At 46.3% G+C, this 57671-nt stretch carries 47 protein-coding genes and 1 pseudogene (1 of these 48 running past the window's edge); 27 read left to right on the forward strand and 21 right to left on the reverse strand.

Annotated elements, in window-relative coordinates; genetic code table 11:
• The first annotated feature begins 336 nt into the window (after positions 1-336).
• The 12 genes from QZ323_RS05210 to QZ323_RS05270 all read left to right on the forward strand — a co-directional run bounded on the left by QZ323_RS05210 (position 337) and on the right by QZ323_RS05270 (position 11704).
• Positions 337-837 carry a UpxY family transcription antiterminator gene (locus QZ323_RS05210; protein ID WP_294633495.1) on the forward strand — a complete coding sequence of 167 codons (501 nt, stop codon included), beginning with the start codon at positions 337-339 and terminating at the stop codon, positions 835-837.
• Between the two features lie 58 nt (positions 838-895).
• Positions 896-1381 carry a UpxZ family transcription anti-terminator antagonist gene (locus tag QZ323_RS05215; protein WP_294633386.1) on the forward strand — a complete coding sequence of 162 codons (486 nt, stop codon included), beginning with the start codon at positions 896-898 and terminating at the stop codon, positions 1379-1381.
• A 437-nt stretch (positions 1382-1818) separates the two neighbouring features.
• Positions 1819-2298, forward strand: a complete 480-nt coding sequence (locus QZ323_RS05225; RefSeq protein WP_294633390.1) for a hypothetical protein — start codon at positions 1819-1821, stop codon at positions 2296-2298.
• Between the two features lie 91 nt (positions 2299-2389).
• On the forward strand, positions 2390-3388 hold the full coding sequence (locus QZ323_RS05230) for a hypothetical protein (RefSeq protein ID WP_294633392.1): 999 nt from the start codon (positions 2390-2392) through the stop codon (positions 3386-3388).
• Positions 3381-4343 carry a putative phage abortive infection protein gene (locus QZ323_RS05235; protein WP_294633394.1) on the forward strand — a complete coding sequence of 321 codons (963 nt, stop codon included), beginning with the start codon at positions 3381-3383 and terminating at the stop codon, positions 4341-4343. The genes QZ323_RS05230 and QZ323_RS05235 overlap by 8 nt, the downstream gene beginning before the upstream one ends.
• 27 nt (positions 4344-4370) lie before the next feature.
• The gene (gene wecB, locus QZ323_RS05240) at positions 4371-5552 is read left to right on the forward strand and encodes a UDP-N-acetylglucosamine 2-epimerase (non-hydrolyzing) (RefSeq protein ID WP_294633396.1); all 1182 of its coding nucleotides are present in this window, start codon (positions 4371-4373) and stop codon (positions 5550-5552) included.
• 72 nt (positions 5553-5624) lie between these two features.
• Positions 5625-6191 (forward strand): acyltransferase, encoded by a 567-nt coding sequence (locus QZ323_RS05245; protein WP_294633398.1) that lies wholly within the window; start codon positions 5625-5627, stop codon positions 6189-6191.
• Between the two features lie 90 nt (positions 6192-6281).
• On the forward strand, positions 6282-7721 hold the full coding sequence (locus QZ323_RS05250) for a flippase (protein ID WP_294633400.1): 1440 nt from the start codon (positions 6282-6284) through the stop codon (positions 7719-7721).
• Positions 7722-7728: 7 nt separating this feature from the next.
• On the forward strand, positions 7729-8586 hold the full coding sequence (locus tag QZ323_RS05255) for a glycosyltransferase family 2 protein (RefSeq protein WP_294633401.1): 858 nt from the start codon (positions 7729-7731) through the stop codon (positions 8584-8586).
• Positions 8587-8869: 283 nt separating this feature from the next.
• A complete protein-coding gene (locus tag QZ323_RS05260; protein WP_294633403.1) occupies positions 8870-10213 on the forward strand; it encodes a Gfo/Idh/MocA family oxidoreductase in 1344 nt (447 codons plus the stop codon).
• Entirely contained in the window at positions 10210-10905 is a 696-nt protein-coding gene (locus QZ323_RS05265; protein ID WP_294633405.1) for an SDR family oxidoreductase, read from the forward strand. The genes QZ323_RS05260 and QZ323_RS05265 overlap by 4 nt, the downstream gene beginning before the upstream one ends.
• A gap of 1 nt (position 10906) precedes the next feature.
• Complete coding sequence (locus tag QZ323_RS05270; protein WP_294633407.1) at positions 10907-11704, forward strand: LicD family protein; 798 nt, start codon at positions 10907-10909, stop codon at positions 11702-11704.
• Positions 11705-11969: 265 nt separating this feature from the next.
• On the opposite strand, the gene QZ323_RS05275 is transcribed toward QZ323_RS05270, so the two are convergent.
• Positions 11970-13022, reverse strand: a complete 1053-nt coding sequence (locus tag QZ323_RS05275) for an IS1595 family transposase (protein WP_294633409.1) — start codon at positions 13020-13022, stop codon at positions 11970-11972.
• A 247-nt stretch (positions 13023-13269) separates the two neighbouring features.
• Here QZ323_RS05275 and QZ323_RS05280 point away from each other — a divergent pair, with 247 nt between their 5' ends.
• The 9 genes from QZ323_RS05280 (at position 13270) to QZ323_RS05320 (ending at position 23622) form a co-directional block, all read left to right on the forward strand.
• Positions 13270-14574 (forward strand): hypothetical protein, encoded by a 1305-nt coding sequence (locus tag QZ323_RS05280; RefSeq protein ID WP_294633411.1) that lies wholly within the window; start codon positions 13270-13272, stop codon positions 14572-14574.
• Between the two features lie 6 nt (positions 14575-14580).
• On the forward strand, positions 14581-15714 hold the full coding sequence (locus tag QZ323_RS05285; RefSeq protein ID WP_294633414.1) for a hypothetical protein: 1134 nt from the start codon (positions 14581-14583) through the stop codon (positions 15712-15714).
• The gene (locus QZ323_RS05290; protein ID WP_294633415.1) at positions 15711-16688 is read left to right on the forward strand and encodes a glycosyltransferase; all 978 of its coding nucleotides are present in this window, start codon (positions 15711-15713) and stop codon (positions 16686-16688) included. Before QZ323_RS05285 ends, QZ323_RS05290 begins: the two co-directional genes overlap by 4 nt.
• A complete protein-coding gene (locus tag QZ323_RS05295; protein WP_294633416.1) occupies positions 16685-17848 on the forward strand; it encodes a glycosyltransferase in 1164 nt (387 codons plus the stop codon). The genes QZ323_RS05290 and QZ323_RS05295 overlap by 4 nt, the downstream gene beginning before the upstream one ends.
• A complete protein-coding gene (locus QZ323_RS05300) occupies positions 17848-19062 on the forward strand; it encodes a Coenzyme F420 hydrogenase/dehydrogenase, beta subunit C-terminal domain (RefSeq protein WP_294633418.1) in 1215 nt (404 codons plus the stop codon). Before QZ323_RS05295 ends, QZ323_RS05300 begins: the two co-directional genes overlap by 1 nt.
• A 25-nt stretch (positions 19063-19087) precedes the next feature.
• Positions 19088-20266 (forward strand): polysaccharide pyruvyl transferase family protein, encoded by a 1179-nt coding sequence (locus QZ323_RS05305; RefSeq protein ID WP_294633420.1) that lies wholly within the window; start codon positions 19088-19090, stop codon positions 20264-20266.
• A 151-nt stretch (positions 20267-20417) separates the two neighbouring features.
• Positions 20418-21008, forward strand: coding sequence for a sugar transferase (locus QZ323_RS05310; RefSeq protein ID WP_294633422.1), 591 nt, complete (start codon positions 20418-20420; stop codon positions 21006-21008).
• 71 nt (positions 21009-21079) lie between these two features.
• Positions 21080-22330, forward strand: a complete 1251-nt coding sequence (locus tag QZ323_RS05315; RefSeq protein WP_294633424.1) for an aminotransferase class I/II-fold pyridoxal phosphate-dependent enzyme — start codon at positions 21080-21082, stop codon at positions 22328-22330.
• A gap of 278 nt (positions 22331-22608) precedes the next feature.
• Positions 22609-23622, forward strand: a complete 1014-nt coding sequence (locus tag QZ323_RS05320) for an Rpn family recombination-promoting nuclease/putative transposase (protein ID WP_294633426.1) — start codon at positions 22609-22611, stop codon at positions 23620-23622.
• Between the two features lie 62 nt (positions 23623-23684).
• Here QZ323_RS05320 and QZ323_RS05325 read toward each other — a convergent pair whose 3' ends face one another.
• From QZ323_RS05325 to QZ323_RS05335, 3 genes are read right to left on the reverse strand one after another with little or no spacing between them, the layout of a single operon-like run.
• Positions 23685-24848: a metallophosphoesterase gene (locus tag QZ323_RS05325; RefSeq protein ID WP_294633428.1), complete on the reverse strand. Its 1164-nt coding sequence runs from the start codon at positions 24846-24848 to the stop codon at positions 23685-23687.
• Positions 24836-25462, reverse strand: coding sequence for a hypothetical protein (locus QZ323_RS05330; protein WP_294633430.1), 627 nt, complete (start codon positions 25460-25462; stop codon positions 24836-24838). Before QZ323_RS05330 ends, QZ323_RS05325 begins: the two co-directional genes overlap by 13 nt.
• Position 25463: 1 nt before the next feature.
• Positions 25464-25949, reverse strand: a complete 486-nt coding sequence (locus QZ323_RS05335; RefSeq protein ID WP_294633432.1) for a sigma-70 family RNA polymerase sigma factor — start codon at positions 25947-25949, stop codon at positions 25464-25466.
• Between the two features lie 435 nt (positions 25950-26384).
• Between QZ323_RS05335 and QZ323_RS05340 the strand changes: the two genes are divergently transcribed.
• The 3 genes from QZ323_RS05340 to QZ323_RS05350 are packed head-to-tail and all read left to right on the forward strand — an operon-like array spanning position 26385 to position 28964.
• On the forward strand, positions 26385-27209 hold the full coding sequence (locus QZ323_RS05340) for a hypothetical protein (protein ID WP_294633434.1): 825 nt from the start codon (positions 26385-26387) through the stop codon (positions 27207-27209).
• 7 nt (positions 27210-27216) lie between these two features.
• A complete protein-coding gene (locus tag QZ323_RS05345; RefSeq protein WP_294633436.1) occupies positions 27217-28086 on the forward strand; it encodes a porin family protein in 870 nt (289 codons plus the stop codon).
• Positions 28087-28115: 29 nt separating this feature from the next.
• On the forward strand, positions 28116-28964 hold the full coding sequence (locus tag QZ323_RS05350) for an outer membrane beta-barrel protein (RefSeq protein WP_294633438.1): 849 nt from the start codon (positions 28116-28118) through the stop codon (positions 28962-28964).
• 23 nt (positions 28965-28987) lie between these two features.
• Here QZ323_RS05350 and QZ323_RS05355 read toward each other — a convergent pair whose 3' ends face one another.
• From QZ323_RS05355 to QZ323_RS05365, 3 genes are read right to left on the reverse strand one after another with little or no spacing between them, the layout of a single operon-like run.
• Positions 28988-29890, reverse strand: a complete 903-nt coding sequence (locus QZ323_RS05355) for a vitamin B12 dependent-methionine synthase activation domain-containing protein (RefSeq protein ID WP_294633440.1) — start codon at positions 29888-29890, stop codon at positions 28988-28990.
• A gap of 3 nt (positions 29891-29893) precedes the next feature.
• Positions 29894-31246, reverse strand: a complete 1353-nt coding sequence (locus QZ323_RS05360) for a dihydroorotase (protein ID WP_294633442.1) — start codon at positions 31244-31246, stop codon at positions 29894-29896.
• A gap of 50 nt (positions 31247-31296) precedes the next feature.
• Positions 31297-32034: a polyprenol monophosphomannose synthase gene (locus tag QZ323_RS05365; protein ID WP_294633497.1), complete on the reverse strand. Its 738-nt coding sequence runs from the start codon at positions 32032-32034 to the stop codon at positions 31297-31299.
• A gap of 100 nt (positions 32035-32134) precedes the next feature.
• Between QZ323_RS05365 and mfd the strand changes: the two genes are divergently transcribed.
• The gene (gene mfd, locus QZ323_RS05370) at positions 32135-35518 is read left to right on the forward strand and encodes a transcription-repair coupling factor (RefSeq protein WP_294633499.1); all 3384 of its coding nucleotides are present in this window, start codon (positions 32135-32137) and stop codon (positions 35516-35518) included.
• Between the two features lie 216 nt (positions 35519-35734).
• On the opposite strand, the gene QZ323_RS05375 is transcribed toward mfd, so the two are convergent.
• The 5 genes and pseudogenes from QZ323_RS05375 to QZ323_RS05395 all read right to left on the reverse strand — a co-directional run bounded on the left by QZ323_RS05375 (position 35735) and on the right by QZ323_RS05395 (position 38164).
• Positions 35735-35851 (reverse strand): transcriptional regulator, encoded by a 117-nt coding sequence (locus QZ323_RS05375; protein WP_294633444.1) that lies wholly within the window; start codon positions 35849-35851, stop codon positions 35735-35737.
• A 5-nt stretch (positions 35852-35856) separates the two neighbouring features.
• The gene (locus tag QZ323_RS05380; protein ID WP_294633446.1) at positions 35857-36468 is read right to left on the reverse strand and encodes a DJ-1/PfpI family protein; all 612 of its coding nucleotides are present in this window, start codon (positions 36466-36468) and stop codon (positions 35857-35859) included.
• Between the two features lie 3 nt (positions 36469-36471).
• Positions 36472-36816 (reverse strand): DUF3795 domain-containing protein, encoded by a 345-nt coding sequence (locus QZ323_RS05385; RefSeq protein ID WP_294633448.1) that lies wholly within the window; start codon positions 36814-36816, stop codon positions 36472-36474.
• A gap of 29 nt (positions 36817-36845) precedes the next feature.
• A pseudogene (locus QZ323_RS05390) lies at positions 36846-37112 on the reverse strand (zinc ribbon domain-containing protein); the annotation flags it as partial.
• 425 nt (positions 37113-37537) lie between these two features.
• Positions 37538-38164 carry an HU family DNA-binding protein gene (locus QZ323_RS05395; RefSeq protein ID WP_294633451.1) on the reverse strand — a complete coding sequence of 209 codons (627 nt, stop codon included), beginning with the start codon at positions 38162-38164 and terminating at the stop codon, positions 37538-37540.
• Positions 38165-38594: 430 nt separating this feature from the next.
• Between QZ323_RS05395 and QZ323_RS05400 the strand changes: the two genes are divergently transcribed.
• Together QZ323_RS05400 and bla are read left to right on the forward strand one after the other, a co-directional pair.
• On the forward strand, positions 38595-38969 hold the full coding sequence (locus QZ323_RS05400) for a helix-turn-helix domain-containing protein (protein ID WP_294633453.1): 375 nt from the start codon (positions 38595-38597) through the stop codon (positions 38967-38969).
• 108 nt (positions 38970-39077) lie between these two features.
• Entirely contained in the window at positions 39078-40001 is a 924-nt protein-coding gene (gene bla, locus QZ323_RS05405; protein ID WP_363174845.1) for a class A beta-lactamase, read from the forward strand.
• Here the strand turns inward: bla and QZ323_RS05410 are convergent.
• From QZ323_RS05410 to QZ323_RS05450, 9 genes are all read right to left on the reverse strand, one after another.
• Positions 39937-41829, reverse strand: coding sequence for a YgiQ family radical SAM protein (locus tag QZ323_RS05410; RefSeq protein ID WP_294633455.1), 1893 nt, complete (start codon positions 41827-41829; stop codon positions 39937-39939). The genes bla and QZ323_RS05410 overlap by 65 nt on opposite strands.
• A 124-nt stretch (positions 41830-41953) precedes the next feature.
• Positions 41954-42172, reverse strand: coding sequence for a sulfurtransferase TusA family protein (locus QZ323_RS05415; RefSeq protein WP_294633457.1), 219 nt, complete (start codon positions 42170-42172; stop codon positions 41954-41956).
• A gap of 126 nt (positions 42173-42298) precedes the next feature.
• Complete coding sequence (locus QZ323_RS05420) at positions 42299-42610, reverse strand: hypothetical protein (RefSeq protein WP_294633501.1); 312 nt, start codon at positions 42608-42610, stop codon at positions 42299-42301.
• A gap of 76 nt (positions 42611-42686) precedes the next feature.
• Positions 42687-45587, reverse strand: coding sequence for a xanthan lyase (locus QZ323_RS05425; protein ID WP_294633459.1), 2901 nt, complete (start codon positions 45585-45587; stop codon positions 42687-42689).
• A 207-nt stretch (positions 45588-45794) separates the two neighbouring features.
• On the reverse strand, positions 45795-47786 hold the full coding sequence (locus QZ323_RS05430) for a glucosamine-6-phosphate deaminase (protein WP_294633461.1): 1992 nt from the start codon (positions 47784-47786) through the stop codon (positions 45795-45797).
• A gap of 704 nt (positions 47787-48490) precedes the next feature.
• Entirely contained in the window at positions 48491-50872 is a 2382-nt protein-coding gene (gene pbpC / locus QZ323_RS05435) for a penicillin-binding protein 1C (RefSeq protein WP_294633463.1), read from the reverse strand.
• A 28-nt stretch (positions 50873-50900) separates the two neighbouring features.
• Positions 50901-56585 carry an MG2 domain-containing protein gene (locus QZ323_RS05440; protein ID WP_294633464.1) on the reverse strand — a complete coding sequence of 1895 codons (5685 nt, stop codon included), beginning with the start codon at positions 56583-56585 and terminating at the stop codon, positions 50901-50903.
• A gap of 21 nt (positions 56586-56606) precedes the next feature.
• Positions 56607-57407 carry an amidohydrolase gene (locus QZ323_RS05445; protein WP_294633466.1) on the reverse strand — a complete coding sequence of 267 codons (801 nt, stop codon included), beginning with the start codon at positions 57405-57407 and terminating at the stop codon, positions 56607-56609.
• A 195-nt stretch (positions 57408-57602) separates the two neighbouring features.
• Positions 57603-57671, reverse strand: the 3' portion of a protein-coding gene (locus QZ323_RS05450) for a 1-acyl-sn-glycerol-3-phosphate acyltransferase (RefSeq protein ID WP_294633468.1). 486 nt of this gene lie beyond the right edge of the window; only the last 69 of its 555 coding nucleotides appear in the window; its start codon lies off the right edge, out of view; it ends in the stop codon at positions 57603-57605.

Here is a 57671-nt window from a genome sequence, read left to right on the forward strand (position 1 = left end):
TGTGTCCAATAAACGAACGTTTAAAAAACGATTATCCCTTGATAATCCATTCGTTTATAGTGATTTAGCTGCGTAATTATGTTCAAGTGCAGAAAATCTTCATGCAAGAGGAACACAAGGCTTGCCCTATTCGACATAAAGTGTTCGCAAATGATTGAGATTCAAGCTTATGCAAGGATGTCAAAGCCCCGAAGGAACACCCTTTTCTGAACATTCAGGCTTATGGAAACGAATAAAGAACTTGCAAAATCCCCTGAAAAAACAGCTGAAAAGGTATCCGAAAAGGCTTTGGAACAGGCACCGGAAAAAGTTTCAGAAAAAGCCGTCTGGTACGCTATGCGTGCCACTTACCGCCGCGAATCTGATGCTATGCGTCTCCTTGAAAAAGAACACTTGGGCTGTTTCGTCCCTATGCAATACAAGATCGTCATGAAGCGTGGTAAGAAAGTGCGTGCCCTTGTCCCTGTGGTCCATAACCTGCTTTTCGTCCACGCTTGCCCGTCGGATGTGAAGCGCGTGAAGTCTAAGGTCAGTTACCTCCAGTATATCACTGATACCCGCAGCAGTCGTAAAATCATCATTCCTGATGTCGAGATGCAACGTTTCATAGCCGTTGCCGGTACTTACAATGACCACCTCCTTTACTTCCAGCCCGACGAGCTGAACCTCTCGAAAGGTACCCGTGTCCGTATAACAGGCGGTGACTTTGAAGGCCATGAAGGAGTTTTTCTGAAAGTAAAAGGTGCCCGCGACCGCCGTGTAGTCATCGCCGTCCAAGGTGTGATAGCTGTTGCCATGGCAACCATTCACCCGGACTTAATAGAAGTAATCAAGTAATTTATCAATCAGCAGCAATTGTCAATTGTTTACTGTTCATTAAATACGATTAAATACCATGTCTTTATCCGAAGATGCGAAAAAACTTCAGCGTGTCTCTCACAAACTGATGTATTTGGGTTCTGACGGAACCTCTGTTTATAGTGCCGACCTGTCCCGCCTAAATAGTGAGGTCTATCGTCTGACTACTGCCTTGTATGATTCCTGTGTCCAAGGAGGGACAGTTGAAGAACAGGCGGAAGTCTGCCTTGCGCTTCTGATGGGTTACAATGCCTCTTTCATAGATCATGGTGAGAAACGGGAACATGTTCAGGAAATCCTGAACCGTTGTTGGGATCTTCTTGATACGCTTCCCCCTTCTTTGTTGAAACTCCGTCTCCTGACCGCCTGCTATGGTGAAGTGTACGATGAGCCTTTGGCAGAAGAAGCCCATCACATCATCGCTTCTTGGAATCCCGCATCATTGACTTCCGAACAAGAAGAAGCCATTGCAGAGCTTCAGAATGTGATGGACAACCCCTATCCATGGGAGGAAGTGGAGTGAAAAATGTGGTCTGTAGGTATAAAAAACGATAAACCGGTTTCCCCTTTTCAGAAAAATCGTATATTTACGTATTGAACATTTGATAAGCAAGAGTATCGGCTTAACTCCCTCTGACTTCTAACGGAGCGTAGCGAAGTGATAACTCCTTTATCTCCTGATTATCTAAAAAAAGTTGGAATTAGAAATGGATATGATGCGTAAATTGCCTATCGGCATACAGACTTTTGAGAAACTGCGTGAAGAGCATTAATGGATATCTGCCAACAGCAGATAATACAGCGTGTGCTTGAATATGGCAGTTTGGATGACTGGCGTTTGGTTCGCAATTATTATGGTCTACATCGAATTGTAGAATTATGTAAGCAAATGCGCACATTAGATCCGGTGTGCCTTTCTTATATTTGTCTCTTGTCCAGAACCTCAAAAGAAGAATACAGATGTTATCGTATGGCACAGTTGAACCCCACACTTTGGAACTCTTGAAAAATCAAATGATTTCTTTCAAGGAAAAAGTAGAAGCTGTCTTCAATTCACGTAATATTTATGACGATTGTGACAAGATTGCATTTTTGCTCCAGCCATATAAAGTACAAATCAAAGAAATGTTGAAGAAAGATGAATGTCATGAGGCATTCACACTCTTTTATGAAATACTTGATATCCTGTCCCGTCACTTTGTTGAGGATGAACACTATTGCTATTTCGATGATATGTATAGTCCGGACTATATCTGTAAAGATATGATGGATGCTATCATTGATAAGATAAAAGAGGGTACTGTAACTGATTCTGAACTTCAATACCTCAAAAACGCAATGGAAAAGATATCGAAGATGAAAGCGTATGAAGACTATGGCACTCCTTTCGTTGTTTCTGATTGGATGGCTTTTTGTAGAAAATACAATTTGGGGTTATAAATACTCTCATTGGGACTTTTTCCTTCTTACTGTTTAATTAAAGTGTTTTTCCTTAAATGGGGATAACATTAAGTTTTAGTGCTTATCAACTATGGCACAATCGTATTCCTTAGCTGTTTATTCCGTATCTATAAATACCCGTTTGAAAAAGGATGAAAAGCAGGTGCTCTCAGATTTTAATAACGGGCAAGATTTTCTCCAATATATAGATACAATGATGTCTAGTTGGAAAATGGATATGAACAGAGGTGACCAACATGTTCCTGTAAATAGAGATGGGGATGATGAGGAAGGCAATGTCTTCAGACTTTCGCGTGACCAAAATGGAGAATATATTTTGTATAGGCGTGGACGTTATTTGTCTGGCATATTGGAATGTGGAGAATACGGTACAGAAGAAGAATGTGTTGATATCAACAATGGTGCAGTTGTATTTCGTAAAACTTCAAACAATGCATTGTTGAAACCTTTCTATTTCATGTTTTATATTCCGGAAAATTCAAATATTGGTTTTCTCATATTAGAAAAGATTGGTAATACAGGTATTATGACAGTATTGAATAATGCTATTATCAACTATTATAAAACCACGCCATCTGATGGTGCGTACGTCCTTAAAATTGTTCCTCTTTGTATTGATGCGTTGGTACAAAGAAAAATGGAAAAGCTTCATTACGAAGCAAAAAAAATAGAACTTCGTAAAGTTCAAAAGGAAGACCTTAGTATTGATAAGGTTTCTGGAAATACCATAGGTAATCAAAATGTATCAACAACCGTTGTATATACCCCTTATCGCAATAACTTCATTAATGTATTGGATTTTATTAATAGAATAAAAACGAAACGGAACGATGCAAACACGGTTTATGAAGTAGATAACGATTTCTCTTGTGAGGATATAGCAGTAACTGTTAAAGTTGGAGATAAAGACAAAATTTTCTCTCTTCAGAATATTCAAACATTGGGTATGACAATAGATATAACCAACGATATTGTTTTAGGCGGTGATCATTATCCTACATTTTCTTCCATGGAGGAGCAATCCAATCATGTTATATCTTATATAAAAGAGCAATTCAATCTTGATTAGAATACTCAAAAAAGTGTATTGGAAATTCATGAAATGCACTAACTTTAATATCAAGACACTTTGTATAATACTTGCTGTTATTGCATTTGCGGTAGCTGTAGTATTGGCAATATTATATCTTGCAATATTTTATTGTCATTGGCATGATGACATGTTTGCTTGGATTTTTATAGATCGTAATATAGCATCACAATTACATAATAATATTGGCGATTTCTTATGGGGGACAATTGGTATTTTATTGACTTTTACAACCACGTTGTTTTTGTTTATTACATTTAGGGAACAACGGGAACAGTTGTTGGTAACAAAGGAGGAAAGTGATAAAACTCGTTTTGAAACCACCTACTTTAATATATTAGGAATGTTAAAGCAAGTCCAAGAGACTGTGAATGCCAATATTTGTTCATGTCTGTCAGATAGAGGGATACATAATCTCGTTGAATATTATACGCATTTCAAACGGTATTATACCCAATCTTTAAAGAACGATCCTGATTTAAAACAAATAAATGATAATTTAGAACCGATAACGGCTACTTCATCAGTGATTGAACAGTATGAAGGAATGCTCGCAGATTTGTATGTGAGATATGTCGAGGAAATGCAATGTAATATTGGTTATTTATACAGATATATATTTAATGCGATAAAATTTGTAGTAGATTATTGTTACAACAAAGGGAATATATCTGATACGGAACATTATCTAAATCTGTTGCAGGCACAACTGTCAAATGAAGAGTTGTGTTTCATTTTTTATAATGCCATTTCAAAATATGGTAAAGACAAACATGGTGTTTGGAAATTCAAAAAAATGCTTGATAAAACACAGTTCTTAGAAAATATAGATTCCTCCTTTTTACTTAATCGAAATCATTATTGTTTCTACTCTCATACATCATTCAAATTCTTGAACAGAGATGAGTTGAAGAAAGTAACAGTAGAAAAGTAAACAATCTGAATAATAATAATCGTAGTAATGATAAAGAAGATAATGTTAGTCTTTGGAACTCGTCCAGAGGCTATTAAGATGTGTCCTTTAGTAAAGGAATTCCAAAAATATCCTAGTGAATTTGAAACGATAGTATGTGTTACGGGTCAGCATAGAGAAATGCTTGACCAAGTATTAACCATCTTTGATGTCAAGCCCGATTATGATCTCAACATTATGAAACAGGGCCAGGATCTCTATGATGTTACAGCTCGTGTACTGACAGGTATGCGTGATGTCTTTAAGGAGTGTCGTCCTGATGTTGTGCTTGTGCATGGAGATACAACGACTTCCACCGCAGCCGCTCTTGCCGCTTTCTATCAACAAATACCGGTAGGCCATGTGGAAGCTGGTCTTCGTACACATAATATTTATAGTCCTTGGCCAGAAGAGATGAATCGTCAGATAACAGGTCGTATTGCAACCTATAATTTCTCACCAACTCCTCTCTCAGAGAATAATTTGTTGGAAGAGAAAGCGCAAGGTAAAATTTATGTGACGGGTAATACCGTGATTGATGCTCTGCACATGGTGGTTGATAAATTGAGGAATGATGCTACTCTTGCTGAAGAACAGGAACGCGTACTTGTTGCATCGGGTTATGATGTTACTCGTTTGAAAGGCGGCAAAAAACTTGTTCTCATTACCGGGCATCGTCGTGAAAATTTTGGTGATGGTTTTATTAACATGTGTACGGCTATTAAGGATCTTGTGCTGAAATATCCAGATGTGGATTTTGTATATCCGATGCATCTTAATCCTAATGTTCGTAAACCGATTCATGAAGTGTTTGGCGATAATCTTGATAAATTGGGTAATATGTTCTTCATCGAGCCGCTTCAATATTTGGAATTTGTATTCTTGATGGAGAAATCTACTATTGTATTGACAGATTCCGGAGGCATTCAAGAGGAAGCACCTGGATTGGGCAAGCCTGTACTGGTGATGCGTGATACGACGGAACGTCCGGAAGCATTATCAAGTGGTACGGTTCATCTTGTTGGAACTGATTATGATAAGATTATGAGTGAGGTAAGTATGCTTTTGGATAATAAGGAGGCATACGATAAGATGTCTAAGGCGGTAAATCCTTATGGAGATGGAAAGGCATGCTCTCGTATTATTTCAATCTTTGAAAAGGAGAACCAGAAGTCTTATGAAGGATATTAACACTAAATTTATAGTTAGATAGTATAGTGTTTTTTTATAGAAAACATTTCTAATGCATGAAATTTAAGTAAAATGAATATAAAGGATATTATATGGAAAATAAAATTTTATAGAGCTAACGCCTATAAAACTGCAGAGATGATGTCAACTAAATTTTATCATTGTGGGTCAAACGTTCAACTTTATACAAAATCTTTTGGTACAGAGCCTTATCTTATTAGTATTGGAAATAATGTGACGTGTGCGTCAAATGTGAGATTTATTAATCACGATGTCTCTTGTTTTAATATAGCTAGATATCTTGGCTTACCGGAAGGCTCATTGGATAAGGTGGGTCCCATAACACTTCATGACAATTGTTTTATTTGTGCAGAAACAATGCTTATGCCAGGGTGTTCTGTTGGTCGAAACTCTGTTATTGCAGCACGTAGTGTCGTGACAAAGCAAGTTCCAGATAATGAAGTGTGGGGTGGAGTTCCGGCTCATTATATAATGAATGTTGCGGAGTATGCTGAACGCATAAAAATAAAGGCATGTGAATATCCTTGGGTGGATAAAGATACAGCTCATAAAAAAAGAATAAGTGAGGATGAACTTATTAAAGCGAGGCAAAAATTTTTTTTTGAAAATATATATTGAGATATTTGGTATGTAATTTGCTTGTCTTTTTTTTAAAACTATTTGATAGCCATTTTTCTATACCTGTGATATTTGACACAATAATCTTGTATGGGGAGTATAAAAAGAAATATATTTTATAACAGTATTCTTACTATTTCTAGTTATATTTTTCCACTTATAACATTTCCATATGTAACTAGAGTACTGGGAGTAAACAATATTGGTATCTGTAATTTTGTAGATAGTATTATTCAGTACTTTATTTGTTTTTCAATGATGGGGGTTATGACTGTAGGGACTCGAGAAATAGCAAGAACTAGAGGGGATAAAAAGCTATTATCAAAAACATTTAGTGAGTTACTTACTCTGAATCTAATAGCAACAGTTATAATGATATTAGTGCTATTTTTATGTGTCATGTTTCTTCCTTTTTTTCATGACTATGAGCAAATGTTATATGTCGGTATGGCTAAAATTTTGGCTAGTACCTTACTTGTTGAGTGGTTGTTCAAAGGACTTGAGGATTTTAAATATGTTACAGGACGCACTATTATTATTAGATGTTTATATGTAATTTCTATATTTATTCTTGTCAAAGATAAGGATGATTATTTTTTATACTTTACATTAACTTCGTTTGTCGTTGTTATAAATGCAATTGTTAATATTGTTTATAGTCGGAAATTTGTATATTATAGTATTAAAGAAATAAATATTAGACTTTATTTGAAACCTTTTTTAATATTAGGTGTATACATGCTTTTGACTTCGATGTATACGACTTTTAATGTTGTGTATTTAGGATTTGTTACTAATAGTGTAGAAGTTGGATATTATACAACAGCAACAAAACTCTATATTCTTATTATGTCTCTTTTTACTGCTTATACGGGGGTTATGATGCCACGTATGAGCATGTTATTAGCCGAAGGTGATTTTCAAGAGTTTAGGCGTCTTACTGACAAATCTCTAGATGTTTTGTTTGCATTTGCTATGCCTGTGGTTGTGATATCCGAAGTCTGTGCACCGCATATTGTTCGTATTGTTGCGGGTGTGGGGTATGAGGGAGCTATCTTTCCGATGCGTTTAGTAATGCCATTAATGTTTGTTATTTGTTATGAGCAGGTTCTTGTAGTTCAAATTCTTTCCCCAATGAAAAAGGATGCTGCGATTTTTCGAAATTCAATGATAGGAGCATCGGTTGGAATTATATTTAATATAATATTGGTATCACATTTTGCTTCAAGTGGGACTGCAATTGTTTGGATCTTAAGTGAATTCGCAGTAATGTTATCTGCTCAATATTATGTATGCAAATATATTCAATTTCGAATTCCTGTTGTTGCTTTCTTAAAGAGGATAATTTTAATGTTCCCCATATTATTAATTGCTTTATATATTGAGTACGTAATTGAATCCATATGGCTTTCTCTGATTTCTGTATCTATTATTGTAGTCATATATTGTTTATCTGTAGAAATAGCAATTCTAAAAAATGATTTGGTTGAAAATAGCTTAATGGTAGTATTAAAACGATTCCATAAATAGTAACTATATGATAAAAGTATTATTTTTAATATTAAACTATAAATCGTATCTTGATACAATTCGAGTGACAGACGAATTACTTGAAGCAAAGAGAAGGGATTCAAAGATTATTATAGTGGATAATGCTTCACCTAATGAATCCTTTCAAAAGATATCTGAAGCTTTTTCTGAGAATGATTTAGTTGATGTTATTCAATCACGAGAAAATGGGGGATATGCGAAAGGTAATAATTATGGTTTACGTTATGCAAAAAAATATGCTCCAAAGTATGTTTGTATTATTAATAATGATGTTCATTTTTCATGGGACACAGTGGATGCATTGATTGAAATTTATGATAAACTTGATAAACCCGCTGTAATATCACCTATACAAATGTTACCTGATGGGAAAATAGCAAGTTTTCCCATTTTAAAAGTTCCGAATTTTTGGTATGATATTCGTCTTAATTCTATACTATTTAGAATAAAAAAACATGTGTATAAACAGAATACAAGATTTGAAAATGTTCAAAGAGTTGGCATTATTCCAGGAGCATTCCTCTTTACTAAATATGAAATTATGGAGCAGATTGGTTTTTTTAATGAGAGTACTTTTTTGTTTTGTGAGGAACGTTTTTTAGGGAAAGTTGTCAAAGATGCAGGTTTAAATAATTATATTATTTTGAATTTGGCTTATCTTCACGAACATTCTAAAACTATAAATTCAGAGGCGTCTTTGAAAATGCAACGTGCTATGATGCACGAAGGTCGAGTGAAGTTCATAAAAAAATATGGAAAATATCCAACTCTCCAAATTTTGTTGATTGATATTGTTAGAATAATACATGAATTTGAGCTCATGATTGTAAATCGGTTAATTTGAATGTGACTAAAAATTACGTAGGTAAAATTTTGGGCTCAAATTTTCAAGCGTATTATTGAATCTTTTCTTTAGGGTGATGAAAATAGGCCGTTTGAAGCTGATTAAATATATTGGTACAGATGAGTTATAGAGAACATACCAAAATCTTCATTTTAATACACCTTCTACTGACAAACTTTAAAAATCAAGTCCGTTTTTTGAATACTTTAAGAGAAAAGCTTTCCAAGGGGGGCTTTTCCTATGGGGTACATCAAAATTGGACGCTTACAATTATTATAGTGATATGAAGAAAGTAATTACTTACGGAACATACGACCTATTCCATCAAGGTCATTATAATCTTCTAAAGCGTGCGAAAGATTTAGGTGACTATCTTATTGTAGGTGTTACTAGCGATAGTTTCGATAGAGGGCGAGGGAAACTTAATGTGCGTAATAACGTACTGGAACGCGTTGAGGCTGTAAAAGCAACTGGATATGCTGATGAGGTGATCATTGAGGATTATCTAGGACAGAAGATTGATGATATTCAGCGATATAATGTTGATATCTTTGCCATCGGTTCGGATTGGAAGGGTAAGTTTGATTATTTGAGCGAGTATTGTAAGGTAGTTTATCTCCCTCGTACCGAAGGTATCTCTTCTACTATACTTCGTGAGCAGACTGAGGAGGTATATCGTATCGGAATCGTTGGTTCCGGTCGTATTGCTAAGCGTTTTGTTCCGGAATCAAAGTTTGTGAATAGCGCGAACGTGACGGCTATTTATGATCTCAACAAGGAGAGCGCAGAAACATTTGGAGAACAGTTTGGCTTGAATATATTCTCTGATAACTTTGTGGATTTTTTAAATGAAGTAGATGCAGTTTATGTAGCTTCTCCCCATCTTACTCATTACGATTATACCAAGATGTCGCTTTTAGCAGGAAAGCATGTGCTCTGTGAGATTCCTTTTATGCTGTCGGCTGAACAAGCTCGTCAACTTTATGATTTTGCAGAGTCATGTAACCTTGTACTTTTAGAGGCAAGTAAGACTGCTTATTGTCCAGCTTTTTGTCACTTACTGACTCTTGTAAAGAGTGGTGTGATTGGAGATGTGGTGGATGTAAAAACTTCGCTCTCGAAGATGGTGGTTGCACCTACTCGTGAGTTGGATGCAACACAGTTAGGTGGTGCAATGAACGAATATGCTCCTCTCAATGTGATGGCGATAATTAAGCTTTTAGGTAGGGAATATGAGAAGGTGGATTTCTATTCGAAGAAGGAAAATGGTGTGGATATTTATACTAAAGTAAACTTCTGCTATCCACATGCAACTGCATCTATGACTTTGGGTATTGGTGTGAAGACAGAGGGTAATATGGTTATCTCTGGAACCAAGGGTTATGTGTATGTTCCAGCTCCGTGGTGGCTGACTGATTTCTTCGAGATTCGATATGAAGATCAAACCAAGAATAAGAAATATTTTTATAGTTATGATGGTGACGGTCTCCGTTATGAGATTCAGGAATTTATGTCAATGATTGTAAATCAACGTCAAAGTAGTTACAAGCTCCATAGTCGGGAGAGTGTAGCAATAGTAGAAATTATTGAGAAGTTTAATCGAAACGAAAATTTGAAGGAACTATGAAGTATGCAGTTGTGACCGGTGGTACCTCTGGTATAGGATTAGGTGTTGCTAAGATGCTTTTAAGTAAAGGATATTATGTGTTTGCCACATACGTAGGACCAGACTTTACCGAGAAGATGGAAAATTTTGAGGCAGTCAAGACCGACCAGACTAATCGTGAGGAGGTGTATCGCTTCATTAACTACGTAAAGAAAAAGACTAATCATTTGGATTGCCTTCATTGTAATGCAGGTATGTCTATCCGCAAGTCGTTTACAGAATATACAGACAAGGATTGGGACATGATGATGGAGGTGGCTGTTAATTCGCACTATATCATGTGTCGTGAGTTCTATCCTATCATTCCTACAGGTAGCCGTATTCTCTTCACAGGTTCTCAGATGGGAGTTAATCCTCATGCTATGGTATTAGCGTATGGAGTGGCAAAGTCGGCTGTACATGCTCTTTGTAAGAACCTTGTTAAGGAATTTGAAGGAACTGGAACGACCGTCAATACCATTGTTCCTGGCTTTGTTGAGACTCCTTGGCAGAAGGAGAAACCTGAAAATATTAAGCAGAATATTTACAAAAAAACAGCTATTCACCGTTTTGCCACTATCGATGAGATTGTGGATGCATTTCGGTTCTGTATTGACAATCCATTTATTAATAGTAGTTTGATTGAGGTGAATGGTGGATATAACTATAAGTAAAATGGAAGAGATTGGTATTGAAGAACTAAAGAAACTCCAACTTGATATTCTTATAAATGTAAGAGATTTTTGTGATGCTAAAGGTATTATGTATTATTTAGCATATGGTACTTTATTAGGTGCTGTTAGACACAAAGGATACATCCCATGGGATGATGACATTGATATCATGATGCCGAGAGAAGATTATAACCGATTTTTGAAAGAATTCAATGGATACTATAAAGATTTGGAAGTGTTGGCTCCTGAGTTGGATTTGAATTATTATGCTCCTTATGCTAATGTAGTGGATAAACGTACATTGCTAGTTGAGCAGAGTCTTAATCATAAAGATATAGGTGTTAAAATTGATATTTTCCCTATCGAAAACATACCTGATGATGAGGTGAAATATCAAAGAATCTGTAAGGAATCTGAATCTCTTAATAGAATGCGTTCATCAAAAGTGGCGTGTTTGTCCTTTTATAAAGGAAGTGAATGGTTGAAACTTGCCATAAAGAAGTTTTTATATTCTCTGAAAAGCTTCTCAAAAATCCAAAAGCGTATAATTGACCTTGCAAAAAAAAGTAATTTTGGAGATGATAGATTTGTAGATTGTATAGTGTTTATTACTATTAAAAATAGAAAATTTCCGAGAACTTGTATTCAAGGTTTTGAATTGATGGATTTCGAGAATCAGAAGTTCAAAATCCCAAAAGACTATGATAAATGTCTCAAAGCGCTCTTTGGGAATTACATGCAGTTGCCACCTGTAGAAAAACGAGTTATGCGTCATAATTTTAAAGCATATTGGAAGTAAATATGTAAGCGTCCCCAAATGACGTTTTGTTTCCAATCATAAAAATATCGACCTTCGCCGCTATAATCAAAAACTTATTAATTTATGTATAGCAGCAGAGTTTTTTGAATATTTATTTATCCGCTATAAGGCGGAATCAATACCCTAAGGCGAGTTCATTCAGGAGTTATGTAAAGAATAAAGTTCCTTACAATCTGTTTCACAAATGTTACAAGTATACTTGGCATTATATAGCTTTGTGTGGTGATAAAAGTACTAACAAACCTTAAATGACATCTTCGTCATCAATTTGCTCGTAATTTCTCCATTTAATGTCAGATGTGTATAGTGCGGAAATTTTGACTAACCTGTCAAATAAGTCGTATTTGGGATCTGAAGAATCCCGAAAGAAACGTCTGTTGAATTTCCAGCAATACTCATTCAGGTACAGTTGCAGGAATTGTGCATCAACATCTCCGTGAATAGCTGCTATGCCATCCCTGCAACGCCCAATCACGATGTGTACCCATGGGAGAACACTCTTTACAACCTCGTCAACATTGCCTTTCTCTGTAAATGACTCATGCTTGGAGAAATACTCAGAGAGATTAACGTGGGAAGAGGAATTATCAGTGATGACAACAGCGTCCTTGGCAACATATTCCCTTACGATTTTATCTATTGTATTGGCATTTAAATTGTCCAACACAAACATTTTAATGTAATGCACAACCTTTTTTATGGATTTGCCTTTCATCATGCTTGCGAACTTTCCTGCTTTGTCACCTTTATCTTGGCTTTTCAAGTAGCTGAGAAGTACTTCGTCAGCAGATTTACTTTCTACTATAACCAAGACCTTGGCTTGCCGCTGACTGCCTGCACCTCTTCTGATAGTCTCACCTTGGGCTTCTTCCGGAACCCGTATCGGGAAGAATGCCTCGTCCAGCTCAACTTCACCGGACAATTCATAGATGGCGTCACGCTTGCCCATAATGTTGCGAAGCTTCATCATCATTAGCCATATCGGTGGATACTGGGAGGCACCTAATTGGGGTTGTACCTCCTTAGCCGAAAGCACTTGCTTGACAGAAGTCATAAGGTGCATGGTGTAGAACCAAGAACTAAGTGATAATTTGCTGTGTTCCATTACGGTTCCTTTTGTTAGAGGTATCAAGCAACCGCATTGGGGACATTGAAAGACTTTACGACCACCCAACCACTTATGAGTGATTGTTTTACACTCTGGGCATGACACCCCCTGTTGCATACGAACTGCCTTGAAATATTCTATGCAAGCATCCTCAGTGGGAAATCTACTATGGAATTGATGGAGCAACATACTATAAAGGTATGCTGAAATTTTGAAAGCAATGAACGGTTAACAGATTTTAGTACTTTTATCACCACACAAAGTTATATAGTTCCGGTATAAGTGGAAGGAGAACTGAAGCAAAAACTGGTAAATACTCCTTTTTCTCCCGTTCCGTAAACTCCAAATTGACATTCTGTCTATTGAAAATCATGATAGACATCTGTATGAACAATGGGATGTATAATCATTAATAAAATATTAAAATAAGTCAAACATGGAAACTAAGACAGGTATGAATCTTTCGCAAACAGGTTATGATAAGCCTCTTTCGTTATTTGCTAAAATAACAATGATAGTACTTGTTATATATCCTATTCTTCAAATTTATGCATTTTTTGGGGTGAATTTGGCTAATATAGTTACTGGAGGTATGGTAGTATATGGTTTTTTTGCTCATAAATACAGTGTGAAAAAGGACGTTATACCTAAATTTTTGTGGATTTATTTTGTATATTTTATTATTATAACCATATTTTCAGGTGTCTATAACATACTGGAGATGCCTAATAGAGTTGCAGGCGTTATGTTTTCCTTTTTACAATTTCTGATGTTCTTTGGATGTGCAAATATTGGTTTCTTTTATAAATCATATAAAATAGCAGGAATAGTAACGGTAATTTTCTTTTTTTTACAAGAATTTAGTTTTCATACTACTGGCTATCGAATTTCGGGTATTATTCCTTTTTTACCTTTAAACCCAACATTTGCAGCTATGGATACTTTTGGATCTTTTCAAGAATATTTATCTATTGTTGGACGTTCAACTGCTTTTTTTAGCGAACCGGCTCATTTGGCTCAATTTTTATTACCATTTCTTGCTATGTCTATTTATTTAGAGAGAGGTATCAATAGATGGCTTTTAGGTGGAGGTACTTGTATAGCCTTGTTTGTATTACAGTCAGGAAATGGAATTGTTGGACTATGTTGTATTTTATTTGTTTATATATTGTCATTTTTGAAAAGGTTGAATAGTAAATTCCGTTTTTTTGTATTGGGGGCTATAGTATGTATATCAATCTTGGGATATCATTATTTAGCAGATAATGAATCTGTAGAGTATTATAGTGGACGTTCGGAAGAAATAACAATGAATACGGTTGATAATGAGGTGCATTCAGGATTTTATCGTATATATAGAGGTTTTTTTGTCTATCATGAATATAATTTTATAGAAAAAATTTTTGGCATTAATAATTTTGCGGAAATTCAAAATAAAATAAAGCAATCTTCAGTCTCTTTTCTTTTTGAGGAAGATGATATGTATTTTAATGTTGTTCAGGCTTTTTTGATCAAAACAGGTATGATTGGCCTTATTTTTTACATTTTGATGTTAGTTGAATTATGGAAGAATAATACGGTCTGTGGTCATTCATTGTTATTTGCATTTATAGTATTTTCTTTTATGTCGGGATTACATCTTACTTCCATTATGATTGTATATTTTTTAGTACCATATTTTTTTGTGAAAGATAGAATTCATGCAAGCAATCTGGACTTGAATTGTAAAAATAATTTATAAATTATTATGTATGAAAAAGTAATTTTAATACAAGTGGATTCAATATTGGCATATCCGCCAACAATGGCGTTAATATTTGAGTTAGTGAATGTTGGTTGTGATGTGACAGTTCTTACTACTGTAGTTAATAATCAATTGAATGATATATTGCCAAGATCTGTTCATGTGTACAAAATTGGAACGGATTATGATTATAATGTTTCGCCATTATCTAAATTGAAAAATTTATTTTTAGTTCGTAAGAATATTTGGAATTATATTGATACATATTATGATGATGATACATTGCTTTGGGTTATGTCTAATATTACGGTGAAGCACATGGGTATGAGATTGATTAAGTATCGGTATAATTTGCATTTATTTGAATTGGTGGAACGGATATCATATATAGGTAAATATACATTGGGTTTAAATATTGCAAAGTTGGCCTATGCAGCTCATAAAGTGATAGTATGTGAGTATAACCGTGCTCAAATAACACGAACTTGGTTTAAATTAAAAGATTTGCCATTAGTTATTTCAAATAAACCGATGGTTAATGGCTTTAAACGTAACTCTGAAATTACGCGATCTGAATTAGCAAAAAATACTATAGAAAGGCTGAAAGATAAGAAAATAATACTATATCAAGGTGTTGTTGATGTGGAACGTCCCATCGAGGCTATAGCTGAAGCTATAGAGGCTTTAAATGACAGTTTTGTATTTGTGGTTATGACAGGTAGTAATTGTGACCATTTGAAAAGTTATAAAAGAACTGTGATTTTACCGTATATAGTTGCTCCTTATCATTTGGAGGTGACTAGTCATGCTTTTGTTGGAGTCTTAATATATACTCCAGTTTATGGTTCTTTTACATCGCCGTTAAATTCGATATATTGTGCTCCTAATAAGATCTATGAGTTTTCTCAATTTGGAATTCCAATGATTGGCAATGATATTCCGGGACTTAAATACACGATAGAACATAATTGTATGGGGGTATGTATTGAAAAGTTGGATTCAAAGGCTTTTTTAGAGGCGATTCGAATGATTTCAGACAATTTTGATACTTTTTCGCAGAATGCGGTGTCTTTTTATAATAATGATAATAAAACGGAAATCGTGAGAAAAGCATTGGTTAAAAAATCTGAGATATGAAAGCAATTCATCTTTTGGGGCTTTTGAAGGTTGGAGGTGGACAGAGTGTAGCTTTGAATTACTCTGTAATTTTGAAAAAATTTGGTGTGGATAGTACATTTTATGGTGTGTATTATGGAAATGGTGAATACGAAAAATATGCAGGTCGTTATGTGGATATAGTACATAAACTAAATAGGGGAGTAATACGAGATATGGATTACATTTATGTTCATACAAACAAGAACTTACTCCGAATGTTATTATACAGATTATTACCGTTGGGATGGTCGAGAAAAAAAGTAATATATATACAGCATCTGAATTATCCGAAGTGGAAATTTTTTATGCTTTCGTGTATTATCAATATTGTTTGTACTGATTTTATACAAATAACACCTATTACGTCTCGTAATGTAGAACGTTTTATACATATTACGAAACATTTTATCGTGAACTTCAAGCTTCTTTCTTATCCTAAGAAGGAATGGCAGCATATACGAAGAGAACTTCGAAAGGAGTTGGGATATTCTGATTCTGATGTTGTTTATGTTTATTCGACTCGTTTTATGGAGGGTAAAAATGTAGGTAAGTTCATCGAATTGGCTAAAGCAGCAAGAAAATATAATAATATGAAATTTTTACTTTTGGGTGATGGCGTAGATGATGAAGGAGCAAAGACTTATAAGAGTGAAAATTATAGATGGATGGGGTTTCAGAGTGATGTGGAGAAGTATTTAATAGCTTCTGATGTCTATTTATTTGTCTCATTATATAAATTGGAGATGTTACCTATGGCACTTGTGGAAGCTATATGCTATGAACTTTTTATTGCATGTTTTGATACGGACATAAATCGTTTCCTTGTAAAAGACAAAGTCTATAGGGATATTTCTGTTGATATCATTAGGAACTTTAATTCCTTGCCATCGGGAAAAGAAATGGAGAAATATGATGAAAAATATGCGTTTGAAAAGATAAAGGAACTGTTATGACAAAAAAAAAGGTTCTAATTGTTGCATCTGTCGTGTCTTTCATTGAGTGGTTTAATAAGGAGAATGTAGACTATATCAATAAAATAAAAAAATGTGAATTGCATATCGCTTGCAATTTCGATTATATGGAAGATACGGATGAAGGGCGTACCCGTGCATATATTCAAAAAATCTCCAGCGAGGGTGTTATTCTTCATAATATATGTTTTGTTCGTTCGCCATTTTGTAGTCAGAATTTGATGTGTTACAAACATTTAAAGCGTATCATTGATGAAAACAACTTTAACCTTATACATGTTCACACACCAACAGTTGGTATCCTTACAAGATTTGCAGCTCGGAATGCTCGAAAAAGAGGTACGATTGTAATGTATACCTGTCATGGCTTCCATTTTCATAAAGCTGCTCCTTGGAAGAATTGGATTATGTTCTACCCTATAGAACGTTTTATGTCCCGTTTTTGCGATTATATTGTGACTATTAATAAGGAGGATTATAATCGATCTAAGACTTTCTATGCTCCTTTTGTACATTATATTCCTGGAGTTGGTGTGGATATTAACCGTATCCATAAATGTAAGGTTGATCGCAGAGCATATAAGTGCAATCTTGGAGTGCCTGAGGATTGTATTTTGATACTATCTATTGGTGAAATGATTGAACGTAAGAATCATGAAGTTGTAATTCGTGCATTAGGGATGCTTCATGATTCTAAAATTTATTATGCGATATGTGGAAAAGGCCCTCTTAAAGAACACTTGGCATGTGTAGCTAAAACTTTAGGAATTGCAGAAAAGGTTAAATTCTTGGGTTTTCGTAAGGATATTCCAGAACTTTGTAATACTGCTGATATTAGTGCTTTCCCTTCTCGTATAGAGGGACTTGGACTTGCTGGTATAGAGGCTATGGCTGCTGGTGTACCTCTTATATCAAGTGACGTACATGGTATTCTTGATTATGTGATTGATGGTAAAACAGGATATACTTGTAAACCAAATGACATTGAAGGCTTTGCAAAAGCTATAGCAATTCTTGCTAATGATGAAAAGTTAAGGAATCAGATGGCAGCAAGTTGTTGGGAGGCAGTGGCTCCTTTCGAGATAGAAAATGCACTTCATGAAATGTGGAAAATATATGATGAAATATTGGGGAAAACATAATGGTTGAAATAATTGATAAAAAAGATTGTTGTGGATGTACTGCTTGTGTATCTATATGTGTGAAAAAGGCCATTAGTATGGTGGAAGATGATGAAGGTTTTCTTTATCCTCAAGTAGATAAATCTCTTTGTAATGATTGTGGGGCATGTGATAAAGTGTGTCCTGTTCGAAATCCTATTAAAGAAGTTCCCTTTAAACAAAGAGCTGTATTATTTCAGCATAATGATTCTATTATTCTCAATGAAAGTACATCTGGAGGACTGTTTACAGCTATTGCTTCTTGGGTAATACAACATGAGGGAGTAGTGTTTGGGGCAGCTTATGATAGAAATTTGAACGTTCAGCATGTGGCAGTAAATAGTCTTAATGAATTGTCCAAATTTCGTAACTCAAAGTATGCGCAAAGTGAAATCGGTGATGCTTTTTTGCAAGTGCGTTGGTTATTGAAAGAAGGCAAATGGGTTTTGTTTAGTGGTACACCTTGTCAATTGGAAGGTTTACATAAATTCCTCCATAATCATGATTATGATAAGTTGATTAAAGTGAATGTAGTATGTCATTCTTGTCCATCTCCCAAAGTTTTTCGTAAATATATTGAAGCAGTAACAGAGAAAAAAGGCCGGTTGGCAAGTAACGTGAAATTTCGAGATAAAGTTTATGGATATAAATATTCTCAGTTGACGTTTTATGATCAGGATGGAAATGTATGGTATAAAGAAGGTATTGATACTGATATTATGTTGCGTGCATTTTTTAATAACTTGTCACCTAGACCCTCATGCTTTGCATGTGTGTCTAAAAAGCGATATGCTGTAACAGATTTTACTATATGGGACTGTTTTGATGTAGCAAAATTTAGTAAATTGCTTGATAATGATAAAGGTGTAACTCGTGCATTGATGCATACACCTAAAGCATGGACTATATGGGAAGAAATAAAAGATGATGGAATATCTGTTGAAATAGATGTAGATGATGCAGTTTCAGGTGTAAATGAGTTATGTAATTCTGTGAAAATGAATCCAGATAGGGCAGCTTTTTTTGTGGATTTAAATAGTATGCCGGCAACAGAATGCTTTCAAAAATGGTTTCCTGTGACAATTAGACACAGGGTTGAAAAGCGTATCAGATTGTGGAGTAATCGACTGGGTGTATATATGGTAGCTAAGAGGTTGTTTTGGTTGCTTCATGGTAAGGGTGACGTTAAAAGATAAAATGGAATAAATATTATATTGTTGTATGAATAGGAAAATAGGTTTGGCAATTACTACATACACGCATAATTACGGAAGTTTCCTACAGTCGTATGCGATGTTTGAAATGATAAAAAAACTTGGTTATATACCAGAGGTTATTAGTATAATCGGTGTTCAACATCAAATAGACGCGGCTCGCAGAAAATATTTTATGAGACGCATGTTTAATTTGAATGAACTACGTAGTTATTCCACGATGTTGAAGGGTATTTTTATGCGCCATGTGAGCCGTTCTTTTGCTGAACAGCAGCGCGTGAGAGAAGCTGCTTTTAATCGGTTCCGAGATGAATATTTCAAATTTTCTCCTGTCGAAAATTCATGGGAAGAGATTGGAAAGATGTGTGAGGGGTATACTGCAGTGGTAGTAGGTAGTGATCAATTGTGGAGACCGGCTAATATAGAGGGAAATTATTATACATTAAACTTTGTTCCTGATAATGTGAATAAGGTGGCATATGCTCCGAGCTTTGGCATCCCATTTTTACCTAAACAACAAGCTGAAAAGGCAAAACACTTTCTGCCTAGGTTTAATCATATTGCGGTTCGGGAAGAAAGAGGTGCGGAAATCATTATGGACTTGACTGGTATAGAGGTACCTGTTGTTTGCGATCCTACGTTACTTTTTACAAAGGAAGAATGGGATAAAAATGTTGGCACTCGTATTATTAATGATGATTATATCTTATGTTATTTTTTAGGTGATAATGAACAATATTTGAAATTTGCAAAGCGTCTTAAGGAGTATTGGAATGTGAAATTGGTGGGCATAGTTCATATAGCAGGGTATAACAAGAATATCAAAACGTATATGGATGAGACTCCATTTGATATTAATCCGTTTCAGTTTCTTAATTTGATAAAGTTTGCAAAATGTATATTAACGGACTCATTTCATTGTAGTGTGTTTTCTATACATTTTGAAAAGGAATTTTTTGCATTCAAACGATTTAGTGATAAAGATACTATGTCGACTAATAATCGTCTTGCTACATTATTCAAGATGACTGAGATAGAGGGAAGGCTAATAGCTGGAACAGAAAATATAAATGATAAATTATTTACTCCAATTGATTATATGAGTGTCGGTAAAAACATTGAGAAGAATCGTGATTTCTCAATTTCCTATCTAATTAGTGCTTTGAAAAATGAAACTAGATTATAATAATGGCTTATTCTATTTGAAATAAATATGAAAGATTTATCTTTGGGATTATCAAGTGGCATTTATGAATCTATTTATTCAAAGCAGATAGATAATTTGGAGAGAAATATAATGCAAGGCTAATAAAAATTGATTAAGAAATCACTATCACATGTTTTTCAAATCTCTTTTTGACCGAATGGCTTCTCTATTCGGTTTGCTCTTTTTGTCTCCTATCTTATTGGTTGTAGCCATTTTGATCCGTGTGAAAATGCCGGGTGGTCCTGTTATCTTTAAGCAAAAGAGGGTGGGGCAGCATGGAAAGTTGTTTACGATGTACAAGTTCCGTTCGATGACGGTCGGCCATTCAGGAAGTTCCGTTTCGGTGAAGGGAGAAAGCCGAATTACTCCACTTGGAGCAAAGTTGCGGAAATATAAGTTGGATGAATTACCGGAGTTGTGGAATGTGCTGATAGGAGATATGAGTTTCGTAGGTCCTCGTCCGGATGTTCCGGGATATGCGGACAAACTGGAGGGGGACGATAGAAGAATGTTATTGTTAAAGCCTGGTATAACCGGACCGGCAAGTCTGAAATATCGGAACGAAGAAGAACTATTAGCAGAACAGGAAAATCCTCAGAAATATAATGATGAGGTGCTTTTTCCTGATAAGGTGCGGATTAATATAGAATATCTGGATCATTGGTCGTTTTGGAATGATATCAAAATCATCGTTTATACAGTGCTTGGAAAGGATCTCTAAGGTTCTTTCCTTTCTTTTTGTTCCTCATTACGTGAGGAGGTCGAATCATTTAGAATAATCACATATATCTTATGGAGAAACAAATTTATCTCTGCCTCGCCCACATGAGCGAAGGCGGATTTGAACAGCAATATGTCAAGGAGGCATTTGATACGAATTGGGTAGTGCCTTTGGGTCCTAACGTGAATGCTTTCGAGGAGGACTTGAAACAGTTTACGGGCGGTACGCATGAAGTGGTAGCATTGAGTGCAGGTACGGCAGCGGTACACTTGGCTTTGATCGCCTGCGGCGTCGGTCCGGGAGATGAAGTGCTGGTACAGAGCTTTACTTTCTGTGCCTCTTCGCATCCCATTACCTATTTGGGTGCCCAACCTGTGTTCGTAGGTTCTGAGCCGGAGACCTGGAACATGGATCCGGTACTGTTGGAAGAGGCGATAAAAGACCGCATTGCCCAGACGGGAAAGAAGCCGAAGGCGATTGTTCCGGTAGCCCTCTACGGTATGCCCTACGATTGCGAACGGATCATGGAGATTGCCAACCGCTATGATATTCCCGTGGTGGAGGATGCTGCGGAGGGTTTTGGTTCTAAGTTTGCTGGACGGGTGTTGGGTACTTTCGGTAAGTTCGGTGTGCTGAGCTTTAACGGTAACAAGATGATTACGACTTCGGGTGGTGGTGCCCTGATTTGCCGGAACGCGGAGGACAAGAATACGATCATGTGGTATGCCACGCAGGCCCGTGACGCTTATCCTTATTACCAGCATACGGCTATCGGTTATAACTATCGCATGAGTAATATCTGTGCGGGTATCGGTCGCGGACAGATGACTGTGGCGCAGGCTCATATTGACCATCACAAGCACGTGCAGGCTCTTTATGAGGAATTGCTGAAAGACGTGAGGGGCGTACATGTCCATCGGCAACCTGCCGATCCGCGTTATGATTCCAATTTTTGGCTTTGTACGGCTACGCTGGATGCTGACGTGAAGGTGCAAGGTCAGGAACATGCGTATAAGGAGGTTATAAAGAGTGCTGTGGGTGGTGCTGCCGGTGTGATCAAGGCGGTGGATAGTGCCACGACTGACTGCCAGCCCAATGATAATGTGGAGGCTTTGCGTGTGTTTATGTCTGCTAATCGTATCGAGACCCGTCCTGTGTGGAAGCCTATGCACAAGCAGCCGGTATATGCTGATGCGGCGGTTTATACTAACGGGGTAGAGGAGGAGATTTTCAAAGTCGGTTTCTGTCTTCCCGCAGGTCCTTGGGTGACTGATGAAGATGTGAAACGTATTGTGGAGAAGATAAAGGAAGCCATTCTTTAAATACACTTCATTTAATACATTTATATAAAACGGAAGCCTTCCCCCTGTCGCATGACGGTGATACCGGTTGTGTGGCAGGGGGAAGGCTTTTTTTAGGAGTATGATATGGTAGTTGTGAAGTATAGAAATAATTCTTATATTTGCAACAATCTAACTATCAGCGGGTGTTCTCTTATCCGAATATCTCCTTATTTGGGTGAATGATTTAAGTTGCAGGACTGTCGGTTGGAAGATAGATAAACTGTAGTTATTTTAAATAAAATAATAGAATAAAAATTATGTGTTCACAGGGATTAATAGATAGGTATATCAATTTTTATACTGATTTTGCATTCAAGAAGTTGTTCGGTACGGAGATGAACAAGGATCTTCTGATCAGTTTCCTCAATGCCTTGTTGCATGGGCGTGAAAATATATCGGACATCACTTATCTGAATGCCGAACATCTGGGTACCCAAGAGTATGATCGCCGCGCTGTATTTGATGTGTATTGCAAGAATGAGAGCGGTGAAATGTTCGTGGTGGAGATGCAAAAGGGTGAGCAGCAGTTTTTCAAGGACCGCAGTATCTATTATTCCACTTTCGCGATCCGTGAACAGGCTCCACGCGGAATCTGGAATTATGAACTTAAGGGTGTATATACTATCGGTATTCTAAATTTCTGCCTTCCCGGCATGGAGCATACGGACGATTTCTATCATGAGATAAAGTTGATGGATATCGATACGAAGTCTGTGTTTTATGATAAGCTGACGTTTATTTATCTGGAGATGCCCAAGTTCACCAAGACGGAATCGGAACTTGTGACTTTGTTTGACAAATGGCTTTTTGCTATCCGTAATTTGGCTTCTTTGATGGAACGTCCCCAGGTGTTGCAGGACAAGGTTTTCGGGCACTTGTTTGAGGTGGCGGAGATAGCCAAATTCAACCGTAAGGAGAGATATGAATATGAGGAGAGCTTGAAAAATTACCGGGATTGGTTCAGTGTGATGGAGACGGCAGAGATAAGAGGACTTGAAAAAGGGATGAAAAAGGGTATCGAGCAAGGTCTTCAACAAGGTCTTCAACAAGGTATCGAACAAGGTCTCCAACAAGGCATTGAGCAAGGTCTCCAACAAGGCATCGAGCAAGGTCTCCAACAAGGCATTGAGCAAGGTATCGAACAAGGTGTTGAGCAAGGACGTTCGGAGGAAAAGATGGGGAATGCCAGTAACTTGAAAAAACTGGGGGTACCAGTTGAAGTTATTTCACAAGCTACGGGACTTTCTAAAGAAGTGATTGAAAAACTCTAACTTACTTGATGCCTTGCAATATCTTGATATAAGCATATGATATGCGATATTTTATATAGAAATCACCTGCGTAGGGTTAGTACCGTGATTTCCGGCCATGCCCCAAAGCGGAAGGGTAGACCTACGTAACCGATACCGATATTGACATATAGCCCCCTGTTGCCCTCTGTGTAGAGCCCTCCCCATTCGGGATATATCAGTGAAGCAAGCGAATAGCCCAGTATGATGCTCTGCATAGCATGCGTATGTCCTGCCAGCATCAGTTCAATGTCTGTAGTCGGCAATACTTCCCGCCTCCAGTGTGTGGGGTTGTGGCTCAGGAGGATGCGGAACATGCCCTCGGTGCCTTCTGTCGCTTTCGTCAGGTCGGCGAATTGTGAGAAGGGAGGTTCGCCATCGTTTTCTACACCAATTAGAGCAATGCTGTCCCCTTGATGATGTAGTATGGCATGGTCGTTGTTCAGTAGTCTCCAGTCCATAGATGCTTCTTCGTGGAGTAGTCGTTTCAAATTAGCGGTCTGCTCCTTGGGATCTTTCCAATGGTAATAGCTACCATAGTCGTGATTGCCCAAGACGGAATACACTCCATTGCGGGCATACAGACGAGACAAGATGGGTTGGAACCCGTTTAGTTCGCAACTGCGCTGGTTGACCAGGTCGCCGGTGAAGACAACCAGATCGGGATGTTGCTCGTTGACCAGTTCTACCAGTTTTTCTATGGAAGCCGGGTCTTCGGTCCAACTGCCGATATGTATGTCAGACAGTTGCACAATGCGGTATCCATCGAAGCCTTGGGGCAGGTGGGGATGATGGAACTCGACTTCCTTGACTTCGAAACGGTTGATGCCGAACAATGTACCATAAAGGATGGAAAAGAAAACCACCGCGCCTACGGTTAACCCGGTAACCGTGAAGGGCAGACGGCACCAATGCAGAAGGCGATGGAATAACACTCCTATTAATGAAAAAAGCATGAATAGAGTCTTGGGTATGGCAAACAGGAAGACGCCGACAGTTAGTTTCCCAATGGCGTAGGCGTGGTGTGCCATAATGTTCTCACCGCTGGTGCATAACAAGATGCAATAGCCGGTTGCCAGTAGGAGGGTAGGCAACCAGTAGGCGATGCGGAGCCGGATATTCCGGGTTTTGTGCAGGACATGCACATAGTAGATATACGTATCGGGAACGACTAAAAAAAGGAGGAGGAGTAAAACTAATCTGTACATATCTGTTTTAGTTCTTCAATGTTTTTTCTTGCGTTATTGATATTTTTGTAGACCACTTTCTTGTAGAACAAGTAGATGACAGCGACGTCGAATACGATGAAGACCAAGATTAGTACGGTTTGGATTTTCCAGTCCGCCCTATAGTACCCCATCACCCAATAGTTGAGTACATTGAACAGTATCGCCCATATCGAGGTGGCAATGATCTCATACTTGGTCCATCGGCGGAAGTTCTCCATACGTTTACTGACAACGGCTATCGGCATCTCGTCTATCCGGGTATCCATCATCCACCGATAGGTTCTGTAATCCCACCAGATGCCCGCCAGTATGCTGACACAGAGGAAAACCACAAATGTGTTGATTTTAGGTTGCCATTCTGCACTGATATGAAAGACGGACGGTATCAGCCAAATGGTCAGGAGTAGTGTCAGTCCTACTATTCCGATGCTCAAAGAGAGGCGTTGCAGGCTACTGAGGCGTCCTATGCTTTTCTGTGCATCCGCTTTATGGGTGGCAATCATCTTCGCAATCTGCGTTTCGTCAGTCAGTTTTTTCCGCTTCAGATGTTCGTCCAGGGTGTTCCAGCTCTTCTTCAGTTCATCCAGTTCCATATTATTCCTTCTTATTCATTTTTTTAAGTTTGTCTTTAATCCGGCTGATTCGGGTGGCGACGTTTGTCAGTGTCAGTCCGGTGATTTCAGCAATTTCTTCGTAGCTTTTCTCTTCCAGATAGAGCAGGATGATGGATTTCTCCAATTGTCCCAGCCGGTTGATCATCCGGTAGAGTTGCTTCAGCATGGTTTGCATCTCGTCCGACTCCTCTATGCGGTCTGACGCTTGGTTCAGTGCCACGATTTCGGGAATATTTTTCTCTTTGCGGATGAAACTGATGCAAGTGTTCAGGGCGATGCGGTATATCCATGTGGATATCTTACATTCTCGTCTGAACTTGGGGTAGGCTTTCCACAAGTTGAGTACGACGTCTTGATACAGGTCGTTGAGCGTTGCATTGGGTGTGGTGTACAGGTAGCACACCTTATAAATGACGCGTTCATATTCCCGTATCATGGACAGGAACTCTTGTTCTACGTTCTCCATGCTTTCGTTTTAGTTGCTTTGATATTGTTAGTTGCAAAAGTAGTCAGAAAATCACAAAGGGTGGTATATTTTTTGTCCGGTTAGTTGTATTTTTCGTATGCTTATGTGGGAAAAGAGTTATTTTAGTTAAAATATCCCGAAAATACGTTTGCTTATATTAAATATCTACTCTATTTTTGCTTTGGTGAAGCAAGGGAAAGGTCTTATTTTAAACTTATTTAAGTTGCCTTCGAGAGGGGGATCCGGTCCTTATTTTGTCCGCTTTGTTTCCGTATTTTTTTCTGTTCTATAGGGTTGGACAAACTATGGAGCAGGTATGGAGTTGGTATGGAGCGGGTATGGAGGAGAACTTTTGTCGGTTTCCGGAATATTTCATAAAATGGTTTCGGGATGTTGTGTAACTGGATTTGTAATGTTATATAAATATAATACGATATGATGAAAAAGAATTTTTTTGTTGGAGGATGCTTGGCGGCGTTGCTGTGCTTTTCGGCATGTGATGTCGATGAACCCATGTTGCCGAGTTTCCCTGTTTCTGAGATTACTCTGAATAATGTGATTAACTTGACGGAAGGAGTACCGGAACGGGTATATCAGGAGGGAGAGACCTTTGAAGACCAGTCGTCTCCTGTGTATTATTTTAGTGGACGTGTGGTCCGGGATTCGTATTTGCAGAATTTGGAAGAAGTGCGCATTGGCATATCGCCTGTGAAGGAGTATTTGTTGGATGAGAATTTTGGGAATTACATGTATGGAAATGGGGTAAAAACTGAGGTATGCAGTGTTTATGATGAAGATTCATATCAGTACATTTGGTCGTTCGACAGGGAGCCTTGGGAGGCTGGTACGTATTATTACCGGACTGTGACTTATGCATGGGGTATATACAATACTCCCGGTATACTGGGTGAGTGCTTGAATGAACCTTATAGTCGTGTGTACAGCGAGATAAAGTCCTTTACAATTCCTTCCATGTACCTTCCGGATATATCGTCTTATTTCTTGTATGATACGGGAATCTATATACGTTTTAAACTTCGTGATACATTGGAGAATGCACCCCGCATAGGGATATGTTTTACGAAAGAAGAGAATGCACCTGTGATTGCAGACGGATGCAGAGAAAAAGAATACCAACCGGACATTGATTATTATTTCTTCGATTATCCGGGGGAAAGAGGAATTTGGAATGTGCGTCCTTATGTCAAGTTATCCGACGGGACGGTAGTTTATGGTTATGTTCGTAAAATGCAAATCTGACAGTAGTATGAAAAGAGTGATTATGACGATATGCCTGATGGCAGCTGGTGTGGCAGCCCTCATGGCGCAGCAGACACGTGATGTGAAAGGTGTGGTAACGGACAAGAAAGGTGTCCCCGTGGTGGGTGCTGAGGTACTTGTGGAAGGCACTACGATCAGTACGATTACTGACTTGGATGGTAATTTCCTCTTGAGGGAAGTGCCGGTGGAGGCAGGAAAGGTCATTGTGACTTCCGTCGGCATGAATACGGAAGAGATTGACATCAACAGTCCGATTATGCTGGCTTCGCGCCCCCGGAAACTGTCGTTGGTGGTGGAAGCCGGGTTGGACGGAAGCCGCTATACGGTGAATAGTGGCAATGCCCTGATGGGCTATCATGTCGGTGTGGGATTGGAAGTACGCCGGTCGAAGCGGTGGGCGTTCAGGCCGATGCTGCAATTGGCAAGCCGGGGTACGGAGTATGTCTATTCCGATGAACGGTATGAGTTTAAGGAGACCTGGAAGCCGTTGGTGCTGGATATGCCTTTGAACTTTCTGTTGAGGTATGAACTGGGTAGTCGGATGAATCTGGTGTTCTCCTTCGGTCCTGTGTTGTCGTGGGGACTTAGCGGTAAGGTGACTTACGGCGGAACTGGAATGGAAGAAAAGGAATATGAGATATATAAAAAGATGTATCCCAGTGATTGGGGCGGTCCAGACCATGCGTTGCTGCATCGTTTCGGAGTGGGGCTGACCTATGGGGTAGGCGTAGAATACAAGAAACTGCTGGTAGGAGTGGTCGGCAAGAGCATGCTCATGATGACGGAGGATGACGGCATCAATACGGCCGAAGAGCACAACCTGGTGTTGGGTGCCAGTGTATCTTATCGTTTTTAACTATCTAATATGTATAAAGAAATAGAATCATGAAAAAGATTATCATATTGCTTGTGGCAGGATTATGCTTTTCGGGTACTGCCTTGGCGCAAGGGCTGAATCTGAAGGGTCGTTTTATTGATAAGGATTATTATCCGTTGAAGGGTGCAAAGGTCACGCTGAAAGGCACGAATCAGAGCACTACTACAGACAAGAAGGGAAATTTCTATTTTGAAAATGCTCCGCTGACGTCCGATTCACTTTTAGTGGAGAGCACGAAGAAAGACCAGACTATCTCGTCATTGGTAATGGTCAGGATGGACGAACAGTTCGTTCCGAAACGTTTCTCTTGGTTTGCAAAGGCAGGCGTGGGAGTCAGCTTGATATCAGATGGAATAGGGGTAAAGAAGCCTGCGTTCCATCTTGGTGCAGGTATCGACCTTAAACTTTCCAAGCATTGGTCTTTCCAGCCTGCTCTTCAGTTTGTGTATAGTAATATGTGGACTGAAACAGAGATGGATGTTGTTTCACCTGATGGGTACACTTATTCTTCATACCGTGATGTCGAATATGAGGTAAACACTTTGGAATTGCCGCTTACTTTTGCGTTGAAGTATTATTCGAAACGGAGCCGGGGAGTTATGATAAACTTCGGACCTTATGTTTCTTATGGTTTGAGCGGGAAGACTAAGATAGAACCTGATAGCTATTCTTCGGGATATGAGAATATACCGACTGAAATAGACTTGTTTGGCAATCATTTCGGGGGAGGATTCGCCTATGGCATCAACTGGGACATAAACCATATTCTGTTCGGTTTCACCGGACGTGTGGGGGTAATATCCAGTGAACTGGATTCCCGCGTGGGAATAATGTTTGAAGTGGGATACCGCTTCTGAACGACACCGGGGGATCCGCACACCTATAGGTTGGCAGCTAAGAACCTGCTTACTTTCTCTACTGCCATCCCCCGGCGTTTTGCATAGTCCTCCAACTGGTCTTTCCCTATCTTCCCGACCGCGAAATAGCGTGCGGCGGGATGTGCAAACATCAGTCCGCAGACAGTGGCATGAGGGTACATTGCCCCGTTTTCGGTCAGGCTGATTCCGATTTGCCCCATGTGCAGTAGCTTGTCCAGCAGAAAGTTGACCGACTGGTCGGGCAGGGAAGGATAACCCACGGCGGGACGTATGCCCTGAAAATCTTCTTTCAATAATTCCGGAATGCTGAGATTCTCTTCTTTGGCATATCCCCAAGCTACTTTACGTACATATTCGTGCATTTTTTCCGTGGCAGCTTCGGCAAGGCGGTCGGCAAGCGTCTGAACTAACAGATGCTTGTAGGGGTCGTCCGCGTGCAACAGTTCCACTTCTCCGTCGCATGAGGCGGCAAAGATGCCCACCGTATCGGTTACGCCCGACGAAAGCGGCCGGACAAAGTCGCTCAGGCAGAGAAAAGGAGCACCGTCCGGCTGAGGTGTCTGTTGGCGAAGCAAGGGGAGGGGTATGCCGTCCAATAGCAGATTATCCCCGTCGGCATTCGCCTTGCAGAGACGGTAGACGGAGTGTACGCGGAAATCCCGGTCCAAGAGGTCGAGCATCCGGTTTGCCTCCTTCAGTAGCTGCATGGCTTCGGCTGCCTTGGCGCGTTCCTCTTCCGGAAAGCCTGCAAGCCACATGGCACGGCAGGCGTCGCATCCATGAATGTGGGCTATCGTTGCAAAACGGGGTTGGAATCCCCAAGCATGAAAAAAGTAAAGCCAGTTCACGTAGGGAACTACTTCGTGGATGGAGTAGGTCAGTACTTCGGTTACGTTGTTGGGCATACGTTATTGGGGTTGATCGAATCTCAGTTCTTCGCCGCGATAGGCTTCGTCTACTTTTCCGTCACTGTAAATCAGGTGCCCGTTGGCAAATGTCTTCTCCACTTTCCAGTGGAAAGAGCGTCCTTCGAGCGGGCTCCATCCGCATTTGCTCAAGATGCCGTCGGCGGTGACTTCCCACTGTCCGGAGTGGCTGACCAGTACAAGGTCTGCCTGATATCCCTTGCGGATATAGCCTCGTTTGCGTATGCCATATATCCGTGCAGGCGCATGGCACATTTTCTCCACAACGGTTTCTATGGGGAAGACACCTTCTTCCGCCAGTTCGAGCATGCAGACCAAAGAGTATTGAATCATGGGCATGCCTGACATGGCTTTCAGTGCACCGCCCGCTTTCTCGCTCAGCAGGTGAGGGGCGTGGTCGGTGGCAATCACGTCGATAAGTCCGCTCTTTACAGCTTCCCGCAAGGCAAGGCGGTCCCCTTGTTTCTTGATGGCGGGGTTACACTTGATGCGTGTGTCCAGCTCCTTGTGGTCGTGCTGTGTGAACATCAGGTGGGCGATGCATGCTTCGGCTGTGATCAGCTTGTCTTCCGGCAGTTCGTCGCTGAACAGTCGCAGTTCCCTTGCCGTAGAGACATGGAGCACGTGCAGGCGTGCGCCTGCCAAAGTGGCCATGCGGACAGCCAGTTCCGTCGAAGAGTAGCAAGCCTCCGCCGAACGTATGAGAGGGTGGCGGCTGATGGGGACGTCGGGACGGTTGGCATACAGCTCTTTGTAGTGTTCCGTATTCTTACGGATGATGTCCTGGTTTTCGCAATGGGCGGCAATCAGCATGTCGGTGCCATTGAAGATATTCAGCAGGCTGCTCGTCTTGTCCACCAGCATGTTTCCGGTGCTGGAGCCCATGAAGAGCTTGATGCCGCATACGCGGTTTTTGTCCAGTTTGTGGAACTCTGTGTGGTTGTCGTTGGTGGCGCCGAAGTAGCAGGAGTGGTTGACGATACACTTCTCGTTCAGCAGCTCCATCTTCTGTAGCAGGGCTTCAATGGTGGTAGTCTGCGGTTGCGTGTTGGGCATGTCCATGATGGAGGTAACTCCACCGGCAGCTGCGGCGCAGCTCTCGGTGAAGATGTCCGCTTTGTGCGTCAGTCCGGGGTCGCGGAAGTGCACATGGTCGTCGATGATACCCGGCAGCAGGTAGTAGCCTGTGGCATCTATGGTTTCATCGCAAGGAGAGGTGGGTGCTTCTCCGCGGGTCAGCACTTCGGCTATCATGCCGTTCTCAATCACGACGGAGCCTTTCACCGAACGTCCCTCGTTCACTATCGTTGCGTTGTGTATCAGTGTTCTCTTCATAAATTCAGTGGATAGATGATGGTTGATAATTGACAGGAGGCAGCGACGGATTACGATTTATATTTGTGGAACAGGCTGTTCCATTTCAGTCGAATCACCCCGAAGACTGCTTCCCCAAAGATACTGCTATTCATTTTTGAAGTGCCCAGTTCACGGTTGATGAAGATGACGGGAACTTCTTTTATTTTGAAACCATATTTATAGGCAGTGAACTTCATCTCAATCTGGAAAGCATACCCTTTGAAGCGGATGCCGTCGAGGGGAATGGTCTCCAGCACCTTCCGGCGGTAGCACTTGAATCCTGCGGTGGTGTCGTGCACCGGCAGTCCGGTGATGACGCGCACATATTTCGAGGCAAAGTAGGACATCAGCACGCGCCCCATGGGCCAGTTCACTACGTTAACGCCGCTGACGTAACGCGAACCAATGGACACGTCGGCACCCTCTTCGGCACAGGCCTTATACAAGCGCGGAAGGTCGGCAGGGTTGTGACTGAAGTCGGCATCCATCTCGAAAATATACTCGTAGTGATGCTCCAGCGACCACTTGAAACCTGCAATGTAGGCGGTTCCCAATCCCAGTTTCCCTTTTCGCTCTATCATGAACAGGCGTTCGGGAAATTCCTGTTGTAACGTTCTGACAATGGCGGCAGTTCCGTCGGGTGAGCCGTCTTCGATGATAAGGATGTGGAATACTTTCTCCAGGGCGAAAACGGCACGGATGATGTTTTCGATGTTCTCCCGTTCGTTATATGTGGGAATAATGACAATGCTGTCCGATGTTTGCATATTCATAAAAAAGGGGGTTTTTATTGGGAACAAAGTTAAGCGTTTTCCTTTATATACGAATTAAAACTAAGGATTATTTAGTAATTTTGCGCCCGTTATGATGACAATTACTGAGCTACAACAACGATATGCCGCTCATCCCAATGCGGAAGCCATGAGGGGCTTACTGAAGAATCTGTCCGTGCGCACCCTGTTTTGCGAAGGATTGTGCGCATCCGCCGCCTCGCTGTTTTCGTCCGTACTGGTGCAGCAGGCGGAGTGTCCTTTTGTTTTCATCCTGGGCGACCTGGAAGAGGCAGGATATTTCTACCACGATCTGACCCAAGTGTTGGGAACGGAGCAAGTTCTCTTCTTCCCCTCCTCTTTTCGCCGTGCCATCAAGTACGGACAGAAGGATGCGGCAAACGAGATTCTGCGCACCGAAGTGTTGAGCCGCCTGCAGAAGAACGAACCGGGACTATGCGTCGTGACCTATCCCGATGCCTTGGCGGAAAAAGTCGTTTCGCGTAAGGAACTGGGAGACAAGACGCTGAAACTGCATGTCGCCGAACAGGTGGACATGAACTTCATCTCCGAAGTGCTGCGCAGCTATGGCTTTGAGTATGTGGATTATGTCTACGAACCGGGGCAATACGCCGTGCGTGGTAGCATCATTGATGTCTTTTCCTTCTCGTCCGAATACCCCTTCCGCATAGACTTCTTCGGCGATGAGGTGGAAAGCCTGCGTACCTTCGAGGTCGATTCCCAGCTTTCCAAAGAGAAGAAGGAGAGTATTGTCATCGTCCCCGATTTGAGTCGCAGCTTGGAGCAAGGCGGGACAGGCGGAATGGTCTCTTTCCTCGATTTCCTGCATCCCGACACCGTGCTTGCCATGCGCGATTTCCTTTGGCTGCGCGAACGCATTCAGGCGGTGCATGACGAGTCGCTTACTCCGCAGGCCATTGCAGCCCGTGAGGCGGAAGAGAACGGAGCCATCTCTCTGGAGGGTAAGCTCGCCGATGCCGGAGAGTTTACCGTGCGTGCGCTCGACTTCCGTCGTCTGGAGTTCGGAGGCAAGCCCACCGGTACACCGGATGCTGTTGTCTCTTTCAAGACTACCGCACAACCCATCTTCCACAAGAACTTCGATCTGGTGGCGAATGCCTTCAAGGAGTACCTCTCACTTGGATACGACCTGTATATATGCAGCGACAGTCAGAAACAGACCGACCGTATCCGGGCTATCTTTGACGACCGTGGAGACAACATCTCCTTCACCGCCGTAGAGCGTACCTTGCACGAGGGATTTGCCGATAATACCTTGCGTCTCTGCATCTTTACCGACCATCAGCTGTTCGACCGTTTCCACAAGTACAACCTGAAGAGCGATAAAGCCCGTAGCGGAAAAGTCGCCTTGAGCCTGAAAGAGCTCAACCAGTTCACGCCGGGCGATTATGTAGTACATACCGACCACGGTGTGGGACGTTTCGCTGGACTGGTGCGTATTCCCAATGGCGACACGACGCAGGAAGTGATGAAATTGGTCTATCAGAATGAAGACGTTGTCTTTGTCTCCATTCATTCCCTGCACAAGGTTTCCAAATACAAAGGGAAGGAGGGTGAAGCTCCTCGTCTGAATAAGTTGGGTACGGGTGCCTGGGAAAAACTGAAAGACCGCACTAAGTCCAAAATCAAGGACATTGCCCGCGACCTTATCAAACTTTACTCCCAACGCCGCGAAGAGAAGGGATTCCAATACAGCCCCGACAGCTTTCTGCAACGGGAGTTGGAAGCCTCTTTCATCTATGAAGACACGCCCGACCAGAGCAAGGCGACCTCCGATGTGAAAGCCGATATGGAGAGCGCCCGCCCGATGGACCGTCTGGTGTGCGGCGACGTAGGTTTCGGAAAGACGGAGGTTGCCGTGCGCGCTGCCTTCAAGGCGGTGACGGATAATAAACAGGTGGCCGTGTTGGTGCCCACCACCGTATTGGCGTACCAGCATTTTCAGACTTTCCGCGACCGTCTGAAAGAGCTTCCCTGCCGCGTGGAGTACCTGAGCCGTGCGCGTACTGCCGCCCAGTCCAAAGCTGTGGTGAAAGGACTTGCTGCCGGAGAGGTGAACATCCTTATCGGTACCCATCGCATCCTCGGCAAAGATGTGAAGTTCAAAGACCTGGGGCTGCTCATCATTGACGAAGAGCAGAAATTCGGCGTGAGCGTGAAAGAGAAGTTGCGCCAGCTGAAAGTGAACGTGGATACCTTGACCATGACCGCTACGCCCATTCCCCGTACCTTGCAGTTCTCTCTGTTGGGTGCCCGCGACCTCTCGGTGATACAGACACCGCCACCCAACCGCTATCCGGTACAGACCGAAGTGCATACCTTCAATGAAGAAGTCATCGTCGATGCCATCAACTTCGAGATGAGCCGCAACGGGCAAGTCTTCTTCGTCAACAACCGCATATCCAATCTTGTCGAGCTCAAATCGTTGATAGAGCGTCACATCCCCGACTGCCGTGTCTGCATCGGTCACGGTCAGATGGAGCCGGCGGAGCTGGAGAAGATAATCTTCGACTTTGTCAATTATGACTATGACGTGTTGCTTGCTACTACCATCATCGAAAGCGGTATCGACATCCCCAATGCCAACACCATCATCATCAATCAGGCACAGAACTTCGGTCTTAGTGACCTGCATCAGATGCGTGGACGCGTGGGGCGCAGCAACAAAAAAGCCTTCTGCTACCTGCTTGCTCCTCCGCTCTCTTCCCTCACCCCCGAGGCGAAGCGCCGCTTGCAGGCCATCGAGAATTTCTCCGACTTGGGCAGCGGTATCCATATCGCCATGCAGGACCTTGACATCCGCGGTGCGGGAAACATGTTGGGTGCCGAACAGAGCGGATTTATTGCCGACTTGGGCTATGAAACCTATCAGAAGATACTTTCCGAAGCAGTGCATGAGTTAAAGACGGATGAGTTTGCCGACCTCTACGCCGAAGAACTGAAAGGAGACGGTACGGTCAGCGGCGAGCAGTTTGTGGACGAGTGTCAGGTAGAGAGCGATTTGGAACTTCTGCTTCCGGCAACCTACGTGACCGGTAGCAGTGAGCGCATGCTCCTTTACCGCGAACTGGACAGCTTGGTGCTGGACAAGGATGTGGAGGCCTTCCGTGCTCGTTTGGAAGACCGTTTCGGTGCTGTTCCGCCGGAGACGGAGGAGTTGATGCGTATTGTTCCGCTCCGCCGTCTGTCCGCCCGTATGGGAGTGGAGAAGGTATTATTGAAAGGCGGGCGCATGTCTCTGTTCTTTGTCTCCAATCCGGACAGTCCCTATTATCAGAGCCAGGCGTTCGGCAAGGTCATTGCCTATATGATGAAATACACCCGGCGTTGCGACCTACGCGAGCAGAACACCCGGCGTAGCATGTTGGTGAAAGATGTGCGGACCGTGGAAGAGGCAGTCAGCGTGATGCAAGAGATGGTGGCGATGCAGGTGGAGTAAATGGGGTATTGCAGTGAAAACTATAGGATAGTCTATCGTCCGAATTGAATCGCAACCCCGATATTGAGGAATGTGATATTATTCTTGAACCAATTATGATTCACTCCGTCATCATATCCGTCTGTGTTGAAGAGGCGTCCGTCCGGATTGACAAACCAGTCGGCGGCATCTTATCAGGGTAACTTTTGATGAAAGCGATGTTGTTACAGGCAGTTATTACACATTTTCATTGACGTAGATGACGTCGTCACCCATCATCTTACGCGAACGTACCTCTCCCAAAGGAGCAAGTACGTCGCAGATGAATTCTATGAAATCAGTAGAACAGGCCATGGCTTTCAATCTTGGGGGAATAGGGCGCAGAAACCTTGTTTGTTGAATTGATAATACATTTCGATGCGTTCAGGCGTATCGTTCTCAAGTAACAGCAAGAGTTCTTTGGCAAATTCAAGCGTGGCGGAACCGTTGGCGGTTACGATGTGTTGGTCGCTGACGGCTTGGGCGTGGATGTAACCATCGGGATTGGTATAGTTACTACCGCCCCAAAGTTTCAGTTGCTCCAGTCCGTTACCAGTATGCTTCACGGCATTCAGGAAACCATGCTGAGCCATGAATGAAGCGGCATTGCAGATGGCGCCGACAATCTTTCCTTTCTCTATGGCTTGCCGCACAATCGGCACTACCTTTTGGGCAACAGGCGTGCTCCAGCCGAAGCCGCCGATCAGTACCAAGGCGGCATAATCGTCGGGCATGGTGTCGAACGAATAGTCCGGCAGGGCGCGGAGGCCTCCGATGGATTGCACCGGTTCCAGTGTCGGGGCAACCACCTTGTTGATATACTTCGGGTTGGCTTTCAAAGCCATTTCATCGGAGGCGATGGCTTCCGAAAGATAGACTGTTTCGTGGTTGGCGTAGTCGTTCAGCAGCAGATATAATACTTCGTTCTTCATAATTTATTTCTTTTTAATGGTTTGACATCTTCGTTGGGTCATCTCTTCGGCAAAGGCCTGTTCGCCATGCTCCTTGATGTAGCGGATGCAGGCAGGGCGGTCGGACTTGAACAGGAAGGCGAAAAACTTCCCTATCCAGTTGGAGAATACTTTGCATTCTTGCACATTGCGCGGACACTCGGCACAGGTATTGAACTTGTTTCCTAGGCAGCACGAGCGTATCCTGCACCAGTTCGCCTTGTCGTTTTGCTTGCATCCGGGACATTTCCCGGTCAGGAACTTGCGGCAAGCTCCGCAGTAAAGGCCGCAAGCGGCAATGTTTTGCGTATCGGACACGATTGTCTTCATAAGTATCAGACGTTAGAGTGAATGTCCGCCTCTTTCCACCGCTTCAGGTGGGGAAAGTATTGCAGCATCTGTTCTTTGGCTTGCAGGGGAGTCAGTTCCTGACCTGTATGCGCATTCATCTGGTCTAAGAATTGCAGGCAGAATTCCACCATCTGGTTCATGGTGAAATCTTGTGTGAACTTGCCGTCTTGGTAGCAATAGACGCAATAATCCTCACTGCGGCTTCCATCCGCATTTGTCCCTCTGTTCTCATCGGTCAGGGGCATACCGCAGCTTTGGCAGAAATGTTGTTCCATATTAATAGGAGGTTGAATGCCTGTCAACTCCCGATACAGGCGGTTATAAAAATGTAAAGCGTGGGAACTGCAATGCCATTTTAAAGTTGAGGTCCTGAGAAAACCTTTGATACAAATATGGTAATAGCAGCCCACGCTATATGCGTGAGAACCACTATGCTACCTCTTGTATCAAATTCGAAATTTCTCAGGTTTCAACTTTACAAGATAAGCATAACGCTTTCTTTCTCTAATACGTTACGGACGGAGTCTATTCCCAATCCGAATGCAAATGTATAAAAAATCCGTAATATAACTACTGCTGAGGGCTAATATTACGGATTTTATTCATCTGTTTATCGGTATTTCGATGAAACTATAATTATACATAATATGGTGATTTATAGCCCAAAATCGGCAATAAATCATCATATACGTTATCTATCCTACCTCTTCCTGATATACACCTTGTGCGACCCTCTTCCCGTTGTTCCGATGCCGCTGTCGGGCGTTTCGCTCCACAGCTTCAGTTCGCGTGCGGCAGCGTTGCGCAGTAATCCTGTGAGTTGGCAGTAGTCGGTGACTTTCATCAGCGGGTGCTGTTCCAGATAGTCTTGTGCCATCTTCAGGCGTTGTTCCGGTGTGTATTGCTGCGAGGAGCGCTGGAACTTCCATTTGGAACGGTCCAGGTAGCAATGCCGCCCCGTCTCCTGTATGAACTCTTTGTCGGCACGGAAATTGATGTTCTTGATGCAGATGCTCATGGCGTTGCGTTTCTTGCCTCCCGGTTCGGCACTTTCGCGGTCGAAGCCTTCGCGCAGCCCTAAGGAGGGAGTGAATACACCCAATCCATCAATTTTCACCGAGTGTCCTTGCCCCATTTCGCGGGCGATGGCTTGGGTGAGCGACCTTACCAACCCGATGATGTCGCCGGGGGTGAAGGTACTGGCATAGTTGATGTGTTCTGCCAAATAGTTCAAATCCACTTGTCCCCAAATCTTCATGCGGGGAAAGAGTACTTTTTCGCCTTCCTCGTTGGGAAGCGTCAATTCTTGCATCTGATATTCTGCCATGATACTGTGATTTAAGAAGAAGTAATCTGTTGTCCCGTTCAAAGTATGGTAGAAAGCTGCTTTTACTCCTGTCGGAAAAAGGGATTACTCCCGTTATAAACTTGTTTAACTTGCTGCATAAACTTCATCTCGCGTCGCGAGATGTATATCTCGCCTGCCGGGATGTACATCTCAGCCGCAGAGATGTGCATCTCAGCAGCTAAGATACAGTTTTTCTTTGGGATTAACAAACTTTCTGACGGTGAAGTGACGTTTTTTTCCTATACAGAAGGGTGCTTGCTACTATTGTTTATCCGGCTAAATCCGATGCCTTGTGGATGGAAGGTTAAGGCGCCTGTTCGTTTGGATGTTTGTTTTTTAAAAGAATTTCTCTTTGGTGATTAAAAAGCATTTGATTACTTTTGTAGAGCGAATAGACATCCCCTATATTATGAATAGAACAACCATAGAAGATGCCGTATTTCCGGGTTGCCCCATACGGAACATCCTGTCGAGATTTGGCGATAAATGGTCGCTGCTGGTTATATACACACTTGACAGGCAGAACCGGGCTGTGCGATTTAAGGAGTTACAGCGTGAGATTTCGGATATTTCACAGAAGATGCTGACCGTGACGTTGCGCACACTGGAAGAAGACGGCTTTGTGACACGCACGATATATCCGGAAGTGCCGCCTCATGTGGAATATGCCTTGACGGAAAGGGCGAAATCATTACTCCCGCACATCAATGCCTTGATTGGTTGGGCTTTGGAGAATATGGACGCGATTCTGAACGATAGAAAGGCGGCTGTAGGAAAAGGATAATATATACTCGCAGGTTGAATTGAATAATATGTATTTATGGCAAAATTGAGAAAAACTTGCATTACTGTTTCGGGCATTATCTTGATGGGACTGGTGATATGGGGGCTTATGTCGCTGTCATTGGAAACGGGGAAGAGGGAGAAGGGATATACGGATGTCCTGACCGATACCATCGCTCAAATCGTGTCGGGCTATCCCGGTGAGATAGGCGTGGCTATCATCATAAACGGTACTGATACCGTTGCGGTCAACAATGCGCCTGTTTATCCCATGATGAGTGTGTTCAAGGTTCATCAGGCGTTGGCTGTTTGTCATCGGTTCGACCGTGACGGGCTTTCGCTCGATACTTTGATGACGATACGGAGAGACGAACTTGATGCCCATACCTGGAGCCCCATGCTGAAGGAGCATCAGGAGCCGGTGATGACGTTGTCGGTTGGAGATTTGTTGCGTTATACGCTTCTGCAGAGCGACAACAATGCAAGCAATCTGATGTTCGAGAAATGGGTAGATGTGGCGGAAACCGACCGCTTCATTGCGACGCTCATTCCCCGTGCGAGTTTCCGGATAACCTATACGGAGTCGGAGATGGCAGCCGACCATGCCAAAGCATACTCCAACTGCACTTCGCCTCTTGGGGCAGCGATGCTGATGGAGCGGTTGTTTACCGATAGCCTGGTGAGCCGTGAGAAGCAAGCCTTCATCCGAAAGGCGTTGAGCGAATGTGTGACCGGTAAAGACCGGATAGCGGCCCCCCTCGTCGGAAAGGAAGGGGTGAGTCTTGCCCACAAGACTGGTTCCGGCTACGTGGATGAAGAGGGCAGGCTTGTCGCCCACAATGACGTAGGCTACATCTGCCTGCCGGGCGGTGTGCGCTATACGTTGGCGGTGTTTGTCAAAGACTTTAAGGGGAATGAGTCGCAAGCCTCACAGGCTGTGGCATGCATATCGGAGTGCGTGTATTCTGTTATCGCTTCCCGCCGTATAGCTTGTCTATCAGATCCTGCCGCCCTATCTTCTTCAGTTCATTGATGATGTTCCGCCGCTCTTCGGGCTTATACCAGAAGAAGAACTGCCGCTGTGCCAGCTTCTCGCGCGGAGTCTTGGCACTGAACACCGGTTCCAGCGTATAGGGGTGATACCCTGTGTACCAGGCTTCGGTGGAGACGGTCATCGGGGTAGGGGTGAAGTCTTGCACCTGCTCCAGATGGAAGTCCAGCCGCTTGGTGATGACGGCAAGTTCCGCCATGTCCTCTTCCTTGCAGCCGGGATGGCTGCTGATGAAGTAGGGGATAAGTTGCTGGCGCAATCCTTCCTCACGGTTGATGCGGTCGAATATCTTCTTGAACTCACTGAACTGACTGAACGGAGGTTTGCGCATGATGCCCAGCACACGCTCCGAGGTATGCTCCGGAGCTACTTTCAGGCGGCCGCTGACGTGGCGGGCTATCAGTTCGCGGGTGTATTCTGCTGTGCTCTTGTTCACTTTCGGGTCTTTGCTCTGGTGCAGAAGCAGGTCGTAGCGCACGCCGCTGCCGATAAATGACTTTTTGATGCCGGGTAGGGCATCCACTGCATGATAGATATCGAGCAGCGGACGATGATCCGTATTCAGATTGGGGCATACCTTGGGGTGGATGCACGACGGGCGTTTACATTTCCGGCAGAGCGTCTCATCCTTACCCTTCATCCGGTACATATTGGCCGACGGTCCTCCAAGATCACTCAAATAACCTTTGAAGTCGGGCAGTTCCATCACGGCTTTCACCTCTTTCAGGATGCTCTCCTTGCTGCGGCTCACGATGAACTTTCCCTGATGGGCGGAGATGGTGCAGAAGGCACATCCGCCGAAGCAGCCCCGGTGCAGGTTGATGGAGAACTTGATCATGTCGTATGCCGGTATGCGCTTCCCCTTATATTTGGGATGAGGCAGACGGGTGTAGGGCAGGTCGAACGAGTGGTCCAGTTCCGCTTCTGTCAGGGGAGGATAGGGAGGATTGACGACGACCGTCTGCTTGCCTACCCGTTGCAGGATGCGTGAGGCGGCGTACTTGTTGCTCTCTTCCTCGATGTGGCGGAAGTTGGCGGCCTCTTTCCTTTTGTCCTTCAGGCACTCTTCGTGCGAGAAGAGGGTGATATCCTCTTCTTGCGGACTGACTTCCTTATCGAGGTAGACCATCTGCGGGATGCCGGCAATCAGTTGCTTGAACTCTTCCGGAGCGATGGTTTTCTCTTCTGGAGCGACGGGGCTGTTCGCATCTTCGATATTGGCGGTATCAGCCAATTTCTGTTTCACTCTTCCGGCGAGTTCCACCACAGGCTTCTCTCCCATGCCGTAGATGATGGCATCGGCTCCGCTGTCTACCAGAATGCTGGGACGCACGCGGTCTTGCCAGTAGTCGTAGTGTGTCAGCCGCCTCATGCTTGCCTCGATACCGCCCAGCACGACGGGAACGTCCGGATACAGTCTTTTCAGTATCTGCGTATATACAATGGTGGGATATTCGGGGCGCATGTCCGGACGGCCATCCGGAGTGTAGGCATCGTCGCTGCGTAGCCGCTTGTTGGCTGTGTATTTGTTCACCATGCTGTCCATGCAGCCGGGGCTGATGCCGAAGAACAGCCGGGGGCGTCCCAGCTTCTTGAAGTCGCGCAGGTCGTCGCGCCAGTTGGGTTGGGGAACGATGGCTACACGCAAGCCTTCCGCTTCCAGGATGCGGCCGATGACGGCAGCACCAAAAGAAGGATGGTCCACGTAAGCGTCGCCGCTAAAGAGAATTACGTCCAGTTGATCCCATCCGCGAAGCTCCACTTCTTTCTTGGTGGTGGGCAACCAGTCTGTCAGTCGATATTCTTTCATGAGGCAAAATGATAAGTCAGACATAAGAACAGGGCAATACCTCCTTATATTCTTATGTCCTTTTGTCTATAAAAAAAAGCAAGATAATGTGTCTCGTCAGTCTATGCCAGTGACTCTTGCATGTTCATGACTGCTTGGCAAACTGCACTGTCATCCGTTCTCCGTCGTAAATCTCACGGAAACCGATCTGTTGTTCGGCAAGATACTCCTTCAGGTCATTGAAGGCGGAGGCATCGTCCATGATGATTTCCAGCTTCTCGCCCTTTCCCGCCTGGCATAAAGCCAGGATGGCGGGAATGAGCGGGCTGTAGTGCTTCTGACCGCAAGTGTCGATTGTTTTCATCTCCGTTTATTCGCTGTTATTTTGCTGTTATACTGCTGTTGTTCAGCTGTTATACTGCTGTTGTTCAGCCGTTATACTGCTGTCGCTCTGCTGCTATACAACTATCGTTCTGCTGTCATTCTTCCATTATTCTTCTGTAGGGTCTTGTTTGGAGAGCCATTCTAGATAGAGCTTGATCAGTTGCTGCAGGCCGAAGGCTTTCATGTTGTTGTGGTATATCACGTCGATACAGAGGTCGAGCAGGTCCTTGCTGTCCTCCTCTTGTGAGGCGATGAGGGAACGAATGTTCAGTCTCAGTTTTTCCAGGACGGATTCGTCTACAATGCCGTTGCTGTCAATGAGATGGCAGAAAAGCCCGTACTTCTCGATGGTTGTCAGATTGTCTTCGGAGATCTCTAAACTGCGGGTACCGCTGGGGTTGGCTTGTATGGTGTACATCATCTTCTATATTTTTTAAAGGTTTATACTCAGAGAGCAAAGATAAGCGTTATTTTTTATAGCCACGTATCGTTTCCTACTTTTTTGCTTGAAAGAATTGCAGGATAGAGGCCATAAGGGCATTGCGTGCCGTCTCCTGCCTGATACTTTCCAATGGGAAACCCATGACGAAAGTGCGGTAGTTGCCTCGATAAGCGATGGCGGCACTCTGATTGCCGTCCGCATAGGTCAGTACGGTGAATGCCGGGGCTGTAGGCAGGATGCATTCCGGCGCAGTTATGGCGTATGTCTGTTCGTTGGGCAGGCGGGGGAGGGTGAAGGTGCGTTTCAAACCGTTGATGTCGCTGGACGGGGTATCGTTCATGGACTTGCCGTACGTGTACTTCAGGATGTTCTGCGTAAACTCCCGGTCGCTTTGCAAACGGTCCATGTCGCTGCCGATGTAGGAGCCGCTCACAAGAAGGTTGCCGCCGGACTGGCAGTACGCCGCCAATGCACGCTGCATGGGGGCGGGGAAGGTCTTGTAGGATACGTTACCGGCCGGATTGCTTTGCCGGTCTTCCTTTTCCAATCCGAGGATGTAGTCTACGACGTCGTAGACTTCCAGCGGGACATTACTGCTTTCTACGGCTTCATCGCTGCATGAAACAAAGCTGTAGCCACCTGCCGCCTGTATGGCTTTCCCGTGTATGAACGGGTAGTCGAAAGAGTTTCCGGCTATTCTGACTCCTTCCCATTCCTCTCCGCTACGTCCCAACTCCTGCCCTGCCTGCTTGCGCGAAAACTCGGTCTGGGCACCGCAAAGGGAGATATCGTACAGGTAAGGCACTCCCGGGTCTTGGGACAAGTCGAATCCGGCTTCGGCGGGAGTATCTATGATGGCCGGACCACTCAGACGGTCGAATCCGTTGATAATCAGGACGCGCCCTTGCTCTTTCTTAGCCTGACAGGCAGTTAGGATCTCAGAGGGGAAACTCTCTCCTCCGCGATTGACAGCGGTGACCTTGAAGGAGTAGACGATGCCAGGCTCTATCGTGACCGTATGTGACGGGCTGCTTACGCGGGTTCCGTTGTCGAATCCGCCGCGTCCGATGCGGGTGTAGACGATGTATTCGTGTGGCTTGGCAGTGGGTTCCAGCAAGTCTTCTTCGCCTTTCCAGGAAAGCTCCAGCGTATTCTTCTTCTTGCCGAAGCGTACGGCAAAATGGCTTACGGGAAGGGGCTGCACGACATACTCCTCTCCGTGTTGGCTGCACAGATATCGGAGGATGGCCTTATAGAGGGAGCGCCCCACGGTGAACTTGAAGCGGGGATCGTGTCCGAGGCGCATGTCGGCGAAGTTCTGGTGCGAAAGCAGTTCCACGATGGTGGACGGTACGGCAGGCAGTCGGGTCTCACTGTAGTTGCGGTTCCACAGGCTACGGCGTGTCCAGTCGATGGCATAACGGGACTGGATATCCCGTTGGAGCTGTGTGAGCAGGAGGTCGGACAGGTCGCGCGAGGCATACCGGTCGGTGCCGCTTGCCAGTACACCGTCGTTGAATTGGGTGGTACAGATGCCCAGTGTGCCAATGATCCGGTCTTCGTTGCTGACTCCCGCGTCGCTGTGCAGTGCCATGGTCATCTCGAAGGGGACTTCCAACCCTTGCTCTTTGGGGTTGAAGAGGGAGCCTCCGGACAAGTAGTTGACCATTCTGGAGCGCGTGTTGATGTCGTCGGAGAGGTCATCCTTTCCCTCCCTCCCGCTGTATACGGGATAGGGCATGCCTGCCCATTGGGCAAAGTAACGGGCACCTTCCAGGTATCTGGGCACTCCGCTGGTGGTGCCTCCTCGGGCGATGTTTCCCATTCCGCCGCCGAAGCGTACAGCATCTGCGCAGACCACCCCTTTCTGCTTGCTCTCGTTGCTGAGCACTACCATGCCGTAGTCATTCTTTCCCTTGTCGAAGGAGAAGGTACCGAGGTAGACCCACGTGCCACCGCCAATCTGCTGGTTCACCTTGAATTCGGTGGTACCGCCGTTGTGGAAGACGATATACCGGGCGTCGCTTACGCTTTCCGGCAGGGTCTGATAGGAGACGTAGACGGCATATTCGCCTGTTTCCGGGATGTCGGGAACCCATTCGGCGAAGGCTTTGTCCCGCTTCTTCTCGGTGCGGGCGAAGCGTGCGCTCCCGCTGGCGAAGGGGTTCTCGCCATCCTGATAGACCGTCTTTCGTTGGGCGAAGCCGGGGCGTCCGGTTGGTTCCCACTTGGCTTTCCGACTTTTTACGTCCAGGTAGAGGGAACTTTGCGGGGTGTCGTTGTCTACGATCACTTCGTGTCGCTGGGTGTCCCTCTCGCGTGGGGTGAAGACGTTGGCACCGGCATTCTCCAGCATGGGGATGAGGTAGGGGAGGATGAACGACTGGGTGAACTGGTCTTCCGTCGTGCAGAACAGGCGGGGGCGTTGCCAGCCCCACTTGCCGGTCTTATGGATGAAGTATTTGCCGTGGCTTTGCCACAGAGCGATGTGCTTGCCTTCCAGTCCGCGGCTGATAGTGTAGGGGCGTGAGGTGCGTGTCACCCACGGGTCTCCTTTGTACTTCAGGTCGGTGTATAGGCGTGACTTGTCTTTTTTCCCTTTCCGGTAGATGTTGGGGATCAGGGCTTCGATGGGGCGTCCTCCGGTCCATACTTTCAGGTCGTAGTAGTTGACGGGACCCGGCAGAAGCTGCTTCAGATGGCGGTAGATGGCGTCTACGTTTTCCTGCCGGAAGGGCTGGTGGGAGAAGGCGGTGCCGGCGTAGATGTCCAGTTGCTTCTTCTGATGATTGACGCGGAAGCTGTCCAGGCGGCAGGTGCCGATGGTTGCGGCTGTGGTGGTGTACTCCTGGAAATAGGTGGTGAGGCGTTCCTGTATGTTCGCCTCGATGTCCTGTGCAAGGAGCGGGATGCCGTATAAGGCTATGATGAGTGATAAAATGGTTTTCTTCATATATGATGCTGTTTAGTATCCTTACGAACAGACAAATATACGGATTTGTTGGCTGGAAAACATGGATTTTATTTATTTATAAAAAAAGTACCACTCCTGATATACAAAAAGGACACCCCTGAACGAATGTAGGGATGTCCTCTTTTCCTATGTTGATTGCTTTGTTACCGTTGTATACACCAAGCTGTATCCTTGATCTACCGATACTTACAGCGGAATATATTCCACAAACGCCTCCATTGCTTCGTACGAAGCCAAGCCCAGGCTGTCGTACAGGGCGGCTGTGCCGCGGTTACGGTCCTCACTGCGCTGCCAGAACAGACGTTCGTCGTTGCCCAGGAACGGGGCGCTTTCCATCTGCGACTGGTGTTTCAGGATGGAGTTACGCTTGGCGCGCAGCTCTTCCGGACTGATGGGCACGGCCATTTCGATGTTCTCGATTTCCCATTCCGCCCATGCGCCGCGATACATCCAGATGCGGCAATCCTTGAGCCATTCGGCACCCTCTTCCTTCTCCAGGTCGATGGCGGCGAATACGGCGTCGGTGCAGACACGGTGCGTGCCATGCGGGTCGGCAAGGTCGCCGGCTACGAAGATCTGATGGGGCTTCACTTCGCGCAAGAGGTTGCGTACGATCTCCACGTCTACTTCCGTCAAGGGACCTTTCTGAATGCGGCCCGTCTCGTAGAAGGGCAGGTCGAGGAAGTGGCAGTGGTCGAGGAGGATGTTATTGTAAGTACATGCCGTGCGGGCTTCGCCGCGGCGTATCAGGCCTTTGATGGTCAGGATGTCGCGCGTGTCGATGTCGCCGTCTTTCTTCTTCTTCAAGAACTTGCGTATCTCGGCGTATTTGTCGGCGATCACCTTGTCTTCGCTGTTGTTGAAGAGCTGGTTGAAGCCGTTGATAAAATGGAGGAAGCGGATGACCTCTTCGTCGCCTACGGCAATGTTGCCGGAGGTTTCGTAGGCCACGTGCACGTCGTGCTTCTGTTCTACCAGGCGGCGTATCGTTCCACCCATGGAGATGACGTCGTCGTCGGGATGGGGTGAGAAGACGATGACACGCTTCGGATAGGGCGTGGCACGTTCCGGCCGGTAGGTGTCGTCGGCATTGGGTTTGCCGCCGGGCCATCCGGTGATGGTGTGCTGTAGGTCGTTGAATATCTTGATATTGACGTTGTAGGCGGAGCCAAAGAGGGCGAGCAGCTCGCTCAGGCCGTTTTCGTTATAGTCCTTGTTGGTCAGTTTCAGGATGGGCTTTCCGGTGAGCTGGCAGAGCCATACGATGGCGCTTCGGATGAGCTTGTCGTTCCATTCGCAGGAGGTGACGAGCCAGGGGCGCTGGATGCGGGTCAGGTTGCCTGCGGACGAGAGGTCGAGCACGATGTGGGCGTTGTTGTGCGTCTGCAGGTAGGAGGCGGGAATGGTGTCGGTCACTGCGCCTTCCACGCACTCTTTCACCATGCCAGCTTTGTCTTCGCCCCATGCCATCAGATAGATTTTCTTGGCGCTCAGGATGGTAGATACTCCCATCGTGATGGAGCTGATGGGGGTGCTTTCGATGCTGCCGAACATTTTGCATGCTTCGTTGCGTGAGGCATTGTCGAGCAGGATGAGGCGGGTGGTGGAGTTCAGGCGTGAACCGGGTTCGTTGAATCCGATGTTACCTACGCGGCCGATGCCCAGCAGTACGGCGTCGAGTCCGCCGAAGCTTTCGATGCGCTGTTCGTAGAGGCGGCAGTATTCGAAGATGGTGTCTTTGGGAATGGTGCCGTCGGGGCTGAAGATGTTCTGGCGGTCGATGTCGACATGGTCGAGGAACATCTCTTTCAGGGCATTCAGGTTGCTGTTGATGGCGTCCGACGTGAGGGGGTAATATTCATAAAGGTTGAATATGATGACATTTCGGAAGCTCAGTCCTTCTTCCTGATGCATGCGGATGAGGGCTGAGTAGACGTTGCGGGGGGAGTTTCCACCGGGCAGGGCGAGTACGCAGAAGCGTCCGGCTTTCTGCTTGTCGCGTATGAGTTGTGCGATTTCGCAGGCGATGTGGTTGGCTCCTTCCTCTGCCGATTCGTAGATGTCGGTCGGGATTTTTTCAAGTCGGGTCAGTACTGACCGTTCGAATGCGTTCTCAGGTCTGTAATACCTGGAGGATACTCTGTTGAGAGTGATTTGAGAACTAAGATTGGTTTTCATAATTTATTGGTATTAATAAATTGATTAAAGCTGTTCGTTTTTTATGGTTTGACATTTATGCGATAACTATACGATAATTATACGATGACTATGTAATGTCTATACAATAACTATACGACAATTATGCGATAATTATGCGAAAACTGTACGAAAAACAATGTCTGCTTCGTGGGCATGGACATTGGGGGCGTTTTTCGGAACAGGGTATCGCTTATGCACTGTTTCGACTGCAAATGTAGGACTTTTTGGCAATAAAGTGTGCTCTTTTCGGTAGTTTTCTTTAAAAAGAGTTTTTCCGCCGCTTTTTGGGGACTTTTCTCGTGGCGTATGGGCGTACCTTTCCTTGCCGACTATAACGCGGCTCGAAAAACGCCATTTAACTTCGATTGACGTTGTGGGGCCGATGTGTTAAAGTTACGGGGCCATTTTAACACCGTTCCCTGGGAGTGGCGGCAGAGCGGTGCCTTAACGAACCCTTAACGACTCCTTAACGACCCCTTAACGGAGGCTTAACGGAGGTAGAACGGAGGTATGCCGTCCGAAAACTGACGAAAAACAGCCGAAATCGCGAAAAAACACCCCGGTTCGAGCGGCAAAACACCCTGGAAAAAAGGGGAAAACAGGTCGAAACCTTAGCCTTTTTTAACCGTTTTCCGTGAACCGCTTTTCCGGCGGACATACTTTGGGGTGTGCGCCCCGTGCGGTCACTCCTCTACGAAGAAGGCGATGGACACCGTGTTTCCCGCATCGTCCACGGCGGTCAGGATGTGCCGTCCGGGGTCGGGCTGGAGCGAGAGCTTGTGGAAGTCTTGCGTCTGCATCAGGTAGCCGTTGTCGAGATGCCAGTAGACGGTGGCGGCGGGATGGCTGTGCGCCAGTTCGACGGTGACCACGCCCCGACTGCCGTCCATCTGACGGGGCAGCACGATGCGGGAGCCGGACGTCGGGTAGATGAACTGCATGGGCGTCAGCGCATCCTCTCCGCAGCCGGGACGGAAGGGGGGAAGCGGGCGGTATTCGGGGTGATGCTGCCTGTAGTACCACTCCCACACGGGCGGGAGGCTGAACCACGACCGCCGGACGACGGGTTCCGACGCGGCGCAACCCTCGTAGATGCGCTCCGTCTCGTCGGCCGACAGCGTGACGGCACGGTGGTAGGGACAGGCCTCCGTCCGCAGTCCGGCGGGCAGGACGAGCAGCGTGTCGCTCTCTTCGCAGAAGCGCCCCTTCAGGTGACCCGACCTGCGGCATATCTCCGCCTCGACGAACACCCCTTCGGGACGCCGGAACCAGCGCGAGGCGGGCAGCAGTCCGAAGACATCGAACAGCACCGGACCCGCCGTCTGTGCGCCCACCAGTCCAGGTTTCCCCTCGCCCGTCGCATTGCCCACCCATACGCCTACGGCATACCGTGGGGTGACGCCCACCGCCCACGCGTCGCGGAAACCGTAGCTGGTGCCCGTTTTCCAGGCGACGGGATGCATGGAGGGGATGGATTTCCAGTCTATCTCTTCGGGGCGGTTCACTTCGGTCAGGGCGCTGAACGTTTGCCACACGCCGCCCGGCTGGAAAAGCTCGTCGGAGACTTGAAGGGGGGCATTGGAGGAGGTAGTCTCTCTCGAAAGGGCGTCATCGGAAGAGGCGGTCTTCTCTCCCTCACCCGGTATCAGCAGCCCGCATTCCCCTTGCGGCAGCCGCAGCAGGCTACGCCCCATGTTGGCGTATGCGCAGGTCACATCCCACAGGGTGGCTTCCGCTCCGCCCAAAATGAGTGACAGCCCGTAGTGGGATGCCGGCCGGTTGATGGTCTTGAACCCCGCCTGCCGCAGGAAGTGATGGAATTTCGGTACGCCGTAGCGTTGCAGCATCGTGACGGCGGGAATGTTCAGCGACCGCGCCAGCGCCTCCGAGGCGGGGACGGCTCCCTCGAACTGCCGGTTGAAGTTCTGAGGGGTGAATCCGTTGATGTTCACCGGTATGTCCGGAAGCAGCATATCCGGCAGCAGACTGCCCTCGTGCAGCATCGCATAGTAAAGCAACGGCTTCAGGATGCTTCCCGTACTCCGTGGCGCTTGGATGATGTCCACCTGACTGCCCGCCTGAGCGTCTTCGTAGCGGGCATTGCCGCAATAGGCTACTACTTGGTTGCTCCGGATGTCCACCACCAGGATGGCAAGGTGGCGTATGTCGCTCCGCGCGAATTCACGGTTCCAGCGTGCGGCAAGCGCCTCGATGCGGGTTTGCAGTCCCTTGTCGACGGTCGATACGGAGCGCTTCCCGTTCCGCAACCGGTAGAAGCGGCTGACCAGGTGCGGGGCTATCTGCGGCAACGCGTGTGGCGCCTCGGGCAGGGGCTCGCTGAGGGCAAGCTCGTAGGCAGAATTGTCCAGCTTCCCCGCTTCGTGGAGTTGTTTCAGCAGCCTGTCCCGCTTCTTCAGCAGCTTGTCCCGCGCCTTGGACAGGTGCATCACGGAGGGCGCGTTGGGCAGCACCGCCAGCGTGGCGGCTTCTGCCCACGACAGCTCCTCGGCGGAGTGCCCGAAGTAGCGCCATGCGGCGGCATCCAGTCCGACGACGTTCCCGCCGAACGGGGCTTGCGAGACGTACATCGAGAGAATCTCCTCCTTCGATGCGCGGAACTCGAGGCGGGTGGCGAGTATCATTTCAATCATCTTCTCTCCCAGGGTGCGCGGCTCTTTCCTTGCCAAGCGTATGGTCTGCATGGTGAGGGTGCTTCCGCCGCTGACGACGCGCCCCTGCCTTAGGTTCTGCCAAGCGGCTCGTGCCGTGGCAAGCGGGTCGACGCCCCAGTGGAGGTAGAAATGCCGGTCTTCGAACGTGGTCAGGCAGTGCTTCATCTTCTCGGGCACCGTGCCGCGGGGAGGGAAGCGCCATTGCCCGTCGGAGGCGATACGCGCGCCCAGCAGTTCCCCGTTGCGGTCGGCAACGACGGTCGAGTAGGGCACGTGGAACAGCTGCTGCGGAAGGCAACAGGCGTATGCCGCCACCAGGACTGCCGCCACGGCGAGCAGGGCTTTCCTCGTGGCGGTCAGTTGTCTGATGTGCAGGATGATGCTTGGTCTCATGGATTGATCAATTCCCGTTCAAATGTGTTCAGTCGCGGCTGACGGTTGTCTGTCCCGCCCGCGTACGTGCCTGTACGGAGGCGTCGTACATGGCTTCACACTGGATGGCAGGCAGGACGAAGCGTCCGGCATACGTGGCTTGCAGCCTGACGGTGAACCGCTTCAGCTCGCCGCGCTGCAGGTCGAAGTAGGTCAGTATGCGGTCGTCGCGGATGTCCTGGTAGGTGAAGGGGCGGTTGTCGCGGATGTCCGGTTGTCCGGAATTGCGGTTGCCGCGGGCGTCCGACTGTCCGGTTGCATCGGCGGAGGCGGCTTCGGAGGCGATGAAACGCTCGTTGTAAATCTCCCATCCGGAGGGGATGATGTGCGTCAGTGCCAGGTTGCTGTATGCTGTGGTTCCGCTGGTGTTGCCCACGGTGATGACTGCCATGAAGTCCGTGCCCTGCCGGATGTCTTCTACGGAGAGGTCGGCACCGTTCATGTTCGTGTACTTCACGTCCATGCGCAGGTTTTGGGCCATCTCCGGCAGGGTGTCGTTGAGCAGTTGCGTGCGGGTCACGACGTCCACGCTGAGGGTGCCTTTGCCTTGGTTCTTCACCGTGATGTCTCCTGCTGTCGGTGTCGTATCGAGCGATTTGCTCCACATCGCCTTGGCGGATTTTACAGCGGGCTGTTGTTTCCCGTTCCGGCTCCAGGTGAAGTCCAGCGCGCCCGAAAGCTGCTCTGCCAGGCGTCCCATAGCCATCAGCGCGAATGCCGTGGACTGCGTGTTGAATCCCTCCTCGTCTGCCAGATTGCGCGACACTTTCCGGGCCTGTTGCAGCGCGGCATCGTTCCTGTGCATCAGGAGCAGCGTCTCCAGTATCATGGCTTCGTCCCGCTCGGACGAGCCGTAGACGGTGTTTTGCGAGGCGTAGGGCGCGATGGTGGTCTCTATGTTGAACACTAACTCTTCAGCCGCTTTGGTCTTGCCCGTCAGCGCGTATGCCGCCGCCAGTCTCCAGCGGGCTTGCAACGGCAACTGGGGCTGTTCCTTCATCCGGTTCATGGCTCCCGGTTCAGGAACGCCTGCCAGAGCCAATGTGTATAGTCTGTAGGATTGTTGCAGCGCCGATTGCCAACGTGTCCAGCCGTCTTCCTGCTCCGGCATCCGCCAGTTCTGGGCGGCTGCGCGCTGGAACCGTTTCCACTTCTCCAATACATTCGGATGGACGGCGTAGCCCTTCTCCTGAGCCAGCACGAGGAACATGCCTGCGTAGGAAGTGACCCACTCGTCCGCCACGGCATTGCCCGGCCAGTAGGCGAAGCCCCCGTTCGGAAGCTGGCGGGAGTAGATCTGCCGGATGCCTTCCTGTACGTTGGTCTTGATCGTCTCCGCCTCCTCGCCGTCCGTCTCCTTGAGCCGGTCGATGAACAGCAGGGGCAAGGCCTTGGACGTCAGCTGCTCCGTGCAGTGGTGCTGATAGTCGAAGAGGAAGTCGAACCTGCGGCTGAAGTCTACGGACGGTATGCGCGATACCTCCAGCCACAGGCGGCTGCCTGCCGGAGAGGCGTTGTGCAGGGTGTAGGGGAGGGTCGTGCTCTCGCCGCTCTCCAGCCACTTGGCTGTCCGCAGGGTGACTGCCGGATTGGGATTGCGCACCTCTATCTCGATGGTCTCCTTGGTCTGCTTTCCGCCTCCTGCGGCTGTCAGCCGGATGACGGCCTTTCCGGTCTTGCCGCTGGTGCGGATGCGGAAGAGGGTGAGTTGGTCGCCGGGCTGGGCAAAGGATATGGTCTGTTGCTTGTTCCCCATGACCTCTATCCCGCCGCCGTCGGCCTGGATGGATACCGTCACCTCTTTCACCTCTTTCTCCATGGCAAAGACGTTCACCGGAACCGTGATCTCCTCCTGTGTGCCGAGCACACGCGGCAGGGTGGAGAGAAGCATCAGCGGCGTGCGTACGAAGGAGCTTTTCTCAGCCTTCCCATACGCTCCGTCCTGTCCGGCAATAACCATCGTGCGTACCGACCCGACGTACATGGGCAGTCGCAACGTATGTGTCTTCTGCTTTCCTTTGCCCAAGTGGAAGGGACCGATGAACTTGACCACCGGCTTGAAGCGGTTCGCCTTGGCGTCGGCAGGTTTCAGGGTCTCGTCGCCGCCCGTGCTGAACAGGGAGCTATAGCGCCCTGCCGAGGCTCCGAGCACATTGTCGTACATGTCCCAGGTGCGGATGCCCAGGGCTTCGCGGGCGTAGAACTCGTTCCAAGGGTCGGGCGTCTTGAAGTTGGTCAGGTCGAGCAGACCGTCGTCTACCACCGCCAGTGTATAGGTCATCGGTTTGCCGCTCTTTTCGCTGACGGTGACGGTGAAGTCGGTCTCCGGACGCAGCACGTCCGGCATGCTGATTTGCGGTTGCAGGAGGGTCTGACGGTTATTCACCGGCACCGGTACCACTCCATACATGCGTATGGGCAGGTCGTTGACTGTTTGTGCGTGCGGTTGCAGCAGGCTGATGTGCAGGTAGACGTTGGGTGTCATTTCGGGCGTCACCTTGAAGGTGTATTTCGTGTCCTGTTGGCTGGAGACTTCTATCCACTCGCGTTGCAACACCGTCGAACCGTTCTCCACGGATACCAGTGCGCGTCCTCCTGCGGCTGCGGGAAGAATGGCAGTCACGGTTTCGCCTATCTCGTACGTCTCTTTGTCCAGCGAGAACGCCAGCATCTTGATGCCGCTGGGGTCGCTCTTGTTCGAGCGTCCGCGCCAGTCGGGCCAGTCCACGTAGATGGTTCCGCCGGTGGCGTGTCCGCTCTCTGTGTCTTTCACGTAGATCAGGTAGCGTCCCCAGTCGGGGTAGTTAACCCGGAACTTGAAAGTCGCCTTCCCGCCCGTGGTCCGGATGCGGCCCTTGGCTACGGGGGTAATGGAACTGCTGTTGATGTAGGTGCCGAAGGATTCGTCGCGGTTCTCCCACCACCAGCTCCAGGAGATGCGGTAGATTTTATACTCCAAGTTGGAACGGTCGGTCAGTTCTCCTGCCGCATTCACTGTGACCACGTCGAAGAGATGGTCCTTGTCCGTCTCTATGTACTTGCCTTTCGGCTGGTTCAGGTTGATGCCGACGTAGGACGGGAAGGGGGAGTAGGGGACGGTCTGCGTGTAGATGCTGGCATCCCCTCCAGGCTCGAACACGCGGGTGGTCAGTGTGGCGTTCAGCATGCCGGGGGCATGGGTGGCGGCGGGCAGCTTGAGGAGGAAAGCTGCCTTGCCTTCCGCATCGAGTGTGCCGTTGAACACGTCGCTCTTCACGGTGGTGAACTCGGTGGCGGGATTGTTGAACGTGTATTGGCTGTAGTTCTTGAATTGCGTGTTCACTTTTGATAAGGACATCTCTACCTTGGTCTTCAACTTGGCTGCCGTGGCGCCTGTCAGCCAGGTGGAGTAGAGCTTGGCAGGCATGACCTTCCTTGATGCGTGGATGATGTCTCCGGGCATCTTCAGAGTTATTTTCAGCCTGTTCGGCTTGACGGTCTCTATGCGCAGGCTCTTGTGAAAGGCTGTTCCGCCCACTTTGACGTAGGCGTTCCACACTCCCGTGGGGTCTTCGGCATGGGTGGGAATGTCAAATGTGTAGAACCCGTTCAGGCCCTGCGTGGAAATCTGTTTCGTATGGAATTGGCCTCTTGGGTTGTAAAGCTCCAGCGAGACGGGGTGCTTGTCGGGAATCCGCTTCTCCCGGTCTTCCAGGATGAAAGCTACGTGAAGCGTATCTCCCGGTCGCCAGACCCCTCTTTCGCCATAGATGAACCCTTTCAGTCCCTTCTGTATCTCTTTTCCGCCTACATCGAAGCGGCTGACGGACTGCTCTTCGCCGTCTGCCACGCGGACGTAGGCTTTCTGCTTGTCCACTTCGGCAACGACAATGAAGGGCACGCCTTTCGGGGCGATTTCAACAAAGCCTTCCCCGTCGGTCTCGCCCGTTCCGATGGCTTGCAACTGGAAGTTGTAGGCGGTTACTTTTGCCTTCTCTATCGGCCGCGTGTCCAGGATGTTGCTTACGGCAATCCATAGCTTGTTCAGGGAGTTTCGTTTCACGATCATGCCTACGTTCGAGGCGAATACATTGCACGACGCAGAGTGGTCGGAGAGGTAGTAGGAGGGATGGCAGGGATTGTTCCGCTCTCTCCAGTCATATTGGCTCCAGTCCATCCGGATGCCGCCGTTGTAGTAGAAGTAGGTTTCGGGAATGTCCCATTCCGCCTCGTTCTCGTCTGTGATGCTGTTTCCGCTGACCTTCACCAGTCCTTCGCTGCTGTTCTTGTCTGCGAAGCTCATCTTCCTGTTCTCTGCTCCGCCGCATGGGTATGCCGAATATTCCTGACGGAAGGAGAGCACAACGCGGTAGATGGCTCCCGGTTCCTGCCGGATGAGGCCGGACAAGTCGATGGAGTAGTCTTCCCAACGGTGCACGTCTTTCGTGTTGTCCTTGTTCAGCCAGAGCGTGTTCTTGTAGACCAGTCGTCCGGAACGGCGAAGCTCATTGGCGGATGAGAGGGTATTGTTCTGCATGAACGTCAGTATGTTGCTCTCGAAGATGCGTATGACGCTCAGGTCCACAGCATACAGGTTGACGGCCCGGAAGGGGATAATCAGGTTTTTGGAGTCGGGCAGGATGGCTGCGGAGGTCGACATCTCTACTTGCGGCTTCAGGCTCAGCTCGCTGAACGAGATGGAGTGGGAGGTGCCGAGCGGTTTCCCCTTGTCGTTTTGCACTCCTTCGTGTATCTTCAAGGTCAGCTTGTCCAGTTGGTTGGCTTCGAAGTAGACACGCACTCTGTTGTCCTCTACCTGGAAGATGGAGTTGGAGATTTCGGGAATTTCGATCAGTCCCTTCAGGTCTTGTGTGACAGATACCGGATCGGAAAATACGATTTCTATCCCGTTCTCCGGCTCCTCAATACGCCGGGCGGCGAGGAAGCGGAAACTCTCTTTGGCGGGAATCAGTATGCTTTCGATCTGCTTCCGGTCAATGCCTGCCGGACTGCCGTCTGCTTTTATTTCCAGTTGGTAGTCCGCCTCTTTGCGGGGAACGCCGACGATCTCAAAACTGTAGCATGCCGGATTGTCCGTCGGTGTGACGGTTACAGGATGGTTTTCCCCTTTCCCGTTTCCGGCAGTCAGCATCTTCTCTACTTCTTCCTTCTTGGCCGCATTGCTGAAGCGTATCTCTCCTTTGAGGTCCATCTGTTCGGAGCGGTTGCCGCGGCCGGTAGTCATCGGCGGTTCGACGTGGAAGGAAAAGTCATGCTCCTGCACCCTGAACGAGAACTTGAACTCTTTCAGTCGGCCTTCCACTTCTACGAATCTGCCCAGTTGGAAAGTCCCTTCGTAGAATTGCCCCGGTTTCAGTCGGCCTGCTTCGGGGATAAATTCGATGGTATTGTTGTTGACCCAATAGGCTTTCCCCTTCAACGAGGGAGAGAAGCTGAAGGGGTTCTCTTTCAGTTCGTTGTTCAGGTCCACCATAGGCTGGTCTTGCGCCAGCTCGATGCGGATGTTTGATGTTTGCGAGATGACGCCCCCGGTGTATGCATTCACGTAAGAGGCGTATTCGGCAGAGGGAACAATGTCTTTTTGACCGCTTGTACAGGAAGTCAGAAGGGCAATGCCCAGTAAAAAAAAGAATAGTGTATCGGTGATACGCCGTTTAGTTTTCATCTGTTCCATGAATTTAAGAATGTTAAGTGGTTAGTGTTTGATCAGAAAGCTTTCCGCATCCTTCCATGCAGGAAACTTCTGTCTGAAATTCCGTAGTGCGGACAGGTCGAGCGAAGCGGTGGCGGAACCCTCTTCCCCATCCGGTACACAGGTTAGAAGCTCACCCTTAGGCGAGTAGGCCACACTGCCTCCGTTGTATGTTATCTCGTTGCCGTCGGTGCCGACACGGTTCACGCCGCACACGTAGCAGATGTTCTCGAGTGCACGTGCCTGCAACAGGACATCCCACACTCGGCGGCGCGGAACGGGCCAGTTGGCTACATAGATCAGCAGGTCATATTCGTTGTTTACATTGCGGCTCCAGACGGGGAACCGCAGGTCGTAGCAGACAAGCAGAAGGATGTTCCATCCCCGATAGGAAATGATTGTCCGTCGGTCTCCTGCGCAGAAGTGTTCCGTCTCTTTCCCCATGCGGAAGAGGTGGCGCTTGTCGCAATAGTATGCGTCTCCCTCGGGAGTCAGAAAAAAGGCGCGGTTGTAGCAAGGTTTGATGTGTGCAGCGTGATCGTCGTTTTCTTCGCTGCAAGCGATGTAGCTTCCTGCAATGGCAAACTGAAATTCGGTAGCCCATTGCCGCAGAGTAGTGAGGGTGTTGCCGTTGATGGGTTCGGCCAGTTGGCAGCTGTTCATGCTGAAACCGGTAGAGAAGGTTTCGGGCAAGACTACAATCTCTGTTTCTCCGCGGAGTGTTTCCAGTTTCTTGCGGAGCAGGAGCAGGTTTTCCTGTCTGTTCTCCCAAACAATGTCTGTCTGTAGTAACGTTACACGCATAGGGCAAAGATTTATCGGGTTAAGATTTCAAAGGGTCGGTCTCTGTAGTTTCTTTATATCCACTCCATACTCCATATTCACTTCATGTCCGCTCCATGTTTTGTCTATGCTCTATAAAGCATGGACAAACATGGAGAAAACACGTTGATGGTATTGAGAGGGTATAGTTCTGATATGGAAAAAACTGTGATTTTCCTATATCTCTCCCAAAGCAAAATTTTTCGGGTTCTTTCCCTCGAAATCCTTATAATAGAGCTTTACCTC

Source organism: uncultured Bacteroides sp., from assembly GCF_910585845.1.
Lineage (GTDB): Bacteria > Bacteroidota > Bacteroidia > Bacteroidales > Bacteroidaceae > Bacteroides.

What these genes read in the sequence shown, in the direction of transcription:
- QZ323_RS05210 (WP_294633495.1), top strand. Translation starts at nt 337, where the DNA reads ATGCGTGCCACTTACCGCCGCGAATCTGATGCTATGCGTCTCCTTGAA.
- QZ323_RS05215 (WP_294633386.1), top strand. Translation starts at nt 896, where the DNA reads ATGTCTTTATCCGAAGATGCGAAAAAACTTCAGCGTGTCTCTCACAAA.
- QZ323_RS05225 (WP_294633390.1), top strand. Translation starts at nt 1,819, where the DNA reads ATGTTATCGTATGGCACAGTTGAACCCCACACTTTGGAACTCTTGAAA.
- QZ323_RS05230 (WP_294633392.1), top strand. Translation starts at nt 2,390, where the DNA reads ATGGCACAATCGTATTCCTTAGCTGTTTATTCCGTATCTATAAATACC.
- wecB (WP_294633396.1), top strand. Translation starts at nt 4,371, where the DNA reads ATGATAAAGAAGATAATGTTAGTCTTTGGAACTCGTCCAGAGGCTATT.
- QZ323_RS05245 (WP_294633398.1), top strand. Translation starts at nt 5,625, where the DNA reads ATGAATATAAAGGATATTATATGGAAAATAAAATTTTATAGAGCTAAC.
- QZ323_RS05250 (WP_294633400.1), top strand. Translation starts at nt 6,282, where the DNA reads ATGGGGAGTATAAAAAGAAATATATTTTATAACAGTATTCTTACTATT.
- QZ323_RS05255 (WP_294633401.1), top strand. Translation starts at nt 7,729, where the DNA reads ATGATAAAAGTATTATTTTTAATATTAAACTATAAATCGTATCTTGAT.
- QZ323_RS05260 (WP_294633403.1), top strand. Translation starts at nt 8,870, where the DNA reads ATGAAGAAAGTAATTACTTACGGAACATACGACCTATTCCATCAAGGT.
- QZ323_RS05265 (WP_294633405.1), top strand. Translation starts at nt 10,210, where the DNA reads ATGAAGTATGCAGTTGTGACCGGTGGTACCTCTGGTATAGGATTAGGT.
- QZ323_RS05270 (WP_294633407.1), top strand. Translation starts at nt 10,907, where the DNA reads ATGGAAGAGATTGGTATTGAAGAACTAAAGAAACTCCAACTTGATATT.
- QZ323_RS05275 (WP_294633409.1), bottom strand. Translation starts at nt 13,022, where the DNA reads ATGTTGCTCCATCAATTCCATAGTAGATTTCCCACTGAGGATGCTTGC.
- QZ323_RS05280 (WP_294633411.1), top strand. Translation starts at nt 13,270, where the DNA reads ATGGAAACTAAGACAGGTATGAATCTTTCGCAAACAGGTTATGATAAG.
- QZ323_RS05285 (WP_294633414.1), top strand. Translation starts at nt 14,581, where the DNA reads ATGTATGAAAAAGTAATTTTAATACAAGTGGATTCAATATTGGCATAT.
- QZ323_RS05290 (WP_294633415.1), top strand. Translation starts at nt 15,711, where the DNA reads ATGAAAGCAATTCATCTTTTGGGGCTTTTGAAGGTTGGAGGTGGACAG.
- QZ323_RS05295 (WP_294633416.1), top strand. Translation starts at nt 16,685, where the DNA reads ATGACAAAAAAAAAGGTTCTAATTGTTGCATCTGTCGTGTCTTTCATT.
- QZ323_RS05300 (WP_294633418.1), top strand. Translation starts at nt 17,848, where the DNA reads ATGGTTGAAATAATTGATAAAAAAGATTGTTGTGGATGTACTGCTTGT.
- QZ323_RS05305 (WP_294633420.1), top strand. Translation starts at nt 19,088, where the DNA reads ATGAATAGGAAAATAGGTTTGGCAATTACTACATACACGCATAATTAC.
- QZ323_RS05310 (WP_294633422.1), top strand. Translation starts at nt 20,418, where the DNA reads ATGTTTTTCAAATCTCTTTTTGACCGAATGGCTTCTCTATTCGGTTTG.
- QZ323_RS05315 (WP_294633424.1), top strand. Translation starts at nt 21,080, where the DNA reads ATGGAGAAACAAATTTATCTCTGCCTCGCCCACATGAGCGAAGGCGGA.
- QZ323_RS05320 (WP_294633426.1), top strand. Translation starts at nt 22,609, where the DNA reads ATGTGTTCACAGGGATTAATAGATAGGTATATCAATTTTTATACTGAT.
- QZ323_RS05325 (WP_294633428.1), bottom strand. Translation starts at nt 24,848, where the DNA reads ATGTACAGATTAGTTTTACTCCTCCTCCTTTTTTTAGTCGTTCCCGAT.
- QZ323_RS05330 (WP_294633430.1), bottom strand. Translation starts at nt 25,462, where the DNA reads ATGGAACTGGATGAACTGAAGAAGAGCTGGAACACCCTGGACGAACAT.
- QZ323_RS05335 (WP_294633432.1), bottom strand. Translation starts at nt 25,949, where the DNA reads ATGGAGAACGTAGAACAAGAGTTCCTGTCCATGATACGGGAATATGAA.
- QZ323_RS05340 (WP_294633434.1), top strand. Translation starts at nt 26,385, where the DNA reads ATGATGAAAAAGAATTTTTTTGTTGGAGGATGCTTGGCGGCGTTGCTG.
- QZ323_RS05345 (WP_294633436.1), top strand. Translation starts at nt 27,217, where the DNA reads ATGAAAAGAGTGATTATGACGATATGCCTGATGGCAGCTGGTGTGGCA.
- QZ323_RS05350 (WP_294633438.1), top strand. Translation starts at nt 28,116, where the DNA reads ATGAAAAAGATTATCATATTGCTTGTGGCAGGATTATGCTTTTCGGGT.
- QZ323_RS05355 (WP_294633440.1), bottom strand. Translation starts at nt 29,890, where the DNA reads ATGCCCAACAACGTAACCGAAGTACTGACCTACTCCATCCACGAAGTA.
- QZ323_RS05360 (WP_294633442.1), bottom strand. Translation starts at nt 31,246, where the DNA reads ATGAAGAGAACACTGATACACAACGCAACGATAGTGAACGAGGGACGT.
- QZ323_RS05365 (WP_294633497.1), bottom strand. Translation starts at nt 32,034, where the DNA reads ATGCAAACATCGGACAGCATTGTCATTATTCCCACATATAACGAACGG.
- mfd (WP_294633499.1), top strand. Translation starts at nt 32,135, where the DNA reads ATGACAATTACTGAGCTACAACAACGATATGCCGCTCATCCCAATGCG.
- QZ323_RS05375 (WP_294633444.1), bottom strand. Translation starts at nt 35,851, where the DNA reads ATGGCCTGTTCTACTGATTTCATAGAATTCATCTGCGACGTACTTGCT.
- QZ323_RS05380 (WP_294633446.1), bottom strand. Translation starts at nt 36,468, where the DNA reads ATGAAGAACGAAGTATTATATCTGCTGCTGAACGACTACGCCAACCAC.
- QZ323_RS05385 (WP_294633448.1), bottom strand. Translation starts at nt 36,816, where the DNA reads ATGAAGACAATCGTGTCCGATACGCAAAACATTGCCGCTTGCGGCCTT.
- QZ323_RS05395 (WP_294633451.1), bottom strand. Translation starts at nt 38,164, where the DNA reads ATGGCAGAATATCAGATGCAAGAATTGACGCTTCCCAACGAGGAAGGC.
- QZ323_RS05400 (WP_294633453.1), top strand. Translation starts at nt 38,595, where the DNA reads ATGAATAGAACAACCATAGAAGATGCCGTATTTCCGGGTTGCCCCATA.
- bla (WP_363174845.1), top strand. Translation starts at nt 39,078, where the DNA reads ATGTCGCTGTCATTGGAAACGGGGAAGAGGGAGAAGGGATATACGGAT.
- QZ323_RS05410 (WP_294633455.1), bottom strand. Translation starts at nt 41,829, where the DNA reads ATGAAAGAATATCGACTGACAGACTGGTTGCCCACCACCAAGAAAGAA.
- QZ323_RS05415 (WP_294633457.1), bottom strand. Translation starts at nt 42,172, where the DNA reads ATGAAAACAATCGACACTTGCGGTCAGAAGCACTACAGCCCGCTCATT.
- QZ323_RS05420 (WP_294633501.1), bottom strand. Translation starts at nt 42,610, where the DNA reads ATGTACACCATACAAGCCAACCCCAGCGGTACCCGCAGTTTAGAGATC.
- QZ323_RS05425 (WP_294633459.1), bottom strand. Translation starts at nt 45,587, where the DNA reads ATGAAGAAAACCATTTTATCACTCATCATAGCCTTATACGGCATCCCG.
- QZ323_RS05430 (WP_294633461.1), bottom strand. Translation starts at nt 47,786, where the DNA reads ATGAAAACCAATCTTAGTTCTCAAATCACTCTCAACAGAGTATCCTCC.
- pbpC (WP_294633463.1), bottom strand. Translation starts at nt 50,872, where the DNA reads ATGAGACCAAGCATCATCCTGCACATCAGACAACTGACCGCCACGAGG.
- QZ323_RS05440 (WP_294633464.1), bottom strand. Translation starts at nt 56,585, where the DNA reads ATGGAACAGATGAAAACTAAACGGCGTATCACCGATACACTATTCTTT.
- QZ323_RS05445 (WP_294633466.1), bottom strand. Translation starts at nt 57,407, where the DNA reads ATGCGTGTAACGTTACTACAGACAGACATTGTTTGGGAGAACAGACAG.